Source organism: Pseudoxanthomonas sp. YR558, from assembly GCF_900116385.1.
Lineage (GTDB): Bacteria > Pseudomonadota > Gammaproteobacteria > Xanthomonadales > Xanthomonadaceae > Pseudoxanthomonas_A.
Genome location: NZ_FPCI01000001.1, coordinates 1,637,058 through 1,694,375 on the forward strand (window position 1 = coordinate 1,637,058; position 57,318 = coordinate 1,694,375).

General features: G+C 66.8%; 49 protein-coding genes and 1 riboswitch (1 of these 50 cut by a window edge). Of the genes, 24 read left to right on the plus strand and 25 right to left on the minus strand.

Annotated features, from left to right (window positions below; translation table 11 throughout):
- The 6 genes from BM365_RS07890 to BM365_RS07915 form a co-directional block, all read right to left on the minus strand.
- Positions 1–1,141, minus strand: partial view of a serine hydrolase domain-containing protein gene (locus BM365_RS07890; RefSeq protein ID WP_175502052.1) — the 5' portion only. Its footprint begins 68 nt before the window's first position; 1,141 of the gene's 1,209 nt are visible here — the first part of the coding sequence; its start codon is at positions 1,139–1,141; its stop codon lies beyond the left edge, outside the window.
- Between the two features lie 89 nt (positions 1,142–1,230).
- Positions 1,231–3,522, minus strand: coding sequence for a TonB-dependent receptor (locus BM365_RS07895; protein WP_093488088.1), 2,292 nt, complete (start codon positions 3,520–3,522; stop codon positions 1,231–1,233).
- Positions 3,523–3,762: 240 nt separating this feature from the next.
- Complete coding sequence (locus BM365_RS07900; RefSeq protein WP_093488089.1) at positions 3,763–4,638, minus strand: LysR family transcriptional regulator; 876 nt, start codon at positions 4,636–4,638, stop codon at positions 3,763–3,765.
- A 55-nt stretch (positions 4,639–4,693) separates the two neighbouring features.
- Entirely contained in the window at positions 4,694–7,138 is a 2,445-nt protein-coding gene (locus BM365_RS07905; protein WP_093488090.1) for a sodium:solute symporter, read from the minus strand.
- Positions 7,135–7,992, minus strand: a complete 858-nt coding sequence (locus BM365_RS07910) for an HpcH/HpaI aldolase/citrate lyase family protein (RefSeq protein ID WP_093488091.1) — start codon at positions 7,990–7,992, stop codon at positions 7,135–7,137. Before BM365_RS07910 ends, BM365_RS07905 begins: the two co-directional genes overlap by 4 nt.
- Positions 7,993–8,127: 135 nt before the next feature.
- Entirely contained in the window at positions 8,128–9,144 is a 1,017-nt protein-coding gene (locus BM365_RS07915) for a sugar kinase (protein WP_093488092.1), read from the minus strand.
- Between the two features lie 238 nt (positions 9,145–9,382).
- Between BM365_RS07915 and BM365_RS07920 the strand changes: the two genes are divergently transcribed.
- Together BM365_RS07920 and BM365_RS07925 are read left to right on the plus strand one after the other, a co-directional pair.
- Positions 9,383–12,160, plus strand: coding sequence for a TonB-dependent receptor (locus BM365_RS07920; protein WP_093488093.1), 2,778 nt, complete (start codon positions 9,383–9,385; stop codon positions 12,158–12,160).
- A 281-nt stretch (positions 12,161–12,441) separates the two neighbouring features.
- Positions 12,442–15,357, plus strand: coding sequence for a TonB-dependent receptor (locus BM365_RS07925; RefSeq protein ID WP_093488094.1), 2,916 nt, complete (start codon positions 12,442–12,444; stop codon positions 15,355–15,357).
- A gap of 108 nt (positions 15,358–15,465) precedes the next feature.
- On the opposite strand, the gene BM365_RS07930 is transcribed toward BM365_RS07925, so the two are convergent.
- Positions 15,466–16,806 (minus strand): pectate lyase family protein, encoded by a 1,341-nt coding sequence (locus tag BM365_RS07930; protein ID WP_093488095.1) that lies wholly within the window; start codon positions 16,804–16,806, stop codon positions 15,466–15,468.
- Positions 16,807–16,976: 170 nt separating this feature from the next.
- Here BM365_RS07930 and BM365_RS07935 point away from each other — a divergent pair, with 170 nt between their 5' ends.
- From BM365_RS07935 to BM365_RS07980, 10 genes are all read left to right on the plus strand, one after another.
- Positions 16,977–17,813, plus strand: a complete 837-nt coding sequence (locus BM365_RS07935) for a 2-keto-4-pentenoate hydratase (RefSeq protein WP_175502083.1) — start codon at positions 16,977–16,979, stop codon at positions 17,811–17,813.
- A complete protein-coding gene (locus BM365_RS07940; RefSeq protein ID WP_093488096.1) occupies positions 17,810–18,805 on the plus strand; it encodes a TRAP transporter substrate-binding protein in 996 nt (331 codons plus the stop codon). The genes BM365_RS07935 and BM365_RS07940 overlap by 4 nt, the downstream gene beginning before the upstream one ends.
- 12 nt (positions 18,806–18,817) lie before the next feature.
- On the plus strand, positions 18,818–19,333 hold the full coding sequence (locus BM365_RS07945; RefSeq protein WP_093488097.1) for a TRAP transporter small permease: 516 nt from the start codon (positions 18,818–18,820) through the stop codon (positions 19,331–19,333).
- Between the two features lie 3 nt (positions 19,334–19,336).
- Positions 19,337–20,620, plus strand: coding sequence for a TRAP transporter large permease (locus tag BM365_RS07950; protein WP_093488098.1), 1,284 nt, complete (start codon positions 19,337–19,339; stop codon positions 20,618–20,620).
- A complete protein-coding gene (gene pelA, locus BM365_RS07955) occupies positions 20,617–21,750 on the plus strand; it encodes a pectate lyase (RefSeq protein ID WP_093489594.1) in 1,134 nt (377 codons plus the stop codon). The genes BM365_RS07950 and pelA overlap by 4 nt, the downstream gene beginning before the upstream one ends.
- A gap of 68 nt (positions 21,751–21,818) precedes the next feature.
- Entirely contained in the window at positions 21,819–23,351 is a 1,533-nt protein-coding gene (locus BM365_RS07960) for a family 43 glycosylhydrolase (protein ID WP_233210949.1), read from the plus strand.
- A 50-nt stretch (positions 23,352–23,401) separates the two neighbouring features.
- Positions 23,402–24,457 (plus strand): LacI family DNA-binding transcriptional regulator, encoded by a 1,056-nt coding sequence (locus tag BM365_RS07965; RefSeq protein WP_093488099.1) that lies wholly within the window; start codon positions 23,402–23,404, stop codon positions 24,455–24,457.
- 129 nt (positions 24,458–24,586) lie between these two features.
- Complete coding sequence (gene kduI / locus BM365_RS07970) at positions 24,587–25,435, plus strand: 5-dehydro-4-deoxy-D-glucuronate isomerase (protein ID WP_093488100.1); 849 nt, start codon at positions 24,587–24,589, stop codon at positions 25,433–25,435.
- Between the two features lie 32 nt (positions 25,436–25,467).
- Positions 25,468–26,226 (plus strand): 2-dehydro-3-deoxy-D-gluconate 5-dehydrogenase KduD, encoded by a 759-nt coding sequence (gene kduD / locus BM365_RS07975; RefSeq protein ID WP_093488101.1) that lies wholly within the window; start codon positions 25,468–25,470, stop codon positions 26,224–26,226.
- 87 nt (positions 26,227–26,313) lie between these two features.
- Positions 26,314–27,438: a cupin domain-containing protein gene (locus tag BM365_RS07980; RefSeq protein WP_093488102.1), complete on the plus strand. Its 1,125-nt coding sequence runs from the start codon at positions 26,314–26,316 to the stop codon at positions 27,436–27,438.
- Positions 27,439–27,484: 46 nt separating this feature from the next.
- On the opposite strand, the gene BM365_RS07985 is transcribed toward BM365_RS07980, so the two are convergent.
- From BM365_RS07985 to BM365_RS08010, 6 genes are all read right to left on the minus strand, one after another.
- Positions 27,485–27,931, minus strand: a complete 447-nt coding sequence (locus BM365_RS07985; protein WP_093488103.1) for a hypothetical protein — start codon at positions 27,929–27,931, stop codon at positions 27,485–27,487.
- Positions 27,932–27,974: 43 nt separating this feature from the next.
- Positions 27,975–28,697 (minus strand): HAD family hydrolase, encoded by a 723-nt coding sequence (locus tag BM365_RS07990; protein ID WP_093488104.1) that lies wholly within the window; start codon positions 28,695–28,697, stop codon positions 27,975–27,977.
- Positions 28,698–28,825: 128 nt separating this feature from the next.
- Complete coding sequence (locus tag BM365_RS07995; RefSeq protein WP_093488105.1) at positions 28,826–29,143, minus strand: hypothetical protein; 318 nt, start codon at positions 29,141–29,143, stop codon at positions 28,826–28,828.
- 25 nt (positions 29,144–29,168) lie between these two features.
- Positions 29,169–29,483: an EF-hand domain-containing protein gene (locus tag BM365_RS08000; protein ID WP_093488107.1), complete on the minus strand. Its 315-nt coding sequence runs from the start codon at positions 29,481–29,483 to the stop codon at positions 29,169–29,171.
- A 139-nt stretch (positions 29,484–29,622) separates the two neighbouring features.
- Entirely contained in the window at positions 29,623–30,000 is a 378-nt protein-coding gene (locus tag BM365_RS08005; RefSeq protein ID WP_093488109.1) for an EF-hand domain-containing protein, read from the minus strand.
- A 210-nt stretch (positions 30,001–30,210) separates the two neighbouring features.
- On the minus strand, positions 30,211–30,606 hold the full coding sequence (locus tag BM365_RS08010) for a hypothetical protein (RefSeq protein WP_093488111.1): 396 nt from the start codon (positions 30,604–30,606) through the stop codon (positions 30,211–30,213).
- 170 nt (positions 30,607–30,776) lie between these two features.
- On the opposite strand from BM365_RS08010, the gene BM365_RS08015 reads away from it, so the two are divergent.
- Positions 30,777–31,412, plus strand: a complete 636-nt coding sequence (locus tag BM365_RS08015; RefSeq protein WP_093488113.1) for an NAD(P)H-binding protein — start codon at positions 30,777–30,779, stop codon at positions 31,410–31,412.
- A gap of 7 nt (positions 31,413–31,419) precedes the next feature.
- Here BM365_RS08015 and BM365_RS08020 read toward each other — a convergent pair whose 3' ends face one another.
- From BM365_RS08020 to BM365_RS08030, 3 genes are all read right to left on the minus strand, one after another.
- A complete protein-coding gene (locus BM365_RS08020) occupies positions 31,420–31,869 on the minus strand; it encodes a DUF4920 domain-containing protein (RefSeq protein ID WP_158253537.1) in 450 nt (149 codons plus the stop codon).
- 56 nt (positions 31,870–31,925) lie between these two features.
- Positions 31,926–32,429, minus strand: coding sequence for a hypothetical protein (locus BM365_RS08025; RefSeq protein WP_093489598.1), 504 nt, complete (start codon positions 32,427–32,429; stop codon positions 31,926–31,928).
- A gap of 88 nt (positions 32,430–32,517) precedes the next feature.
- Positions 32,518–33,303: a lytic transglycosylase domain-containing protein gene (locus tag BM365_RS08030; protein WP_093488117.1), complete on the minus strand. Its 786-nt coding sequence runs from the start codon at positions 33,301–33,303 to the stop codon at positions 32,518–32,520.
- 155 nt (positions 33,304–33,458) lie between these two features.
- Here BM365_RS08030 and ppa point away from each other — a divergent pair, with 155 nt between their 5' ends.
- On the plus strand, positions 33,459–34,013 hold the full coding sequence (ppa, locus tag BM365_RS08035) for an inorganic diphosphatase (protein WP_093295280.1): 555 nt from the start codon (positions 33,459–33,461) through the stop codon (positions 34,011–34,013).
- 66 nt (positions 34,014–34,079) lie between these two features.
- Here ppa and BM365_RS08040 read toward each other — a convergent pair whose 3' ends face one another.
- From BM365_RS08040 to ilvD, 7 genes are all read right to left on the minus strand, one after another.
- The gene (locus tag BM365_RS08040) at positions 34,080–35,963 is read right to left on the minus strand and encodes a sulfotransferase (RefSeq protein ID WP_093488119.1); all 1,884 of its coding nucleotides are present in this window, start codon (positions 35,961–35,963) and stop codon (positions 34,080–34,082) included.
- A 57-nt stretch (positions 35,964–36,020) separates the two neighbouring features.
- Positions 36,021–36,713, minus strand: coding sequence for an ion channel (locus tag BM365_RS08045; RefSeq protein ID WP_093489600.1), 693 nt, complete (start codon positions 36,711–36,713; stop codon positions 36,021–36,023).
- Positions 36,714–36,729: 16 nt separating this feature from the next.
- Entirely contained in the window at positions 36,730–36,897 is a 168-nt protein-coding gene (locus BM365_RS17985; protein WP_175502053.1) for a hypothetical protein, read from the minus strand.
- Positions 36,894–37,493 carry a DUF4136 domain-containing protein gene (locus BM365_RS08050; RefSeq protein ID WP_093488121.1) on the minus strand — a complete coding sequence of 200 codons (600 nt, stop codon included), beginning with the start codon at positions 37,491–37,493 and terminating at the stop codon, positions 36,894–36,896. Before BM365_RS08050 ends, BM365_RS17985 begins: the two co-directional genes overlap by 4 nt.
- 102 nt (positions 37,494–37,595) lie before the next feature.
- Complete coding sequence (gene thiC, locus BM365_RS08055; RefSeq protein ID WP_093488123.1) at positions 37,596–39,482, minus strand: phosphomethylpyrimidine synthase ThiC; 1,887 nt, start codon at positions 39,480–39,482, stop codon at positions 37,596–37,598.
- Between the two features lie 148 nt (positions 39,483–39,630).
- Positions 39,631–39,731: riboswitch (TPP riboswitch) on the minus strand.
- 32 nt (positions 39,732–39,763) lie between these two features.
- Entirely contained in the window at positions 39,764–40,606 is an 843-nt protein-coding gene (locus BM365_RS08060; protein ID WP_158253536.1) for a phosphate/phosphite/phosphonate ABC transporter substrate-binding protein, read from the minus strand.
- 7 nt (positions 40,607–40,613) lie between these two features.
- The gene (gene ilvD / locus BM365_RS08065; protein WP_093488127.1) at positions 40,614–42,455 is read right to left on the minus strand and encodes a dihydroxy-acid dehydratase; all 1,842 of its coding nucleotides are present in this window, start codon (positions 42,453–42,455) and stop codon (positions 40,614–40,616) included.
- A 366-nt stretch (positions 42,456–42,821) separates the two neighbouring features.
- Between ilvD and ilvC the strand changes: the two genes are divergently transcribed.
- The 9 genes from ilvC (at position 42,822) to BM365_RS08110 (ending at position 52,114) form a co-directional block, all read left to right on the plus strand.
- The gene (gene ilvC, locus BM365_RS08070) at positions 42,822–43,829 is read left to right on the plus strand and encodes a ketol-acid reductoisomerase (protein ID WP_093488129.1); all 1,008 of its coding nucleotides are present in this window, start codon (positions 42,822–42,824) and stop codon (positions 43,827–43,829) included.
- On the plus strand, positions 43,826–45,574 hold the full coding sequence (ilvG, locus tag BM365_RS08075; protein ID WP_093488131.1) for an acetolactate synthase 2 catalytic subunit: 1,749 nt from the start codon (positions 43,826–43,828) through the stop codon (positions 45,572–45,574). Before ilvC ends, ilvG begins: the two co-directional genes overlap by 4 nt.
- Positions 45,558–45,830 carry an ACT domain-containing protein gene (locus tag BM365_RS08080; protein WP_093488133.1) on the plus strand — a complete coding sequence of 91 codons (273 nt, stop codon included), beginning with the start codon at positions 45,558–45,560 and terminating at the stop codon, positions 45,828–45,830. The genes ilvG and BM365_RS08080 overlap by 17 nt, the downstream gene beginning before the upstream one ends.
- A gap of 72 nt (positions 45,831–45,902) precedes the next feature.
- Complete coding sequence (locus BM365_RS08085; protein ID WP_093488135.1) at positions 45,903–47,036, plus strand: threonine dehydratase; 1,134 nt, start codon at positions 45,903–45,905, stop codon at positions 47,034–47,036.
- The gene (locus BM365_RS08090) at positions 47,033–48,586 is read left to right on the plus strand and encodes a 2-isopropylmalate synthase (protein WP_093488137.1); all 1,554 of its coding nucleotides are present in this window, start codon (positions 47,033–47,035) and stop codon (positions 48,584–48,586) included. The genes BM365_RS08085 and BM365_RS08090 overlap by 4 nt, the downstream gene beginning before the upstream one ends.
- A gap of 47 nt (positions 48,587–48,633) precedes the next feature.
- Complete coding sequence (gene leuC / locus BM365_RS08095) at positions 48,634–50,055, plus strand: 3-isopropylmalate dehydratase large subunit (RefSeq protein ID WP_093488139.1); 1,422 nt, start codon at positions 48,634–48,636, stop codon at positions 50,053–50,055.
- A complete protein-coding gene (leuD, locus tag BM365_RS08100; protein WP_093488141.1) occupies positions 50,055–50,636 on the plus strand; it encodes a 3-isopropylmalate dehydratase small subunit in 582 nt (193 codons plus the stop codon). The genes leuC and leuD overlap by 1 nt, the downstream gene beginning before the upstream one ends.
- Positions 50,626–51,714 (plus strand): 3-isopropylmalate dehydrogenase, encoded by a 1,089-nt coding sequence (leuB, locus tag BM365_RS08105; protein ID WP_093488143.1) that lies wholly within the window; start codon positions 50,626–50,628, stop codon positions 51,712–51,714. Before leuD ends, leuB begins: the two co-directional genes overlap by 11 nt.
- Before the next feature lie 70 nt (positions 51,715–51,784).
- Complete coding sequence (locus BM365_RS08110; protein ID WP_093488145.1) at positions 51,785–52,114, plus strand: hypothetical protein; 330 nt, start codon at positions 51,785–51,787, stop codon at positions 52,112–52,114.
- Positions 52,115–52,147: 33 nt separating this feature from the next.
- On the opposite strand, the gene BM365_RS08115 is transcribed toward BM365_RS08110, so the two are convergent.
- Positions 52,148–55,312, minus strand: coding sequence for an efflux RND transporter permease subunit (locus tag BM365_RS08115; RefSeq protein ID WP_093488147.1), 3,165 nt, complete (start codon positions 55,310–55,312; stop codon positions 52,148–52,150).
- Positions 55,313–55,316: 4 nt separating this feature from the next.
- Entirely contained in the window at positions 55,317–56,456 is a 1,140-nt protein-coding gene (locus BM365_RS08120) for an efflux RND transporter periplasmic adaptor subunit (RefSeq protein ID WP_093488149.1), read from the minus strand.
- A gap of 79 nt (positions 56,457–56,535) precedes the next feature.
- Here BM365_RS08120 and BM365_RS08125 point away from each other — a divergent pair, with 79 nt between their 5' ends.
- On the plus strand, positions 56,536–57,207 hold the full coding sequence (locus tag BM365_RS08125) for a TetR/AcrR family transcriptional regulator (protein ID WP_093488151.1): 672 nt from the start codon (positions 56,536–56,538) through the stop codon (positions 57,205–57,207).
- The last annotated feature ends 111 nt before the right edge of the window (positions 57,208–57,318 follow it).

Below are 57,318 nucleotides of genomic sequence, written 5' to 3' on the forward strand. Positions count from 1 at the left end.
CGTCGGTGGGCAGGTGCTGCGACAGCAGCAGGATCACCAGGCCGCGTTCGCGGTCGATGGTGAAGTACGTCGACGCGGCACCGGACCAGCCGAACTGCCCGCGCGATCCGGGACGCGCACTGATCGCCGGGTCGGTGACGACGTAGCCGCCGAGGCCGAAGCCTTCGCCCGGCTCGGGGGCGGGCACCGGCGGATCGAAGCCCGCGAGCTGGTCGGACATCATCATTGCCACGGTGTCTTCGCGCAGCAGGCGAACGCCCTCGAGCACGCCACCGTCGGCCAGCATCCGCGCGAAGCGCAGGTAGTCGGCGACGGTTGAATAGAGGCCACCGGCACCGCTCGTGTAGGGGCGCAGGCGGACGCCGGGTTCGCGTGCGGACGGTGTATCGGCCAGGACGCGTTGCCCTGCGGCATCGCGCGTGGTCAGCGCCATGATGCGGCCACGTTGCGCCGGGGGCACTTCGAAGCCGGTGTCGTGCAGGGCGAGCGGCACGAAGATGCGCGTACGCAGGAAGGTCTCGAACGATTGACCGCTGGCGACTTCGATGACCCGCGCCAGCACTTCGGTATTGACGCCGTCATAGCGGAAACGCGTGCCCGGCTCGGTACCAAGCGGCGCGCGTGCGACGCGGTCCGCGTAGCTGGAGAGATCCGTGGCTTCTTCCGGCGCCTGCGCCTTCAGCAGGGCCGATGCCACACGGATGTCGTCGCCACCCGTGACGAAACCGGCGGTGTGCGTCAGCAAGTGCCGCACGGTCAGCGGGCGCTGCACCGGCATCAATGTTGGCGCCTCGACGCTGCCACCCGCGACCCGCTGCAGACCCGCGAATGCGGGCAGGTAGGTGGCTACCGGGGCATCGAGGTGCAGCCTGCCCTCTTCCACCAGCATCAATGCCGCCACCGAGGTGACGGGCTTGGTCATGGAGTAGATGCGAAAGATCGCGTCCTCGCGCAGCGGATGCTGGCCTTGAAGGTCGGCATGGCCGAACGCACCGCGGTAGACCACGGCGCCATGATCGGCGACCACGGCGACGGCGCCCAGGTAGCCGGCTTTGCCGATGTCCTGCGTGAGCAGCGTATCCATCGGCGCACGCGGGAGCGGCGGCGGAGTGGCGGTCGCGCAGGCCGCGAGCGAGAGCATCAGGACCATCCAAAGCCCGCGCCGCCCTGGAGAGGGAGCGGCGCGGGTGGATGCAGCGTGGGGGAGTGCCGGCATCCGCAGATCGTGGATCAGAACGTGTATTCGTAGGTGAAGGAGTACATGCGGCCACGGCCCGCCCAGTAGTTGCGGAAGCCCGGGACCTGCGACCAGCTCAGGATGTACTGTTTGTTGGTCAGGTTCTCGACGCCCAGCGAGAAGCGACCCCACTTCTCCACCCGGTAGTTCATGCCTAGGTCGAACAGCGTGTAACCCTTGGTGTGCTCCTCATACGAGAAGCTCGCATTGTCGAACTCGCGGACATCGCTGCCGGTCAGGTCGCGCGACAGTAGCGTGGTCGAGCCGAGGGTGACGTCGCCGGCCTCGTTGAACTTCCAACGCACGGTCAGGCCGATCTTGTCCGGGTTGACGTCCAGCGCACCCATCGGCTTGTTCAATCCACCCGCATCCCAACGACCGCGCGGGTCCTCGGTCCAGAACGCCGTCTTGCCGCGGATGCGCGAATACAGGCCGGAGAGCTTCCAGTCTTCGTTGATGTTCCAGTCGCCGGAGAACTCGAAGCCCTTGATCCGGGTCGGTGCACGGAAGAGGACGTAGTCGTTGGTAGCGGGATCGATCGCGAACGACGTGCCGTAGTCCGAACGAGAGTCGTAGTACGACGCACTGAAGGACGTCGCATCCCCGCGCCAGTTCACGCCGACTTCGCGATTGTCGACCACCACGGCCGAGAGCTCGCGGAACGTGGAGTCCACGGACACCGGTGGATCACCGGGGCAGCCGTCGGGCTTGGTGTCGTTCGGATCGTCCGGGCACGCGACATTGCGGAGCGGAATGCCGACGTTGGGCAGGCCGAAGCCTTCGCCATATGCCGCGAACACGGACCACTGGTCGGTGATACGCCAGATGGCGCCGAAGTTGATCAGGTTTTCCTTGTAGGACAGCTTGCCGCCTTCGACGAACCGGCGGTCGCGGAACCACGTGGTGGTGTAGTCATCGACGCTCAGTTCGCCGTCTTCGCGGCGGAAGCCACCGCTCAACGTCACAGGGCCGATGTCCCAGCTCAGCTGCGCATACGGCGCAATGCTCTCGTACTCCATCGGCGGCACCCACACGCGGTTGGTCAACGCCAGGCGCTGGTCGGCCTTGTCGCGCACCCAGTCGACGCCGGTGCGCAGCTCCAGGCCGTCCACGCCGAATAGCTGGCCGCGTACCCACGACGGTCGGAAGCCGACCTTGTCCGAATTGATCTCCGACTGGTCCCAGATGAGGCCATCCGGGCCGTTCGGCGGAATCAGCGGATCCTGGCGGTCACTGCCGTTTTCCGGCGGATAGCGCATCGCCTGGTCGGCCCAATATGCGTTGAGGTTCAGCGTGCCGCCGAGGAAGTCGCCATCGGTGTACTGCAGGTTCACCTGCTTGAAGTCGTTGAACTCGGCCTTGCTGCCGAAAATGTGGCCGCGCTCGGAGGTGTTCGGGCGCGGATCTTCGCACCAGCCAGGCTCGTAGCGGCAACCGTCCACCTGGATGTAGTCGCCGTTGCCTTCGATCTTGAAGTGGCTGTAGCTCAGTTGCAGCCGCTTCTCGAGGTCCTCGCCGAAGTTGAAGCCGCCCTTCACGAAGATATTGCGCGCGACCGAATCATTGACCGAACCGCTGGTGTTCATGCCCAGGCGCACGCCGTCGGCGTCGTAGCCCATGCCGCGGTCGATCTGCGCCACGCCGGCGACCAGGTCGTAGTTGTCCTGCTTATAGGCGTAGTTCAGGCCCAGCTTCCAACCGGCGCTGTCGTCCTTGAACTGGGTGGAGTAGCGCGACAGGAAGCGGAACTCGCTGCCTTCCTTGTTCGGCACGGCGGAGATGTAGTTGATGATGCCGCCCGCAGCGCCGATGCCCTCGGAGGCCGACGGACCGTTGATCACCTCCACGCGGCCGACAATGCCCATGTCGGTGAATGTGGCGTTGCGGCTGCCGTCACGCAGCGGCGAACCCTGCGGCACGCCATCGAACAGGCGCAATGCAACACGGCCACGCAGCGTCTCGCCGCTGTTGCTCATGGCCTGCGACGCTTCGGCGTAGCCTGGTACGGTGCGTGCCAGCACGGCGGTAGCATCTTCGGTGACCAGCAGCGTGTGGGCGATTTCTTCCTTGGTCACCAGCGTCACTGCGCCGGGGATCTTGTCCACGGCCTTGGGCGCGCGCACGCCGGTGACGATCACCTGATCCAGGTCGACGGCGTCCTTGGCCTTGGCTTCTTCGGTCGCCGCGTCCTGCGGCGGCAGCGGCGTGTTCTGTTGGGCCTTGACGCTGGCGCTGACGGCGGCGGCGAGTAGGAAAACGCCGAACGCGGCGGGTACCTGTTTCATGGTCTGTTCTCGAAATGCGGGGTGGGCGGCGGCGCGCGATGCGCCTGCCGCATGGCAAGGGTGAGTGCGAGAAAGGCCGCGCCCGGCGGCCGGCGTGCCCAGCGTTCCTCCCAGACGCTCGAACCCGACGATGTTCGAAGCGTAGGCGGACGTCCGTCACGGAAGAATCGCCCGCGGATATGTTCACAGGCTAGTTTTTGTAGCGTGCACTGCAACATGACGCCGCGCGGAGCGGCGCGATCAAACCTGCCCTGCGGTGGCGCGGCTTTCCTGCAGCAGCACCGTCACCAGACGGATGCGCACCGTCGAGCGCGACCACACCATGCCGATCCGGCGCGGTTCGCTGGGCATCGGCAGCGGGATGCGGACCAGGTCCAGGCCTTCAGGCCACGGCTTGGCCCAGTCCGGCACCAGCGATACGCCCAGGCCACGGTCCACCATGACGGCGATGGCGTTGAGGCCGTTCAGTTCGAAGCGCTCGTGCGGCACGATGCCGGCGCGGCGCAGGTAGTCGTCCGCCACGCGCCCACCCCACTGGTTGCGGTCGTAGCGGATCAACGGTTCGCTGCGCAGCAGCTCGTGCGGGTCGCGGCCGGCCATGCGCGCCGGCGCGATGACCACCAGCGGCTCTTCGCGCAGCAGCTGCCAGTCGCAGGTCTTGGGCAGGTTGTAGGGCGCTTGCAGTACCAGCGCGGCATCCAGTTCGCCGTTTTCCACGGCGCGGTACAGCTCCGCCGAATAGCCGGGACGGATGTAGACGTTGATCTGCGGGAAGGCGTCGACCATCCGCGCCAGGATGTCCGGCAACATGCCGGCCAGTGCGGTCGGGCAAGCGCCCAGCCGTAGCTCGCCGGAGACTTCGCTGTCGTTGGCGACGCTGCGCATGTCGGCGACGTCGCGCAGCAGGTCGCGGGCGCGCTGCAGGATGCGCGAGCCCTCCTCGGTCAGGCTGACGGTGCGGCCGGCGCGGGCGATCAGCGGTGCGCCGAGTTCTCGTTCCAGCGTGCGGATCTGCTGGGCCACGGCGGCCGGCGTGATGTTGAGCACGCGCGCGGCCGCGGCCATCGAGCCCCGGTCGGCCACCACCACGAAGGTATTCAGGAACTGGGTGTCCACGCGCCTCCCCTGCTACCTTCAGGCTACACGAGGCGCGCGACGCCGACGATGGGACCTATGGCCCATGCGCTCCGTCAGCCGTGTTCACGGCATCCTGCCGGTGGATCGTCAGGCCTTCCAGCGAGCGCGCCGGTGCCGGAAAGAACAGGCTCGCCAGGTAACCGACCACCACGCAGACCAGGATGGAAATGGCGAGGTAAAAATAGGGGTGGACCAGGTCGAACCACCACGCCACGAACGTCAGCACGATCGCGGTGACGATGCCGATCGCCACGCCCTGCGAATTCGCCCGACGGGTGAACATGCCCAACGTGTACGCGCCGGCGAAGCCGCCGCCGAGCAGGCCGGCCAGTTCGATCGACACGTCGAACAGCGAGCCGATGTCGAAGCGCGACAGCACCAAGGCTGCGCCGATGCCGACCAGGCCGACCACCACCGTCATGATCTCGGCGAAGAACACGCCCTTCTTCTGCGACTTGTCCTTGGCGAAACGCTCGTAGAAATCGACGGTGATCAGCGTCGCTACCGAATTCATGATGCCGGACAGCGTCGCCATCGCCGCGGCGAAGATGCCGGCGATGATCAGGCCGGTCACGCCCATCGGCAGTTCCGCGGCGATGAACAGCGGGAAGGTGGCATCGACCGGCAACAGTGGATTCATCCGCTCCGGATTGTTCTTGTAGTAGACGAACAGCGCCGTACCGATGCCGTAGAAGACGAAGCCGCCGGGAATCATGATGGCGGCGAAAGCCCAGACCGAGCGTCCGGCCTCCTTGTCCGACTTGGTCGACAGCACGCGCTGCATCAGCACCTGGTCCTTCGGGAAGGTCAGCACCACCTCGAACAGCACCAGGAAGATGAAGCCCCAGACCGTGGCCTTGGTGAGGTCGAAGCTGAAGTCGAAGAGCTTGGTCTTGTCTTCCGCCATCGCGATCTGGGTGAATTCGCCGAATCCGCCCTTCAGCGTCCAGATGATGAAGAGGATGGCGAAGATCGCACCGCCCATCTTCACGATCACCTGCACCACGTCGGTCCAGATGACCGCCTTCATGCCGCCCATGGCGGTGTAGATGATGGTGAACCCACCCATCAGCCACACGCTCCAGACCACGTCGATCCCGGTGATGGTGGAGATGGCGAGTGCAGGCAGGAACAGGATGACGCTCATGCGGCTGCCGATCTGCATGAGGATCGCCAGGGCGCTGGCGAGCATGCGGATGGTCGGGTGGAAACGCGTCTCCAGGTAGGAGAAGGTCGACATCAGGTTGAGCCGCCGCAACAGCGGCACGATCCAGATCGCCACGAACATCAGGCCGAGCACGGCGATCAGGTTGTTGGTCAGGTACTGCCAGTTGGTTTCGAACGCCTTCGCCGGAATCGCGATGAAGCTGATCGAACTGGTGTTGACCGCATACAGACTCAGGCCCGCCGCCCAGAACGGGATGGTGCGGCTGCCGACGAAGAAGTTCTCCGTCGAATTGCGCTTCTCGCGCAGATAGAAGTACAGGCCAATGCCGATCATCGCGGCGAGATAGACCACGATCACCAGCCAGTCCAGCCAGGTGAGCAGATGCTTGCCGGACTGGAGTTCCAACGCGTTCAAGGTGCCGTCCGCGCCCGTCCATACCAGCCCATCGCCCCACGCGGTCACGCCCGCGATGTCGGCCGGCACGGTCGCCGGCAGTGTCGCCCAGGCCTTGGTGATGGTGTGGAAGGTGACCAGTTGCGGCGTACCTGATCCGCCTTCGGAGACGAGGTACAGCAAATGCGCCTGCCCGAGCGCACGGGCCGCATGCGGTACCAACGATCCGGGCAACGCAGGCATCTGCGTCCAGCCCGTTTCACTATGCCAGCGCCAGAGCGCGTCGCCCGAAGCTCCGCCGACGGTTGCGAACAGGTCGCCGCGCTGCGCGAGCAAGCTGGAGGCGCCACCGGTGGGCCAGGTCGCGAGCGCGGTCCAACCCGCTGACGTCGCAGCGAGCGTCAACTGGTAGAGGCGCGGCGTTCCGGTTGCGTCGAGGCCGCTGGCATAGAGCCGGCCGTCCGCCTCTGCCAGCGCCACATCCCGCAAGGGGGTGGGCCACGCGGGCAGCGCACGCAGCGCCAACCGTCCCTGCTGCAGCGCGACGCCGGAAACTCCAGTGGATATATGTCCTTCGTCATCGCCGTGCAGCAGGTAAAGCGAGCCCTTGGCCGCACTGATCCAGGTGGCAGGTACGGGAACGTCGGCGGGCATCGACAGCGATTGCCACGCCTTGGCTCCTGCCGGCAGTTGCTCGACCGAACCCGCATGGAACGCGACCAATGACGTGCCGACGGCGTGCACATCGCCCATCGCGCGGGCGGAGGGCGCTGGTAGTACCTCCTGCCGCACCGTCGTCAGGCTTTCCGCATGCGCCGGCAACGCCGCACCCACCATGGCTAACGCCAGCATCGCGAACGCACAACGGGCCACGCGCTGGATGCCGGCGGTCACGGACCGCGCTGCCGGATGTTTCATGCTGTCCCCTTGTTCCGATCCACGAGCGCCAACACGGCGCGCGCGCGCGCCAGAAACGGCGCGTCCACCATGCGGCCATCCACGGCAAAAGCCCCTTCGCCCGCTTCGTCCGCTTTCTGCACGGTCCGGCGCGCGTCGTCTATCTCCTTCGCCGAGGGCGCGAAAATATCGTTCGCCCACGCCACCTGGCGCGGATGCACGCAGCTCTTGCCCGCGAAGCCCAGGGCGCGTGCCGCATCGGCCTCCGCACGGAAGCCTGCTTCGTCTTCGAGCCCCGGGAAGGCCGCATCGTAGGCGAAGGCACCGGCTTCCGCCGCCGCCATGCGCAGCGCGTACTGTGCGGCGTGGACGTTGCGCAAGTCGGTACGGCGGATGCCGTGCGGCTCGAACAGATCTCCCAGGCCGAGCTGAAGGCCGCGTATGCGCGGATGGGCGAGCGCGATCTTCGCGGCATGCCGCAATGCGCGCGGCGTCTCGATGTTGACCAGAATACCGACGGAACGGCGCACGCCGAGGCGCGCCTCGATCGCATCGATCTCGCTCATCGCCTGGCGGAGTTGGTCCGCGGATTCGATCTTCGGCAAGTTGAGCAGGTCGATATCCAGCGGCAGGATCGCGCGCAGATCGTCCTCCCAGGCGGAGGTGTTCCACGCGTTCACCCGGACCACGACCTGCTTGCCCGCGGCACGATGCGGTGCGGACTGGAGGAAGGCGGCCACCTGCTGGCGCGCCGTCGCCTTGTCGTCACCGGCGACGGCGTCTTCCAGGTCGAGGGACAGCAGATCGGCGTCGCCGGCCATGGCCTTGGCGAACAGCGCAGGGCGACTGCCGGGCACGAACAATTTGCTACGCATGGACGGCGCTCATCATGGCGCGCAGTCTGCGGGAATCAGGCGACGGGCAAAGCCTGCGCCGGCATCTTCAAACGATAGTTTTTCCTGCGTCCGGGAATGTCGCGACGCAACATTCCCTGTTGCTCGATGCAGGTATCAGCGCTTCACGTCCAGGCTGTTCTCGCTAAGGAACGCCTGCACATCGGCAGCCCCAACCAGGTTGAAGTCGCCGGGCAGCGAATGCTTCAGGCACGCTGCGGCGACACCGAAGTACAGCGCGTCGGCCGACGACATGCCCGACAGCCCGCCATGCAGGACGCCCGCGGCGAACGCATCGCCGGTGCCGATGCGGTCGACGATCGGCGAAACCTCGTGCGATGGCGTGGTGTGCAGTGCACCGTCGCGCAGGGCGGTGATCCCCGACAGTACATGGTGGTCGACGCTGCGCTGGACGCGAACGGTGGCGGCCATCTGCTGCAGGTGCGGAAAAGCCCGGAACGCGGCGGCCGCGCCGGCGGCGAACCGCTCCTGAGGCGTCGCCTGCGGGAAGTCCAGGCCCAGCACGACCTGAAGGTCGCGGTGGCTGGCGAACAGGATGTCGGCTTCGGCCATCAACCCGCGCAGGATCGTCGGCGCATCTCCGCCCCACGCTTCCCAGAGCTTCGGACGGAAGTTGCCGTCGAACGAGACCTTCACCCCCGCGGCACGCGCTGCCTTCACTGCGGCGAGCACGCCATCGGCCGCGCGTTGCCCCAATGCGGGCGTGACGCCGGAGACATGCAGCCATTGGGCGCCGGAGAGTAATGCGGGCCAGTCGTGGTCTCCGCCACCCGCGCGCGCGAAGGCGGAGTCGGCGCGGTCGTAAAGCACTTCACTCGGGCGCTGGATGGCGCCGGGCGTCAGGAAGTAGAGACCCATGCGGCCCGACTGCTGCTGCATGGCGGTGACATCGACCCGATGCCGGCGCAGTTCGCCCAAGGCGGCTTCACCCAGCGCGTTGTCCGCTACGACACCCACGACGCGGGTGTCGTGACCGAACCGCGCCAGCGACACCGCGACATTCGCTTCCGCGCCGCCGACATGCACGTCCAGCACCGGCGACTGCAGCAATACCTGCCTGCCGGGCGCACCCAGGCGCAGCAGCAACTCTCCGAAACACACGATCTTGGCCATGCCAGCACTCCTCCCGTTGCGGTGTTGCATCGATGCTTGCGCGCCGTCCTGGCTTGTCCCGAGGACAAGATAATCCGGAGCCGGCGACAGTTGTTGTTGCAGCGCACACTCTGTTAGCGTTGTTTTTGACCAGCGGTGTCATTTTATCAGCTGGCACGATCTGGAAGGGAATACACAGCGGTTTTTTGCTACCAAAACAGTCGCACACGCGGCCATGGTCCCTTGAGGAGGGGAGAACATGCCAGTCAGTCAACACCGCCGGAAGACACCGGTTACCTTGCTTGCCGTTTCGATCGGCCTGGCGCTGCAGATGAGTGCAGCCGCACACGCCCAGGAAGCGGCGCAAACGACCGAGTCCGGTCAGGCCACCCCCGCGCAGCAGAGCGTCGATACGCTGGATACCGTCAGCGTCACCGGCTACCGCGCGAGCGTGGAAAAGGCACTCGACATCAAGCGCGGCGAAGCCGGCGTGGTCGATGCCATCGTCGCCGAGGACATCGGCAAGTTCCCCGACCTCAACCTGGCCGAGTCGCTGCAACGCATCCCGGGCGTGGTGATCACGCGTGAAGGCGGCGAAGGCCGCCAGATCTCCGTCCGCGGCCTGCCGCCGGACCTCACCCGCGTCCGCATCAACGGCATGGAGGCCCTCACCACGGTGGGCGCCACCGACCAGAATGGCGGCACCAACCGCGGCCGCGGTTTCGACTTCAATGTCTTCGCCTCGGATTTGTTCTCGCAGCTGATCGTGCGCAAGACGCCCTCGGCCGACGTGGAAGAAGGCTCGCTGGGCGCGACCGTCGATCTGCGTACCGCGCGTCCGCTCGATTACGACGGCTTCACCTTCACCGCCAGTGGACAGGCCAGCTACAACGACATGGCCGAGAAGACCGACCCGCGGATCGGCGCGCTGATCGCCAATACCTGGGCCGACGGCAAGTTCGGCGCCCTGCTGTCGGTCGCCTACTCCGAGCGTCAGGCGCTCGAAGAAGGTTCCGGCAGCGGCCGCTGGGCGCAGGGCACGAGCAACGGCAATTTCAGCGCGACGTCGCCGTTCGCGGCGGCGCGCAGCGCGGATGTCTACCACCCGCGCTTCCCCCGCTACACGCTGATGGAGCACGACCAGAAGCGCACTGGCTTGGCCGCTTCGCTGCAGTTCAAGCCGACCGATCGCACCCAGTTCGCATTGGATGCGCTGTACTCGAAGATCGATGCTACCCGCGACGAAAAGTACATAGAAGCGATTTCGTTCAGCCGCAGCGGCACTGGCAAGCCGCAGACCGTCGTCCGCGACGGCGTGATCCAGAATGGCGCGTTGGTATACGGCCTGTTCGACGACGTCGACATCCGCTCGGAGAGCCGTCATGACGAGTGGAATACCGTGTTCACCCAGTTCAATCTGGAAGGCGAGCACGAGTTCACCGACAACTTCAAGATCAGCGGCAAGATCGGCACGTCCAAGTCGGAGCACGAGAATCCGATCCAGACGACGATCATCATGGACAAGGCGAACGTCGACAACTATAGCTACGACTATCGCAACGATCCCTACAAGCCGATCCTCAACTACGGCATCGACCCAACCGACCCGAACGGCTGGACGCTGGCGGAGATCCGTATCCGTCCCCAGTACGTCACCAACGATTTCGACACGGCGCAGCTGGATTTCAACTGGAACATCAGCCCTGGCTTCCGCCTGAAGGGTGGCGTGCAGTCGAAGGACTACTCCTTCTCCACGCATGAGCTGCGACGCGCTTCCGAACTGGCGGTCCCCACCTTCACCGGCGGCACCACGACCGTGCCGTCCGACCTGACCGAACTGGCCAGTCTCAGCGGCGTCAATGGTTCGCCAGGTACGTGGGTCATCCCGGACTACGAGGCCATCGCCGACCTGTTCGACATCTACAGCAACAGCGGCATCTATGCCGTCACCGAGCGCGCGGTCAATACCCGCAGCGTGAAGGAAGAGGACCGCGGCGTTTACCTGATGGGTGAGTTTTCCGCGGATCTGGGTGCCATCCCGGTGTCGGGTAACTTCGGCGTGCGCTACGTGCGCACGAAGCAGAGCTCGACCGGCATCGCAACCGCCAGCGGCACGCCCGTCGCCACGACCGTCACGCGCGAGTACAGCGATACTTTGCCGTCGATGAACCTGGTGGCCGAGATCACGCCCGACTTCCTGATCCGGCTGGGCGCCGCCAAGGTCATGTCGCGTCCTGGCCTGGGCTTCCTGACCCCCGGTGTGACCGTCAACGTCAGTGGCGGCGCACGCACGGTCAGCGGCGGCAACCCCAACCTCGATCCGGTTCGCGCGGAGACGGCGGACCTGGGCTTCGAGTGGTACTTCAACGAAGGCGCCATGCTGGGCCTGGGCCTGTTCTACAAGGACATCGAAGGCTTCGTGCAGACGACGCGCGAAGTGCGCAGCTACGCCTCCAGCGGCCTGCCGGCCAGCCTGCTCGACGGGACGGGCGCGACGGTCAACGACGATTTCGTCTTCAGCGTGCCGGTCAATACGCCGGGCGGCAAAGTGAAGGGCTTCGAAGCCACGCTAGTCCAGCCGTTCTCCTTCTTGCCCGGCAAGTGGTCCAACTTCGGTACCCAACTGAACTACACGTACGTGGACACCGAGATCCAGTACGTCAACAGCGCGGGCGTCAACGTGTTGAAGGCGCCGTGGACCGGCATGTCGAAGCATTCGTGGAACGCAACGCTGTACTACGAAGGCGAGCGCTTCTCCGGCCGCATCTCGGCGACCAACCGCGACGACTACCTGCTGCAGGCTCCCGGTACCGAAGCGGGTTACAACATCGATGGCGTACACGGGCAAACCGGCACCACGACCATCGACATGGCGCTTCGCTACAAGCTCAACGACAAGCTGGAGCTGAGCCTGGAAGGCATCAACTTGACGGACGAGGCACAGGAGTCGTGGGTCCAGAACGCGAATGGCCAGCTGCCGCTGGACTACAGCGAAACCGGTCGCCAGTACCTGCTCGGCCTGCGCTATAAGTTCTGATCGATAGACGCGGAACCGGTTTCGCCCTGGAAGCCCGGTCGAATTCGACCGGGCTTTTTTGTCGCCCCCCGTATGGAAAACGGTTCCATCTGCGAGATTGTCCATAAGGACATTTTCTCTATCCGAATCAATCACTTGTTGTTGCATCGCACACTCTGGTAGCGTCACTGACCATCGGTGTCATTTTTCGTACGCCGAGTCTGGAATCTGGGGAGTTTCCACACGTCGCCGGCGCCGCCCGGCGCGCTCACATGATTGGCAACCCTTGGGAGGGGGACGTCATGACGCATCAGCCATATCGCCGGAAGACACCGGTGTCCGCACTCGCGTTCTCGATCGCCATCGCGCTTCATGTACCTGCATTCGCACAGTCTCAGGACGCGCAGACCTCGCCACCGGCCGCGACCGATCTGGATCGCATCGAAGTCGTCGGCACCTTCCGTGCCAGCCTCGAGAAGGCACTGGAAGAAAAACGCTACAGCGCCGAGCAGATCGACGCGGTCGTAGCCGAAGACATCGGCAAGTTTCCCGACCTCAACCTGGCCGAAGCGCTGCAGCGCATTCCCGGCGTCGCGATCGATCGCGATGCCGGCGAAGGTCGCTCGATCACCGTGCGCGGCCTGGGCCAGGATTTCACCCGCGTGCGCATCAACGGCCTGGAAGCACTGGCCACCACCGGCGGCACCGACAGTTCCGGCGGCGCCAACCGCGGCCGCGGTTTCGACTTCAACGTGTTCGCTTCCGAACTCTTCAGCAAGCTGACGGTGCGCAAGACGCAATCGGCACAGGTGGATGAAGGCTCGCTCGGCGCCACCGTCGACCTGCGCGGCGCGCGCCCGTTCGACTACGAAGGCTTCACCGCGACCGCAACCAGCCAAATGGGCTACAACGATCTGTCAAAGGACTGGGACCCGCGCTTCTCCGCGCTGATCAGCAATACCTGGGCCGACGGCCGGTTCGGCGCGTTGCTCTCCGCCGCCTACAGCGAGCGGCACCTGCTCGAAGAAGGCTACAGCGCGGTGCGTTGGGACAACGGCGCTTCGTCGAACGGGTTCTGCAGTCCGGTTGGCTATACGCCGCAGAACAACACCAACAACAGCGGCCGCGGCACCACCGCGCTGAACTGCTCCACCGGCAATCCGCGTCCGGCCAACACACAGGCGAACAACGATGCCTACCGTCTCGCATCCGCGGCCACCACCTTCCACCCGCGCCTTCCGCGCTACGGCCGACTGACCCACGACCAGGAACGCCTGGGCGTCACCGCCGCACTGCAGTTCAAGCCCAGCGACCGCACACTGCTGAGCTTCGACGCGATGTACTCGAAGCTTGATGCGACACGCCAGGAGGATTTCCTGGAGACCATCTCGTTCAGCCGGTCCAATGCGCAGGGCGGCAAGTACGAGACGCACGTGCTGCAGGCGGAGGTCGATGCGCGCGGCAACCTGGTCTACGGCGTGTTCGACAACGTGGACGTGCGTTCCGAATCTCGCTTCGACAAGCTGTCCACCGAGTTCAGCCAGTACAGCCTGACGCTTGAGCAGGACATCACCGACCGGTTGAAGCTGACGGCCCTGGCCGGCACGTCGCGCTCGGAATTCAACAATCCCGTGCAGACCACAGTCACGTTCGACATCCAGAACCTGGATGGCTACAGCTGGGACTACCGTGGCAACAGCCGACTGCCGGTAATCACGTACGGCAACCTCGATGTGACCGATCCCGCGTCCTGGCGGTGGATCAGCAGCCCGGCCGCCAATACGACGGGTTCGGAGATCCGCATCCGCCCGCAAGGCGTAGACAACACGTTCGATACCGGCAAGCTCGACCTCGACTTTGCGATCAACGAAACGTTCACCCTGCGCGGCGGCCTGTCGTACAAGCGCTTCGACATGGATACGTGGGAGTTCCGCCGCAGCAGCGAGACCTCGGTGCCGGCGCTGCCCACCGGCACGACCGTGGCCGACATTTCCACGCTGGTGACCGGCTTCGGTCGCGGTCTGGACGGCCGCGGTCCGAGCGCGTGGCTGATCCCGGACCTCAACGCGATCGCCAGCCTGTTCAACATCTACTGCAACTGCAACACCGGCGTGCCCGGTGGTGACTTCACCCTCACCAGCATCACCAACGGCAACGCGCGCGGCAACAATCGCAGCATCAGCGAGGAGGACTGGGGCGGCTACCTGCAGCTGGACTTCAACACCGACCTAATCGGCCGGCCGCTGCGCGGCAACCTGGGCGTGCGCCATGCCACGACCGACATCGAGGCCAGCGGTTACACCTCCGTAGGGGGAGGCAGCGCGGTGACGGTGAGCAACGACTACAAGGACTGGCTGCCCTCGTTGAACCTGGCATGGGACATCACCGATGACGTCGTGTTGCGCTTCGGCGCGGCGAAGGTCATGGCGCGTCCGCAGTTGGGCAATCTGTCGCCCGGCGCGGGCATCACCACGACCGGTTCACCGAACATCCGCGTGGGCAATCCGTACCTGCAGCCGTTCCGCGCCAAGACCTACGATTTCAGCGCAGAGTGGTACTTCGCTGAAGATTCCGTGCTCTCGCTGGCGCTGTTCTACAAGGACATCGAAACCTACATCCAGGAGCTGCGCGAGAACATCGCCTACCGCGACACCGGTCTTCCGCTCGAATGGGTGCCATCGACGTTCTGGGATGTCGAGTTCGATGTGCGCACGCCGATCAACACACCCGGCGGCCCGCTGAAGGGATTCGAACTGAACTACCAGCAGCCGTTTACCTTCCTGCCTGGCGGATTCCGTCATTTCGGCGTGCTGCTCAACTACACGCACGTGGAATCGGACATCGACTACGCCGTGCCCGGCAGCTTCCCGGTGACCTACATCGCCAACGATCTGGTCAACCTGTCGCCCGATTCCTACAACGCCACGCTCTACTACGACAACGATCGCTTCAGCGCGCGCGTCTCCACCTCGTTCCGTGACGACTACCTGCAACGCGTTCCCGGCCAGAACAACAACGACGTGGAAGGCAAGCGCAGTGCCCGCAGCGTGGATGTCTCGATGTCGTACAAGTGGAACAAGCGCCTCACGCTGACGCTCGAGGGGCTCAACCTGACCGACGAGTTCAACGATCAGTATGTGGATTCGATCGGCGATCGCGCGTCCGTCTACCACCACACCGGCCGGCAGTACTACGTCGGCGCGCGATTCAACTTCTGAGCCTTGCGTACGGATCGCGCCGGAGACGACGTGGTCGACGGCGTCCATGAAGAAAGGGTCCGCCTTGCGGCGGACCCTTTCGATGCACTCGCTGGCGTTCGTTTGCGATCAGCGCAGCGGTTCGCCGCGCGGATAGCCCGCCAGCGGCTCCATGACGTCCAGGTTCCATTCGCTTTCGACGAACGGTTTGCGCGCTTCCTTGTACTGCGGGTAGCCACCGACCTGCTCTTGACTGTCGATGATCTCGCCGCGCCCCTCGATGACGTCGGCCACGATGCGGCGATCGATCAGATCGCGGTTCCACGGCGTTGCACCCACGTTCTCGATGACGGAGTCCTGGACCTTCTCGGATGCCAGCAGCGTCACCCCGAACGGCAAGGCGGGCGCGCTCTTCACCCGATTGAGCTTCAGCGGCGCAGTCGTATAGCTGCCGGTGTCCTGGATGCTCTTGTTGCCCACGCGGTCCACCACCAGGTTGTCCTGCAGGTACAGGTCCAGGTCGCCGGACCCGCCGATCATGAAGAAGGCCAGCGGCTCCGTGGAGCGGCCCGCACGCATGACGTTGCCACGCACCGCCATTTCCCCGCGCGAATACGGATGCCCCAGCCATTCCTCGGCGATCAGGTTGTAGTGGATGGCGCGCTGGCCCGGGTTGTAGATCAGGTTGTTGACGACCTGCCCGCGCGCGCCACCCTTGAACAGCGGGCTACGCTCGTAGTTGTGCGCGTACAGGTTGCCGACGATCAACACCTCGTTGACGTGGTCGTGGATCAACGACCCCTTGGAATGCTCACCCTTGGGATGGGTGGCGTTCGCCAGCCCTTCGCCGACGATATTGTTGCTGTAAGTGATCCTGCGCGACGCATTGGCCATCCACTCGGCTTCGGATTCGCCGTGGAAGCGCGTGCTGGACGCCGACAGGTTCTCGTCCGTCGCCCAGGTGAGCGAGCAGTGGTCGACGATCACGTCGTGCGCGCCGCGTACGGTGGTGATCGCATCGATATCACCGGAGCGCTTGGCCATGCCACCGTCGCCCGGACGGATGCGGATGTGGCGGATCACCACGTCGTGGGTGGCGATGGTCAGGCCGCCCTTGATGATCGTCACGCCCGGATGCGGTGCGGTCTGGCCCGCGACGGTGAGGAAAGGCTCGGAGATGCGGAGCTCCTTCATCCCGAGGTCGATCACGCCGCCGACCTCGAACACCACCGTGCGCGGCCCCTTCGCCATCAGTGCGGCCTTGAGCGATCCGGGTCCCTCGGCCGCCAACGTCGTCACGCGCAGCACCGTGCCACCACGACCGCCCGGCGTATGCGCAGCGCTGCCTTGTGCACCTGGGAAGGCCAGCGGTCGCGTGTCGGCCGCCCAGGCGGTTGCCATCGCGGCTATGAGCAGCGTGAAGGCCAGCAGGCGGGCACCTGCCAGCGGGGGGATACGGATATGAAGCATTGGCTCCCTCCCAGGAGTGGATCGATGCATCGTGGCATCGGGTGGGTTTTTGCGGCAGTGCACATTGTCAATGACACCGGTTTACCATATACAGGCCACAGCGGCGCTGTCACTCGGCAGTGCAACAAACGGAGTGGGGAGAAACCCTCTTGAGCAATGACAGCAGCGCCCTGGCGGGCCAGCGCGCCGAAGCCCCGGAACTGGCGGCCATCGCGGACAGTTTTGTCGCGGCCCGCCGACAGGGCCGAGCGCTCCAGGGCTTTCCCGGCGACATCCCCGCCGACCTCGTGACCGCGTACCGCGTGCAGGATTTCGCGATCGCACAATGGCCGGACCGGGTGGTCGGATGGAAGGTGGGCTACATCGCACCGGAGCGCCGGGATGTCTCTGGCGACGAGCGCCTGCTGGGGCCCATCTTCGCCCGCGCCCTGCAAATGACCACCGGTGGTCAGAACGCCTTCCACGTCTTTGCCGGCGGGTTCGGCGCGGTCGAGGCCGAGTACGTACTACGCCTGGACACCGACGCTCCAGAGAGCAAGACCGACTGGACGCCCGAGGAGGCGGCGGCGCTTCCGTCCACGCTTTTCATCGGCATGGAAGTCGCCAGCAGCCCGCTGGCCACGATCAACCAGTTGGGACCGCGCGTGGTGGTCTCCGACTTCGGCAACAACAACGGGCTGGTGATGGGCGCGGAAATCCCGGGCTGGGCCGCACGCAGCGACGCATCGTTGACCTGCAGCACCTGGATCGACGGCGTACGCGTCGGACAAGGTGGCGCCACCACCCTGCCCGGCGGCCTCCGTGCCGCATTCGCGTTCGCGCTGTCGCGTTCCGCGCGGCGCGGCCGCCCCTTGAAGGCCGGCGACCTGATCGCGACCGGCAATGCGACCGGCATCCACGACATCCTGCCGGGCCAGGTCGCACGCATCGACTTCGACCAGCATGGCAGCATCGAGTGCCGGGCCGTGGCCGCGATCGCGCAGGACGAGGGAGACTGGCGCGCATGATGAACCGTCGTCGTTTCCTCGGTGCCGGCTTCGGCGCCGCCGTGGCCGCCCCGCTCGTTGGCGCGTACGCGCAGGCCGACGAAGGCCGCCGTGTACTGACGGCGTCCGATGTGCACGTGAAGGACTATCCCACCGTCGAGGCGGTCCGCTGGATCGGCGACGCGATGGCGCGCGAGACCGGTGGCCGCCTGACGCTGCGGCAGTACCACTCCGGGCAACTGGGCCGCGAAGCGGAAGCCATCGACATGGCGCGCTTCGGGGTGATCGACATCACCCGCGTCTTCTCCGGCGCACTGAACAACGCGCTGCCCCTGACCCAGGCGCTGTGCCTTCCGTACGTGTTCGATTCGGTCGCGCACCAGCGGCGCGTCATCGACGGCGACGTCGGCCAGGCCGTGCTGGACAGTTTCGACGCCCGCGATCTCGTCGGCCTGGCGATCTACGATTCCGGCGCGCGCTGCTTCTACAACAACAAGCGCCCGATCACGAAGCCCGCGGACCTGCACGGCATGAAGATGCGCGTGGCGGCGTCCGACATCTTCATCCGGCTCATCCGCCTGCTCGGCGCGAATCCCACGCCGATGTCGCTGGGCGAAACGTTCTCGGCGATGGAGACCCACATGATCGACGGCGCCGAGAACAACATGCGTAGTTTCCACTCCAGCCGTCATTTCGAAGCCGCGAAGTACTGGTCGGAGACGCGCCATTCCTACGCGCCCGATGTGCTGGTGATGTCGCGCGCGAGTTTCCAGTCCCTGCAGCCGAAGGATCGCGAGTTGCTGGTGCGGCTGGCGCGCGAGTCCGTGCCGATCATGCGCGCCAAGTGGGATGCCTCCGAGAGCGAGGCCCGCACGGCCGTGCTGGAACATGGCATCCAGACGAACGAGGTGGATATCCCTGCGTTCCGCAAGGCTGCGCAGCCCCTGTTGGATGCGTACCACCGGCAGCCGCAGATCGAAGCTCTTTACCGTCGCATCCGCGACCTGGCCTGACGAGACACCATCATGACCGAGACCGCCGCTTCCGTTCCGGCCGGCCCCGTGCAGCGAGCGCTGGACCGCCTCGCCGATGCCGCCATCGCCATCGCCGCCACCGCGCTGGTGGGGTTGGTGGTCGTGCAGGGCTGGCAGGTATTCACCCGCTATGTGCTCAACGATTCGCCCAGCTGGACCGAGCCAGTCACGCTGCTGCTGCTGAGCACTGCGATGAGCCTCGGCGCCGCTGCGGGCGTGCACACCAACCGGCATTTCAGTTTCCATCTGCTGGCCGAAAGCCTGCCGGCCGCTGGCCGTCGCTTGCTGGCGGTAGCGCGTCCGCTGCTGATCGCTGCGGTGGGCGCGATGGTCGCCGGCTGGGCCGCCGTGCTGTTGCTCGACGGCCTGGACATCAAGATCGCCGGGGCATCGATGCCGCAGAGCATCAACTACCTGCCGCTCTCGATCAGCGGCGCGCTGATCTGCCTGTTCGCACTGAACATCGCGTGGAAGGCCCTGCGGCCCGCGCGAGAAGAAGGAGTCTGATCCGTGGCCATTGCCATCCTGTTGGGCGCCTTCGTCCTGTTGCTGCTGTTGGGTGTTCCTGTCGCGTTCGCGCTCGCGGTCGCTGCGCTGGCCACTCTGCTCTACCTCGATGTCCCCTCGATCGTGCTCGTGCAGCAGATTTCCGCTGGTTCCGGCTCGGTCTCGCTGATTGCGATCCCGCTCTTCATCTTCGCGGGCGAACTGATGCTGAGGGGCGGCATTTCCGAACGCCTGATCGCGCTGGCGTCGTCGCTGGTCGGCCGCATGCGCGGCGGCCTGGGCCAGGTCAGCGTGCTGTCGTCGCTGTTCTTCGGTGGCGTGTCCGGTTCGGCGCTGGCCGACGTCTCCGCCGTCGGCGGCACGATGATCCCGCAGATGGTGAAGCGTGGTTACGACGTGGACTACGCCGTGAACGTCTGCATGACGGCCGCACTGGTCGCACTGCTGGTGCCGCCGTCGCACAACCTGATCCTCTTCTCGGCGGCGGCCGGCGGCGGCATCTCGATCGCCGACCTGTTCGCCGCAGGCATCGTGCCGGCCTTGCTGATGACCGTCGCGATGATGGTCACCGGCTACGTGGTCGCCCGCCATCGCGGCTATGGCACGGAACCTTTCCCCGGCTGGCGCGCCGTCGCCCTGCGCCTGGTGGGCGCCCTCCCCGGCCTGGGCCTGGTCACGTTGATCTTCGTCGGCATCCGCGCCGGCATCTTCACCGCCGTGGAATCGGCGGCGATCGCGGTGGTCTACGCTCTGCTGGTGACTTCATTGCTGTACCGCCAGCTGCGCTGGGCCGAGTTCCGCGGCGCCGTGGTGCATGCGGCGCGCACGACCGGCGTGATCCTGTTCGTGATCGCCACGGCCGCCGTGTTCGGCTGGCTGCTGGCCTACCTGCAGGTGCCGGCGGCGGCGGTGGAGTTCCTGCAGTCGATCGCCGACAGCCAGCGCACGGTGCTGCTGATGATCGTGGTGATCCTGCTGGTGCTGGGCATGTTCATGGACCTCGCACCGAAGATCCTGATCTGCACGCCGATCTTCCTGCCGGTGGTGAAGGCGTACGGCATCGACCCGATCCACTTCGGCCTGGTGATGGTGCTCGCGGGCGGCATCGGCCTGGTCACACCGCCGGTCGGCTCGGTGCTCTTCATCGGTACGTCGATCGGCAAGATCACGGTCGCGCAGAGCATGCGCACGATCTGGCCGTTCTGGCTCGCCGCACTGGTCGTGCTGCTGATCGTGGCGTTCTTCCCGGAACTGTCGCTGTGGCTGCCGCGGGCGCTGAAGGGATGAAGCGCGCGAGCGCCTTCGCCGCGGGATGGCTGCTCGTGGCATCGCCCGCCTGGGCGGCAGGTCCGCCGTCGCCGTCGCTGGCGGGCTTCGAGGACGCCATCCACCATTGGCGCAACGTGCATGGCGACGCCTATCCGCGCTATGCACCGGACCAGGTCGCGCCGATCGCCGACAACATCCTTCGTTATCAGCGGATCGATGGCGGCTGGATCGAGAACCAGGATCCGGCGCGGATCCTGGACGATGCCGAGAAAGCGCGTTTCGATGCCGAAGCGGACAAGTCCGGCGGCAGCTTCGACAACCGTAACATCTACACGCAGGTGGACTACCTCGCCACGGCGTACGCGATCACCGGTGATGTGCGGTATCGCGACGGCAGCCTGAAGGGCTTGAAGTTCACCCTGGCGCAGCAGATCCCCTCGTGCGGGGGGTGGCCGCACACGGTGCCTGCCACGCAGTCCTACCACCCTCACATCACTATCGCCGACGACGTGACCGTCGGCGTGCTGGGCACGCTGCGCAAGGTGCTCAGCGACGAGCGTCGCTACGCCTTCGTCGATGCCGCGCTGCGCGCGCGCGTGCGGTCAGCCGTCGATGCGGGTGATGCCTGCCTGCTGCGGCTGCAGGTCCGCCAGGGCGACGCACTGGCGGGTTGGGCGGGCCAGTACGACGCGCAGACGCTGACGCCCGCGCAGGGCCGCAAATTCGAATTGCCTTCGATCACCGGCCAAGAAACCGTCGGCGTGGTGCGCTATCTGATGTCGATTCCCGACCCGTCGCCCGACGTAGTGAAGGCGGTCGACGGTGCGGTCGCGTGGCTGCGCCGTGTGGAAATCACGGGGTGGCGCATCGAGACGTTCGAGGCGCCCGCCGAGCAGTTCCAGTACCACAGCAGTACGAAGGACCGCCGGCTGGTGGCCGATCCGACGGCCTCCGGCCTATGGGCGCGCTTCTACGACGTGAAGGACAACAGCGCCTTCCTCGCGACACGCGATAGCCGACGCGTCGCACGCTACGAGGACATCCCGCGCGAGCGGCGCACCGGTTACGAGTGGTACGGCAGCTGGCCGAAGCGGCTGCTGTCGAAGGAATACCCGCAATGGAAGGCGTCGCATCCGGCGGCGCCCTGAGGAAGTTCCGCATGCCGTTGATCAGGTTCATCGCCGTCGCACTGTCCTTCTGCGTCGCCTTCGAGGCGATGGCCGCGGACACCACAACTCCCGCCTGGAAGCGCGGCATCGAGCACCAGCGCCAGGCCGACCTCGGCGACGGCACGTTCCTCAATCCGGTGCTGGCGGGCGATCGTCCCGATCCATCGGTGCTCAAGGATGGCGACGACTACTACCTCACGCTGTCGTCGTTCACGGCGTATCCGGGCCTGCCGGTGTGGCACTCGCGCGACTTGGTCAACTGGCAGCCGATCGGCCATGCGATCACGAAGAACGTCGGCTCTATCTGGGCGCCGGATCTGGTCAAGCACCAGGGCCGCTACTACATCTATTTTCCGGCGCGCGTGGGCGGAACGGAATCGCCACGGCGCAGCAACTTCGTCGTGTGGGCCGATAACATCCGCGGGCCGTGGAGCGAACCGATCGACATCGGCCTGCCGGGCCACATCGACCCCGGCCACGCGGTGGGCGAAGACGGCAAACGCTACCTGTTCCTCAGCGGCGGCGACTATGTGCAGTTGGCCGACGACGGTCTGAGCACCGTCGGCGCGGTGAAGCATGTCTACGACGGTTGGCGCTATCCCGAATCCTGGGACGTCGAAGGCTATGCGCAGGAAGGCCCGAAGATCACCTTCCGCAACGGCTGGTACTACATGGTCACGGCGGTCGGCGGAACCGCGGGGCCGCCCACCGGCCACATGGTGATCGTCGCGCGTTCGCGTTCGATCCACGGTCCTTGGGTGAACGCACCCAACAATCCCGTGGTGCGCACGACCTCGCGCGACCAGTACTGGTGGTCGCGCGGCCATGCGACGCTGGTCGAGGATGCCGCGGGCCAGTGGTGGATGATCTACCACGGTTACGAACACGACTTCTGGACGCTGGGCCGGCAGGCGCTGCTCGATCCGATCGAGTGGACGGAGGACGGCTGGTTCGTCGCCAAGGGCGGCGACTTGAGCCAGCCGCTGCGCAAACCCGCGGGCCAGGCGCTGGCGCCGCACGGGATGGCGCTGTCGGACGACTTCCGCGGCGGCAAGCTCGGCCCACAGTGGGCCTTCTACGATCCGGCGCCGGACGAATCCCGTCGACTCACTTTCGGCGATGGCGTGATGACGCTGCAAGGCAAGGGCACTGCGCCGCGCGACAGCTCGCCGCTGGGCATCATCGCGGGCGATCTGGCCTACCAGTTCGAGGTCGAAATGGAGGTCGAGCCCGGCGCGCAGGGTGGCGCGGTGCTGTTCTACAACGACCGCCTGTATGCCGGCGTGGGCAGCAACGGGGAACAGTTCGTGATGCACCGCTACGGCCTGGAGCGCCCCGGCAAGCTGGCCCCGAGCGCCAAGGGCGGCAGGCTCTGGCTGCGGGTCACCCACAACCGCCATGTCCTCACGATCCATACCAGCACGAACGGCAAGACTTGGACCAAGTACCCCGTCCAGATGGAGGTCTCCGGCTACCACCACAATGTGGCCGGGGGCTTCCTCGCCCTGAAGCCGTCGCTGTACGCCGCTGGCCAGGGCAAGGTGCATTTCCGTAATTTCCGCTATCGCGCGCTGGACTGACCCCCAGCCGCTAGAATCCTCCCGACCGACGACCGGACCCGCATCGCCCCATGCCCGCGCGCAAGAAGCCCGAAAGCCCTGCCAGCCTGCCCACCGGTGGCAAGGCCGCCACCATCAACGACATCGCGCGGCTGTCCGGTGTTTCGAAGAAAACGGTGTCGCGGATCATCAACCACTCGCCACTGGTGCGGAAGGACACGCGCGAGAAAGTCGAGACGCTGATGCGCGAGGTCGGCTACGTGCCCGACCCGATGGCGCGCGGCCTGGCCTTCCGCCGTTCGTTCCTGATCGGCATGGTCTACGACAACCCTACCGCGCAGTACATCGTCAACATGCAGTACGGCGCGCTGGACGCGTTGCGCGATTCGGGTTTCGAACTGGTGGTGCATCCCTGCGACAGCCGCAGCCCCGGCTACATCGATGGCGTGCGCCGTTTCGTGCAGCAGCAGAAGCTGCATGGCGTGATGCTGGTGCCGCGCGCATCCGAGGACCAGGCGCTGGCCGACATGCTGGCGGAGATCGGGTGCCGCTATTCGCGTATCGCATCGGTCTCGATGGACGAGCCGTCGCGCATGGTCGTCACCCACGACCGCGACGGTGCGGCCGAAGCGGCGGAATACCTGCAATCGCTCGGCCATAGCGACATCGCGCTGATCACCGGCCCTGCCGCGTATCGGTCGTCGATCGAGCGGACCGACGGCTTCCTGCAGGCGCTGGCGAAGCGGGGCCTCGAGTTGCCGAAGTCGCGCATCATCGAGGCGGGCTACACCTTCGAGTCCGGCGTGGTCGCGGCCGAGAAGCTGCTGTCCGGCAAGAACCGCCCCACCGCCATCTTCACGGGCAACGACGAAATGGCGGCCGGCGTCTACAAGGTGGCGATGCGTGCCGGGATCAGCATCCCGCGCCAGCTGTCGGTGGTCGGCTTCGACGACAGCCCGCTGGCCTCGCGCCTGTGGCCATCGCTGACCTCCGTCCGCCGCAACACCCGCGATACCGGTCGGACCGCAGCTGCCATGCTGATCCAGCCGGAAGGCACGCCCGTGCTGGCCGCCGCCAGCATCCGCCCGCACCTGATCATCCGCGACTCCTCCCAGCCCCCTGAATAATCCGCAGTAGCGGCCTCGGCGCCCCTGCCGCACCGCAAAATGACACCGGTTACCAAAGTCCGTAGAATCCACCCCACATCTCTTACCGACGCCGCCGCACGGCGCGTCCGCACCGACGGAGCCCCGCCCATGTTCTGCAAGACCTACCACGCCACCCACCCGGACATGATGGACGGCGCCACCAACGACCAGCTGCGCGACCGTTACCTGATCGGCAACCTGTTCGCCGACGACACGGTGCAGCTGAACTACTCGCATAACGAGCGCTTCGTGATCGGCGGCGCCGCGCCGGTGTCGAAGAAGGTCGACCTGCCTCGCCAGACCGAGCCCGCCTCGGCTGCCGGCAAGCCGTTCCTGGAGCGTCGCGAGCTGGGCGTGATCAACGTCGGCGGCGGCGCCGGCAAGGTCACCGTCGACGGCACGACCTACGCGCTGGGCCCGAAGGACGGCCTGTACGTGGCCATGGGCAGCACGGACGTGGCGTTCGAATCCGACGACGCGTCGAACCCCGCCAAGTTCTACCTGACCTCCACGCCGGCGCACGCGCGCTTCGAAACCAAGCAGCTCTCGATCAAGGATGCCGTCGCGCTCGAGCGCGGTGCGCTGGAGACCAGCAACGAGCGGACGATCTACCAGTTCATCGTGCCGGCGACCTGCCAATCCTCGCAGCTGCTGCTCGGCCTGACCGTGCTGAAGACCGGCAGCGTGTGGAACACCATGCCGCCGCACCTGCACGACCGCCGCAGCGAGGTCTATTTCTACTTCGACCTGGCCGACAACGACCGCGTCTACCACTTCATGGGCGAGCCCGACGCGCAGCGCCACATCGTCGTGCAGAACGACGAGGCCGTCGTGTCGCCGCCGTGGTCGATCCACATGGGTTCGGGCACCAGCAACTACGCCTTCATCTGGGCGATGGGCGGCGAGAACATGGACTACACCGACATGCACGTGCTGGACATCTGCCAGCTCAAGTAACCGCGCCACCCAACATCCGAGGGGAACACACGATGGCACGCAATCCTTTCAGTCTCGAAGGCAAGGTCGCATTGGTGACCGGCGCCAACACCGGCCTGGGCCAGGGCATCGCGCTCGCGCTGGCCGAAGCGGGCGCCGACATCGCCGCCGCCGGCATCGTCGAAGCCGCGGACACCGGCGAGAAGGTGCGCGCGCTGGGCCGTCGCTTCCTCAACCTGGAAGCGAACCTGATCAGCATCGATCCGGTCGAACGCCTGGTGAAGGAAACCGTCGACGGCCTGGGCGGGCTGGACATCCTGGTCAACAACGCCGGCCTGATCCGCCGCGCCGACGCAGTGGACTTCAGCGAGAAGGACTGGGACGACGTGATGAACGTCAACATCAAGTCCGCCTTCTTCATGTCGCAGGCGGCAGGACGCCATTTCATCGCGCAGGGCAGCGGCAAGATCATCAACATCGCTTCGATGCTGTCGTTCCAGGGTGGCATCCGCGTGCCGTCGTACACGGCGAGCAAGTCGGGCATCGCCGGCATCACCCGCCTGCTCGCCAACGAGTGGGGCGCCAAGGGCGTGAACATCAACGCCATCGCACCGGGCTACATGGCCACCGACAACACCGCGCAGCTACGCGCCGACGAAGACCGCAACAAGGCCATCCTGGACCGCATCCCGGCGGGCCGTTGGGGCGAGCCGTCGGACCTGGGTGGCACGGCCGTGTTCCTGTCCTCGCGTGCGTCCGACTACGTCAACGGCGCCGTCATCCCCGTCGACGGTGGCTGGCTGGCGCGCTGAGTTTCCTCCCCCTTTGCTGCAGCGACACGGGCCGCGCCCCTCTCCGACGCGGCCCGTGTCGTTTCCGCCTTCCGACATGGTGCCGCCATGATCCGTCCGCTCGCCGCGTTGATCCTGATTGCCGCCCTGCCTTCGCTCGCGTGCGCCGCGCCACCCCGGCAGGTCTTCATCGTGGGCGACTCCACGGCCAGCGCCTATGGCCCGGAACGCGCGCCGCGCGAGGGGTGGGGGCAGCAGTTGCAGGGCTTCCTCGACCCGAAGGCATTCGTCGTGCGCAACCATGCGCAGAGCGGGCGCAGCGCGCGCAGTTTCGTCGCCGAAGGCTGGTTCGACGGCATGGCGAAGGACGTGCGCAAGGGTGACGTGCTGCTGATCCAGTTCGGCCACAACGACGAGAAGATCGAAGACCCCACCCGCTATAACGAGCCGCAGCGCGCGTTCCCGGAGTGGCTGATGCGCTACGTCGAGCTCGCGCGTGCGAAAGGCGCCACGCCCATCCTGGTGACGCCGGTGGCGCGCAGGAAGTTCGATCGCGGCCAACTGCTCGATACGCATGGCGTGTACGCACAGGCCGTGCGCGACCTGGCGCAGCGGGAACGCATCGGCCTGATCGACCTGACCACCCTGAGCATGGACTGGCTTCGAGCGGCCGGCGACGAAGCGAGCAAGGCCTACTTCATGCACGTGCCGGCGCAGGACCAGCAGGACGACACCCACTTCCAGCAGCGCGGCGCCGTGATGGTGGCGTGCCTGGTAGTGGGAGGCTGGAAGCAGGTCGATCCCGCGCTCGATGCGCACGTGACCCGCGATACGGACTGCGGCGCGCCCGCTACCGCACTGGCCGACCGCAAGGCCCAGCCGAACCCGTCGCTCATCGCGCACGAGCGCGACATCGCCGTGGAGCAACCGGGTCCGCACGGCGGCGCGGGAACCACCACGGCGTATCCTTTCTTTCGCGAGGCGCCCGCGCTCGGCTTCGAGTTCCGCAAGCGCGTGCTGCACAAGGGTGCCGGCATCGGCCTGCACCAGCACCACAAGGACGAGATCTACTACGTGCTCAGCGGGCGCGGCGTGTACGAGCTGGATGGCGTCGCGCAGGTGGTGCAGGCCGGCGATGCGATGCTGACCCGTCCCGGCAGCACCCACGCGATCCGTCAGGACGGCGAAGAGGATCTGGTGTTGTTGATCATGTACGGGAAAAAGGCGCCGTAGTACCCGTCTTCGGGCAAGAGCGCACGCGCTGCAGTGGATGCCGCGACTACGGCTGCGGCCGATCCCAACGACGGTAGGTTGCCTCCAGCGCACTACGTAGGCGACGGTACTGCGGGCTGCCCGGCTCGGCCTGCAGGCGCCCGGCGACGGCTTTCCAACCGCCCTCGTGATCGCGCGACCATTCGCGCACGACCGCGCGGCAGGGTTGTCCCACGATCTGCGCCAGCGCGCACGCCATGAAGATGTCGCCGGCGGTCCAGTTGGGCTGTTGCTGCATCGCTTCGACGTAGCCACGCGGTACCGCGTAGTAGCGCGACATCTCGTCGGCGAATGCGGCGGGATAACGCGCGGCGTAGTCGTTGATATCGACCAGGTGCCGATCCACCGCGGCGTCGCCCGTCGCGGGCGTGTACACCGCAGCGTTCTGCGCGCCGGCAAATGCGACGACCGCCAGGCAGGCCAACAGGATCAGGATAGGCAGCGCGCGCTTCATGCCGCCATTGTGCCGCAGCGCCAGCGCGGGCGCTTCGTCGTCATCAGGCGACCGGAGTGGCTTCGATCGCCGCGAGCGCCGCGACCAGCTGATCGGCGCTCTCCACCACGCGCAGGCGCGGCGCGTCGTGGGCGACGCCGTGTTCGGCTTCCAGCGCCCAGGTCACGTGGTAGGGCATGTGGATACCCCAGCCACCCAGCCCGAGCACCGGTTCGATGTCCGATCGCAGCGAGTTGCCAACCATCGCAAACGCGTCGGGCGCCACCTCGAGTTCGCGCAGCACGCGGGCGTAAGTGACCTCGTCCTTCTCCGACACCACCTCGATGCGGTGGAACAGATCGGCGAGGCCGGATTGCGCGATCTTGGCCTCCTGGTGGAACAGATCACCCTTGGTGATCAGCACGATCTCGTGGTCGGCCGCGATCTGCGCGACCGCGTCGCGGATACCCGGCAGCAGGTCGACGGGGTGCAGCAGCGTGGCGCGCCCGATCTCGATGACGCGATGCAGGTCGCGGGCGCTGATGCGTTCTTCGGTCAGCTGGATCGCGGTTTCCAGCATCGACAGGGTCATGCCCTTCACGCCGTAGCCGAAGATCTTCAGGTTCCGGCGCTCGACCTCCAGCAGGTGGCCATGCGTCCGCGGATCGGCCAGATCGATGTATCCGCCGAGGATCGCTTCGAAGTCCGCTTCGGCCTGGCGGTAATAGTCCTCGCTCTTCCAGAGCGTGTCGTCGCCGTCGAAGCCGACCCATTGGATGCGCGCCATGCGGAAGCCTGTCTTCGTCGCTGGAGGGGCGCGCAGGATAACAGCCCCGACTTTCCGCGCGCGTCACGAAGATGGCCGCCTTGCGGCGGCCATCCTGATCAGCGGTTGCTCACGCCATGCACGCGAACTTATCCGCCGCTGGCGGGCTGCGTGGTGCTGCCGTCGGCCGGCGGCGGCGTGGTTTCCGGCGCATTCGGGTTCGCCGGCGGCGGCAGGTTCGGGTCCGTCGGCGGGGCGTTCGGGTCCGTCGGCGCGGTCGGATCGACCGGCGTCGGTGCCGGCGGCGCGACATCGGTCGGCGGCGTGGTTTCGACCGGCTCCGGCGCCGCAGCAGCAGGGGTGTCTTCCGGCTTCGGGCCACAAGCCGTCAGCAGGCCCGCGCCGAGCACGGCGGTGCCCAGGAGCAGCAGCGGCTTGTCGAGCAATCGGTGGATGCGTGTGTTCATGGTGTTCTCCAGGTGGGGGAAGGGATCAGGACTGGCCCTGCGCGTAGACCGCGTACTCCTCGGGCGTCAGGCGGCCATCGGCATCGGTATCGAGCGTGCCGAAGGCCTGCGCGAGCGGCGGATCCACCGCGGCCTCATCCTTGCTGATGGCGCCGTCGGCGTTCGCATCGAGTTCTGCGAAGGGCTTCGGCGATGAGGGGGCTGGCGCGCTGTGAGGCGGTGCCTGCGGCTCGTCCGCGCTGCGCGAGGCATCCTGCGCGTGCGCGAGCGATGCGCCCGCAGACGCCGCGACCGCAAGTGCGATCGCGAGGCCGGAGTAGCGCCAGATGGGGGGCGTCATGGGGTAGCTCCTGTACTGACCACGCCGCTTCGTTCAAGCGTGGACGCATGAAGCGGAAAAGGCGGCACGCCGGCCGCCTCTCCCGGTGAAGCATGCGTCGCGCGATGGCGCGACGTCACGCCGTTGTTACCGCAAGTGCTTACTTCTGCTCGCCGTAGTTCTTGCTCACGAACGCCTTGTACTCATCGGCCGTCAGCGAACCGTCGGCATTGGCATCGGCCTGGTCGAAGACCTGGCTCAGGCCCGGGTTGGCCGCGGCTTCTTCCTTGCTGATGTTGCCGTCGCCATTGGTGTCGACATCGGCCCAGCCCTGCTTGCCACTGTCAGCGGCCGACTGCGTGCTCTGGGTCGGGCTCTGCGTGGCCGAACCGGTCGCCTGCTCGGCGGTGGGCTCGGTCTGCTGCGCCTGCTGCGTGGCGGCGTCTTCGGTCTTCTCCTGGGCGAACGCCAGCGGCATGGCCAGCGCAGCGCTCAGGGCAACCAGGGCGATCAGCGGGGTGCGGGTGTTCTTCGTCATGTCAGTGCTCCGTCTGTCTTCGTAGGAAGTGCGTCCGATTTGCGCACGGCCCCACCTTGCAGCGAAGCGTCTGAACGAAAATTGCGCGCCGATATGAACGTGCACGCAGGCTTAACCACGCGCGTCGTGGCATCGGGTAGCCGGGTGTTATGGCGTGGTGATCACGTAGTTGTCACTTCGTGGAATGCGTGACGTCGCGCAGGATTGAAGTTACGCGCCCGTTTTTTCCTCGCTGTTCGCCGATGTTCCGTCCGGCGTTTTTTTGCTGAACCATTGCCAACCGAGCGCGACGCCACTCAATGCGCCCGCGATCTCGAGGACCACGCGCGAACCGAGGGACTCGGCATCGTGGATGCCTTGCAAGGCGAGGCGCGCGTACAACGGCGACTCCAGCCGGCTGATGCCTAGATAGAACAGGTTCCACGTATCGATGCCTGCGCCGATCAGTACGGCGGACACGCAGGCCCACCCCACGGCATGTCCGATCGACCATCCCTGGCGACCGCACAGCCAGTGCCAGACCAGGAAGCACAGCAGACCGATGACGAAGGCGATCAGGCCGGCTTCGAGCGCACCCAGCACGCCATAGTGGAGCGGGAGGTTCATCGGGTGCGCTCCCGGGTCCATTCGAACGCAGGAGCGATAACGGAGGCAGCAGGCATGGGGTGGCGCTCCGGGCGCCCGGGTTCGTGGCCGACAGGGAAGCGTAACCGAAGCGTCTGTCGCGGATGCGCCCGGCTGGCATGATGCGGTCTCCCGATAGGTGGAATCCCCGCATGAGCCGTCTTCTGTTGGCAGGCGCCACCGGCCTCATCGGCCAAACAGCTCTGGCCCTTGCGCTTGCGTCACCGCGCGTGACCCACGTGATCGCGCCCACGCGCAGGCCACTGCCCGCGCACCCGAAACTGCTGAATCCGGTGGTGGACTTTGATGCGCTACCCGGCGACGCCGACTGGTGGCAAGTGGATGCCGTTGCCTGTGCGCTGGGCACGACGATCCGCGATGCCGGTTCACAAGCGGCCTTCCATCGCGTGGACCACGACTATCCGCTGGCCATCGCCCGGTTAGCCCATGCGCATGGCGCAAGGTCGTTCGCGCTCGTGTCGGCATTGGGCGCCGACCCGGACTCACGCGTGTTCTACTCGCGCACGAAGGGCGAAGTGGAACAGGCGCTGGGCGCCAGCGGCTTCGATTCACTGACGCTGCTGCGACCAGGCCTGCTGGGCGGCGATCGCACGCAGCACCGCGCAGGAGAACGCTGGGCGCAGCGGATCCTGGGCACGCTCGGTCCTGCCGTTCCGCGCCGCTACCGCGTAGTGCCGCCGGAGCGGGTCGCGGCCGCACTGCTCGACGCTACGCTGGACGCGCGCCCAGGGCGCCACGTCGTGCCGTCGGAACAACTGCTCGGTTGAACGGCGCTCAGGCGCCGGGATCGTCGGCCAGCACCTGCACGCCATCGGCGACGATGCGGTACTCCATCGTGGGCACCTGGGCACCCGGCGAGGTTTCCTTCGCGGTGTGTTCGCGCGCCGCCCGCGACAGCGTCACCTTCGACAGCACGCCATGCACCTGCGCCGGTCCGCGCACATCCTTCGGCACGTAGAAGTCGTGATCGCCCAGCAGCACGCGCGCACCCTGCCCCGCGTCCTCCAGCATCACCCAGCAGCCCTTCTTCTGGCACACGTCGACGACGCGACCGCTGAAGACGCGCGACTGCCCCTCGTGCGCCGCCGGATCGGCCAGCGCCTGTGCGAGCGGTACCACCGGGCCTGCCGGCATGTCCGCACCGAACTTCTCCCATGCGCCGTCAGCCGCATTCGCGGCAGCCGCGGACACCATCAGACCCACCATCACCAGCACACGACGCATCGGACGTACTCCTTCCAGGGAAGCCCGCATCATAGCCGTGCGCTGATGGCGTGGGCTCAGTGCAACAAGCCGTGGTGAACGAGTTGAAGGCGCTGGGTACCGGCAGCGGTGATGGCATCGCTCGCCCGCTCCAGCAGGCGCTCGTCCTCGTCATCGATCACCACCAGCACCTTGCCCGCCTCGATCTCGTTGCGGTAGTCGCGGCGGACCTCACTGGGTACAGAGGACCCGGCCAGCGCTGCGGCCCAGCCGCCGACCAGTGCACCGACCAGCGTGCACAGCAGCACCGCGACCAACGGAATGCCCACCGCAGGTATCGCCATCGCGAGCAGGCCGATCACCAGGCCGACTACGCCGCCACCAACCAGGCCGCGCAGGGCGGCCGGCATGAAATCGGTAGGCGAGCCTTCCTTCTCGGCATCGGGCATCTGGGTCATCTCGATCTCCGGACGGCCAACGAGGGCGGCGTGGTCCGGCTGGATGCCCATATGCAGGGCTACATGCAGCGCCGCTTCGGCGGTGTCGATATCCGGGGCGCTGAATACGCGTCGCGTCTTCATGGCGGTCTCCTGGCCGGCGCGTAGGTCCGGCCGTAGCGACACCGTAGGCCCGGCCATGGGAGCGCAAGGTGAAGAACGCGGGCCCGGCTTAGAGCGCGGGCCGTTCCGGCGCTTGTTTGCGGCCCATCGCGCGCAGGTAGAGCTCGTACAGCGCCGTGACCTTGGAGACGTACTCCTGCGTTTCCGCATAGGGCGGCACGCCGCCATAGCGCGACACCGTGCCGACCCCGGCGTTGTAGGCCGCGGCCACCAAGGTCAGGTCGCCCTTGTAGCGTGTCATCAGCAGGCGCAGGTGGCGTGCGCCCGCGTTGATGGATTCGGCGGAAGAGAACGGATCGGCGACGCCGTACTCCTTGGCCACGTCCGGCATCAGTTGCATCACGCCCATGGCGCCTTTCGGGGATACGGCCTTCGCGTCGAAATCGCTTTCCGCATGCGCCACCGCGCGCAACCATGCGTCGTCCACACCCGTCTGGCGGGCGGCCGCCTTGAACTCCGTGGGATACCGGTCAAGCCGGGGCTTGCCGACCCGGCCCAAACCCGGATGCGCCGGCTCGCCGGGCGGCGTCTGCACGGTGAACTTCAGGTAGGGCGTGGATCCCGGCAGCTTGCGGGTGGAGTACACCTTCTGGCCGTCCTGCTCCCGCTCGTACAGGGTGCCGCTGAACACGCCCATCGAGCCCCATAGGTTGGGGGTGCTCACGGCGTTGTCGTCGATTTCCTTGGCCGTGCACTTGGAGCCCGGCTCGGGCGCGGTGGCCAGGCTGACCGTCCCGCCCTGCACGCACCGGTAGACCGTGCGCGCGCCCGCGTCGGCGCTGGCCAGGGCCAGCACCGTCAGCAGGAGGCCGGCGGCGGTTCGCAGGGGATGCATGGGCGGCGGATTCTAGGGCCCGGAAGCTGTAAGACAGCCTGAATCACGTCCCCGACGCCGACGGCCGGCCAATTCCGGCCCCAGTCCTGCTGCGCCGCAGCAGCCAAGCGCGTAAAATGCGGACCCTCTTTCACCGCACCCCCTCGGAGTACGCAATGGGCCTGGATCTGGTCACCGCCGGCAAGAACCCGCCGGACGAAATCAACGTCATCATCGAGATCCCGAAGGACGCCGAGCCGGTGAAGTACGAAGTGGACAAGGCCAGCGGCGCGATCTTCGTCGACCGCATCCTCTCTACCCCCATGCGCTACCCCTGCAACTACGGCTACGTGCCGCACACCCTGTGCGGCGACGGCGATCCGGCCGACGTGTTGGTCGTGCTGCCGCTGCCGCTCATTCCCGGCTCGGTGATCCGGTGCCGCCCCGTCGGCGTGCTGCGCATGAGCGACGAAGCCGGCAGCGACGAGAAGCTGCTGGCCGTGCCGGTGGACAAGGTGTTCGCCGGTTACAGCCACATCAGCGATATCGACCAGGTCAGCCCGCACTGGCTGGAGCGCATCGGCCACTTCTTCGAGCACTACAAGGATCTGGAGAAGGGCAAGTGGGTCAAGCTGGACGGCTGGGGCAATGCCGCCGAAGCCAAGGCGGTGCTGGTCGACGCCATCGCCCGCCAGGCCGCGCAGCCGGAAGACGAGAAGCACAAGTTCTGATCGCGCCTCCGCGTTGCAGGAACAGAAAGGCCGCCCTTGGGCGGCCTTTCTGTTTCTTGGTGTTTGTCATAGGCCTGCGGCGCGAGCGGCGCGGTCGATTGTCGTGCGCCACTTCGCCAAGCGCGGCTCGATGTCCGCCGCGTGCCGGCGCCACTTGTCCGGATCGGGTTGCGAGAGCGTATAGCGCGAGAGCGGTAGCTGCGCTCCCAACTCCCGGTCCCAGGACCAGCCGGCCCACTCACTGAGGCGGCGCGCCTCGCCCTGCGGATCGGCAAGGAAGCGGCCGTAATCGACCGACGTCCGGTCGTCCCCCGGCAGCGCGTCCAGATCGTCCAGCATGATGCGCGTGGCGGTTTCCCACTGGCGTGCCACGATCTCGCCGAGCGGTTGTCCGTTCAAGGCCTGCCAACCCGGCGTGAGCAGGAAAGACCATGTGGGACCCTTCCAGTCGGGCAACGTGTACATGCGGAACCGCCCCGACGTCCATCCGTCGATCATGCTGCCCCATACCTGCCGCGGGTCCCGGTGCAGATAGATGAATCTGGCGTCCGGGAACACCGCCTTCAGGAACGGAATGCGCAACGCGTTCTTCGGTGTCTTTTCCAGCATGCGCACGGCCGACCCACCCTCCGGCGTCCGGCCCTCGCGGTCGCGCAGCGCGTTCTGGAAGCGCCCCTGCAACTCCTGCACGACCGCAAGCGTGGCATCGTCCTCGCCAAGCTGGTTGGAGTGGTAACCCCGCTGTTCGGGCGCTAGACCATTCACGCCTTCGATCAGCTGGTGGCTCTCATCGCCGATCGTGTAGACCTGCGGCGCACCCGCGAGCGTTTCGAACAACAGCGTCGAACCCGATCGCGGCGGACTGACGATGAAGACGGGGCGCTCCAGTCGCGGCTTGGCCCGCGAGGACGCCGACGTCGTCACACGCGGCAGCGCAGGCGCATCGGGAACCGCTACCGCGCCCGCATGCACATCGGGCTGACCATGCACATCCATCTGCGCGGGTCGACTTTCATCGGACAACGCCATGTCGAAGACATGCGAATTCAGCGCATGCCAGAACCCGACGTCGTTGCGCAAGTCGATCTTGTCGGCGCCCAAGGCCAGCAGCTCCCGCTTGGCGGCCTCGAGCAGGGCCTGGTAGCGGGGTCGGCCCGCCACGTCCTCTCCGTAACACGCCCACAGGGCCTGCCAACGCCGGGAAAAGCGCAGCAGCGCGGCCTGGATCGCGCCCAATCTCGGGTCCGCCACGCTCTCGCCAAGCAGGAACACCATGTGCTCGCGAATTTCCCACGGCGACATCACCACCGGCGCGTTGATGTGCTCGAAATCGAGTTGCGCGCGCTTGCCCGGAACAGGCGGTTGCAGACGCGGGCGCCACTCCCCTTGGTAGGCCTGGCCGGGCGCACGCCCTTCGGAAAGCAGGTCCCAGAAACGCTCGCCGCCCACGGTGTCCGCCACCAGATGGATCCGCTGCGCATTGCCTTCGTTGAGCACGCGGTGGCGCCGCCACGTGTCGAAGATCCAGCACTCGCCGGCGCCCATGTTGATCTCGGCATCGCCGCACTGGAAACGGACGCCCGGCGTGGTGACGATCGGGATGTGCACGCGCATCCGTTCGCGCCAGTAGTAATTGATGTCGACGTGCGCCTTCACTTCCGCCTGGCCATTCAGGCGCATCAGGCGTGCACGCCCCCAGGTAGCACCGATCGTTTCCAACACCTGGCCCAGATAGGGACACCGTTCCAGCCAGGGCGTGGGGCGCATGTGCCCTGAAAGCGCATCGCTGGTGGGGTCGCCGTCGGTCGTGATCAGGGTCAGCGCGCTATTGCCATCATCCCGCGTCGTCCGGCCTCGCCACGCACTCTCTTCGATCGCCGCAACCTCGGCCAGGAGGGCGGCGGCGTCGAACTGGATGGGGAGCTGGATGAAAGGGACCTGCAGTTTCATGGGGGCTTCCGGAAGCGGGCGGTGTGGTACTTGCCCGCGGATGATACCGGCAGAGGCTCAGTCCCGGTCCCGTACGACCGGCTTGATGCGCAGCATCGTCAGGCCGATCAGGCGCGACACGACAACGGCGATGTACATCACGCCGGCAAACTGCTCGAGCATCACCAACGCCCGGGCCTGCGGCAGGATCGGCACCACGTCGCTCAGGCCGACGCCCGAGAGCAGGCTGAAGCTCAGGAACAGCAGTTCCATCCAACTGCGCGCCGAGGTGGGGTCCACGGCGGCCGTGAAGCTACCCGGGTACCACTGTTGGCATACGGAAAACGCAAATGCGAACGCCCAGGCGAGCAGCGTGAACGTGGCGCCGGCGGCGAACAGTTCGTCGCTGGTGACCGAATGGTCCTGCAGCATGTAGGAGATCAGGCTGCCGGCCGTATAGAAGTACAAGCCGCTCTCCAGCAAGTGGGCATAGATGCCCAGCGAGGGTAAATCGAACAGGGCCGCCGACACCGACAGCAGCACCGATGGCACGGCAAGCGACCAGGCGATCCAGTTCACCGCCGCACTGCGATTGACCACCCACAGGGCCAGCGCGAGCACCAGGATGCCGAACGCGCCGAACAATGCACGGCCCGCCTGAGTGTCTTCCATCACGGGGTACAGCAGGATGCCCGCCAGCTGCACGATCAACAGAAAAGCGCAGGGATGACGCCGCGCCGTGACCAGCCAGCGTAGCCACGCCAAGGGCATCGTCATGCGGCAGCCTTCATTTGAAGTGGTAGACCAGCGCGTAGTAGACCACGTAGACCCACGACAGCACGCCGTGGATCACCGCCCACAGCAGCGACTTGTTGGCGCTCCAGGAGATGGTGATCGCCAGCGCCGTGCCGAAGCCGATACCCGCTTTCGCGATACCGCTGCCGCTACCCTTCATGGCGTCACCGCCGCGGTGCCGCTGCCGGCACGGTACGGATAGCGCAGGAAAATCTCCGCGACAGCCGCATCGATCTTCGCGCCACGCTCCTCAGGCTTGGTGCGGCCGACGCGGCCGACTGCGACGCCCGTCCAGACCAGGCGATTCTGCTTCGCGTCCACCAGATCCACGTTGAGCGTACCCTCGGTGTACTTGTAGACGTCGGTACGGTCGCGCCAGTACGGCACGGCGAAGTACCGCCGCGCGCGGTAGCTGTAGTAGTAGTCGTAGTCGACTTCCGGCGTGCTCACTACGTCGGTTTTTTCCTGCATGTACGCGTTGAGGTTCACCCACAGGTCGGGCGACTTCTCGTCATACACGTAGCCTCGCGCCTCCATCTGCGCACGCGCCGCGTCCTTGGTGCGCCCGCTGGTCAGCGTGGCGTAGCCTTGGCTTTCGATCGCCAGCGGTGTGTAGAACGCAAACGTGCGGTACTGGGTGAAGTTGGCGGATGGGTCGACGTCGCTGGTGACGCGCGGGCCGGTGGCGCAGGCCGCCAGCACGAGCGTGGCGGCCAGCAACAGAGTGCGGCAGGTCAGGCGGGCGATCAGGGTCATGGCAGGTCTCCGGAAGTTCGGTGCGGGCCGCCACCCATGGCGGCCCGTTTCCCTCTTCTACGCAGTCCCGGGTCGATCCGTCGCACGGATCCGCCCCCCGGTTCAGCCTTGACGATACACCTGCGCGCCCTGGGCGAGGAACTCCGCCGACTTCTCCGCCATGCCGTCGGCCAACGCCTGCTGCTCGTCCACGCCGTGCTCTGCCGCGTAGTCGCGCACGTCCTGGGTGATCTTCATGCTGCAGAAGTGCGGGCCGCACATGCTGCAGAAGTGCGCCAGCTTGTGCGCGTCCTTGGGCAGGGTCTCGTCGTGGAACTCCTTGGCCTTCTCCGGATCCAGGCCGAGATGAAACTGGTCCTCCCAGCGGAATTCGAATCTTGCCTTGCTCAGTGCGTTGTCGCGGACTTGGGCACCGGGGTGGCCCTTGGCCAGGTCGGCCGCGTGGGCCGCGATCTTGTACGCCATGATGCCGTCGCGCACATCCTGGCGGTTGGGTAGGCCCAGGTGCTCCTTCGGCGTCACGTAACAGAGCATCGCCGTGCCGTACCAGCCGATCATCGCCGCACCGATCGCGCTGGTGATGTGGTCGTAGCCCGGCGCGATGTCGGTGGTCAGCGGTCCCAGCGTGTAGAACGGCGCCTCGCCGCATTCGCGCAGCTGCTTGTCCATGTTTTCCTTGATCAGCTGCATCGGCACGTGACCGGGGCCTTCGATCATGCATTGCACGTCGTGCTTCCACGCGATCTTGGTCAGCTCACCGAGCGCTTCCAGCTCGCCGAACTGCGCGGCGTCGTTGGCATCGGCAATGCAGCCGGGGCGCAGACCGTCACCCAGCGAGAAGGCCACGTCGTAGGCCTTCATGATGTCGCAGATGTCTTCAAAGTGCGTGTAGAGGAAGTTTTCCTTGTGGTGCGCCAGGCACCACTTGGCCATGATCGAGCCGCCGCGCGAGACGATGCCGGTCACGCGCTTGGCCGTCAGCGGCACGTGGCGCAGCAGTACGCCAGCGTGGATGGTGAAGTAATCCACGCCCTGCTCGGCCTGTTCGATCAGCGTGTCGCGGAAAATTTCCCACGTCAGCGCCTCGGCGCGGCCATCGACCTTCTCCAGCGCCTGGTAGATCGGTACCGTGCCGATCGGCACCGGCGAGTTGCGGATGATCCACTCGCGCGTCTCATGGATGTGCTTGCCGGTAGACAGGTCCATCACCGTGTCGCCGCCCCAGCGGATCGACCACACCAGTTTCTCCACTTCCTCGGCGATGCCCGAGGACACTGCCGAGTTGCCGATGTTGGCGTTGATCTTGGTCAGGAAGTTGCGGCCGATGATCATCGGCTCGCTTTCCGGATGGTTGATGTTGTTCGGCAGGATCGCGCGTCCGCGCGCGATCTCGTCGCGGACGAATTCCGGCGTGATGAACTTCTGGATGTTCGCGCCGAAACTCTCGCCCGGATGCTGCGACAGCAGGTGCGCCTCGCGCACGGCGTCGAGCCGCTGGTTCTCGCGGATCGCGACGTACTCCATCTCCGGGGTGATGATGCCGCGCCTGGCGTAGTGCATCTGACTGACGTTCGCGCCCGCCTTGGCCCGGCGTGGCAACACGCGGCTGGGGAAACGCACGGCATCGAGCTTGGCATCGTGCTCGCGCGCGCGACCGAAATCCGAACTCAGCGCGGAAAGCTCCTCGGTGTCGCCGCGCTCCTCGATCCACTTCGCGCGCAACGCCGGCAGGCCCGCGGCCAGGTCGATGCGGGCATCGGGATCGGTGTAGGGGCCCGAGGTGTCGTACACCGTGACCGGCGGGTTCGTTTCGCCGCCGAAGATGGTCGGCGTCTGCGTCAGCGCGATCTCGCGCATCGGCACCTGCAGGTCCGCGCGCGAGCCTTCGACGAAGATCTTCCGCGAGCCCGGGATCGGGCGCGTCACGGACTCGGAGAGCTGTCCGGTCTGTTGCAGCAGATCGGCGGCGGGCTTGGGAATGGCATTCATCGGCTTCGTCCTTTTTGAATCCCCGCACATGGATGTGCGGGCTCTTGCGAGGGATTCGCATAATGGGACGCGAGGATTCGCATCACGGACGAAGCGGCGGCGCGGCGGCGGACGGATCCCAGGCCCACGGAGGGCGACACGGCAACACGGCGCATCCTGCGAAGCTTCCCTACGCCGGTCTCAACCGGATCAGGTTCGAAGGGTCTGTCTCAATCACCGGCCAGACCGGCGATACCCCCGCTTCGGCGCGAATTAGACCACAACAATGTCGCTGGGCGTATTCAGTCGAGCAGTGCGGGCGTCAGCAAGCCGGCGGACGCAGGAACGAAGATCGTCGCATCCCCGAACTCCGGCCAGCCCACGCGCAACGCGGCCACCACCGACGGGGCTTCGTCATGGGCTTCAAGCAGCCAGGCCGCGAACTGCTGGCACGGCACGTCGGCCGCGGGGCGGCACAGCAGCGGGCCGGGTGGAATGGGGTCGGAGCGCCAGAGTTCGACCACGCCGGCCGGGCGCCCTGCGTCATAAACATCCGCCGCCAGCGCGGCCACATCCGCGCGACCGCTCGCCACGGCGTCCAGGGCCGCCGCATGTGAGCCGGCATACGCGAGTCGACTGAAGGCCTTTGCAGGCTCCAGACCGCGGCGGCGCAGTTCGCGCACCGGCACGAAACCACCGGAGGCCGAATCGCGGCCGACGAGCACCAGGCGCAGGGTCTTCGCCTGCCGTTCCAGCTCACCCGGCGCCTCCAGTCCTTGCCGGGCGATGAGCACGGCGCGGTAGCGGTCCGCCTGCAGCGCCGGCACCTGCGGCACGGGCAGGGTCGTCAGCGTTTCGCTAGCGCGCCGCGCCTGCAGGTACCCATGCAGGTTGGGTACGGCCACGTCGACGTCACCACGCCGCAGCGCATCGACGAGCGCAGTCGGCGAGTCGAACAGGCGGAGCTGCACCGGGTGCCGCGCGCGTAGCCCCAGATAGTCGGCCAAGGGTTGGATCGCCGCCGCCCGGTCGCGTTGCGGATAAGCGTAGGTCGCAATCACCCACGGCCGCGGCGGCGTCTCCTGCGCCCACGCGGGCAGGACGGACAGCAGCGACAGGACGACGAACAGGAAGACGCGGGTCATCCCGCTATCAGACACCATCCAGCAACTGCTTGTCGCGTACCGCACCCTTGTCGGCACTGGTCGCGAGCAGGGCGTACGCCTTCAATGCGGTGCTGACCTTGCGCGTACGCGGTTGCGCCGGCTTCCAGCCCTTCACGTCCTGCTCGGCGCGGCGCACCGCCAGTTCGTCGTCGGAGACCAGCAGCGCGATGGCACGCTGCGGAATATCGATGCGGATGCGGTCGCCATCGCGCACCAGGCCGATCGCACCGCCCGCGGCGGCTTCCGGCGATGCATGACCGATAGACAGGCCGGAGGTGCCGCCCGAGAACCGGCCATCGGTCAGCAGCGCGCACTGCTTCCCGAGCCCTTTCGATTTCAGGTAGCTGGTCGGGTACAGCATCTCCTGCATGCCGGGCCCACCCTTGGGGCCTTCGTAACGGATGACGACCACGTCGCCCGCCTTGACCTCGTCGCCGAGGATGCCGGCCACCGCCGCGTCCTGGCTTTCGAACACGCGCGCGGTACCTTCGAAGACATGGATCGACTCGTCCACGCCCGCGGTCTTCACCACGCAGCCGTCGCGGGCGATGTTGCCGTAGAGCACCGCCAGGCCGCCCTCCTGCGAGAACGCATGCTCGACACTGCGGATGCACCCTTCGGCACGATCGGTGTCCAGCGACGGCCAGCGCGTGGCCTGGCTGAAGGCCACCTGGGTGGGGATGCCGGCCGGACCCGCCTTGTAGAAAGTCGTGACCGCGTCATCGTCGTTGGTCGTGACGTCCCACTTCGCGATTGCATCGCCGAGCGACTTCGCGTGTACGGTGGCGACCCCGGTATGCAGCAGGCCGCCGCGCGCCAGTTCGCCTAGGATCGCCATGATGCCGCCGGCGCGGTGCACGTCCTCGATGTGGTACTTCTGCGTGTTCGGCGCCACCTTGCACAACTGCGGCACGCGTCGCGACAGGCGATCGATGTCGCGCATGTCGAACGGCACCTCGCCCTCCTGCGCCGCAGCCAGCAAATGCAGGATGGTGTTGGTGGAACCGCCCATCGCGATGTCCAGCGTCATCGCGTTCTCGAATGCCTCGAACGTGGCGATGCCGCGCGGCAACGCCGTCGCGTCTTCACCACCGTACCAACGGTGGCACAGCTCGACGGCCAGCACGCCGGCGCGCTTGAACAGTTTTTCGCGATCGGCATGGGTCGCGACCACGGTGCCGTTGCCCGGCAGCGACAGGCCGAGCGCTTCGGTCAGGCAGTTCATCGAGTTGGCGGTGAACATGCCGCTGCAGGAGCCGCAGGTGGGGCACGCGCTGCGCTCGACCGCCGCGACTTCCTCATCGGACACGTTCGGGTCGGCCGCCATCACCATCGCATCGACCAGATCGAGCTTGTGGTCGGCCAGTCGCGTCTTGCCCGCTTCCATCGGCCCGCCGGACACGAACACGGTGGGGATGTTGAGGCGCAACGCCGCCATCAGCATGCCGGGGGTGATCTTGTCGCAGTTGGAGATGCACACCAGCGCGTCGGCGCAATGTGCGTTGACCATGTACTCGACCGAGTCGGCGATCACTTCGCGCGACGGCAGCGAGTACAGCATGCCGTCGTGGCCCATCGCGATGCCGTCGTCGACGGCGATGGTGTCGAACTCCTTGGCGACCCCGCCGACCCGTTCGATTTCACGTGCAACCAATTGCCCCAGATCCTTCAGGTGCACATGCCCTGGAACGAATTGGGTGAAGGAGTTGGCCACCGCGACGATGGGCTTGTGGAAGTCCTCGTCCTTCATGCCGGTCGCGCGCCACAGCGCACGGGCACCGGCCATGTTGCGGCCATGGGTGGAGGTCTTGGAACGGTATTCGGGCATGGAAACAGCCGACGTTGCGACAGCGTGGGGAGCCTGATTCTGCGGCGTTTTCTAGGTTTCAGTTGCAACCATCTCGACTGAAATCATCCGATCGTCGCAAACGACGGAAAAGCGCTTGACACGGTTTGGAGCGGCATGTTTCTCTTGCCGCATGTTGCAACGCCACACGCCCACGACGAACGACCCCACCGCATCCGCTGCGGCGTCTTTCCTCGTACTCGTCCTTATTACCTCGCCCACAAGTGCGGGACGGACCGGCGTGTAAGCAGCAGAAACGCCAGATTCGCAAAACCCCGCACTGAGAAGTGCGGGGTTTTTTGTTTAAGCCCCCTCGATTCCCCATCAACCCTCAGGAAAACCCGCGCCATGACCACCGCCAACGCTCTCCCGCATCCCAAGATCACCGTCGTCGGCTACGGCAGCCAGGGCCGCGCGCATGCGCTGAACCTGCGCGATTCCGGCTTCGACGTGACCGTCGGCCTGCGCCCGGGTGGCCCGACCGAAGCGAAGGCACAGGCCGACGGCTTCGTGGTGAAAGCGGTCGCCGACGCAGTGAAGGACGCCGACCTGGTCGCGGTGCTGACGCCGGACATGGTGCAGAAGAAGCTCTACGCCGACGTGCTGGCGCCGAACATGAAGCAGGGTGCCGTGCTGCTGTTCGCGCACGGCCTCAACGTCCACTTCGGCATGATCGAACCGCGCGCCGACCTGGACGTGGTGCTGGTGGCGCCGAAGGGCCCGGGCGCGCTGGTGCGTCGCGAATACGAAATCGGCCGTGGCGTGCCCTGCATCTACGCCATCTACCAGGACAAGAGCGGCCAGGCCGAGCAGTTTGCTCTGGCCTACGCCGGCGGCCTGGGCGGCGCACGTGCCAACATCATCAAGACCACGTTCAAGGAAGAGACCGAAACCGACCTGTTCGGCGAGCAGGCCGTGCTGTGCGGCGGCGCCTCGTCGCTGGTGCAGGCCGGCTTCGAGACGCTGGTGGAAGCCGGCTATCAGCCCGAGATCGCGTACTACGAAGTGCTGCACGAGCTGAAGCTGATCGTCGACCTGTTCTACGAAGGCGGCATCACCCGCATGCTGGAGTTCATCTCCGAGACCGCGCAGTACGGCGACTTCGTCAGCGGCCCGCGCGTCATCGACGCCTCGGTGAAGGCGCGCATGAAGGACGTGCTGACCGACATCCAGAACGGCACCTTCACCCGCAACTGGCAGGCCGAGTACGACGCGGGCCTGCCGAACTACAAGAAGTTCCAGCAGGCCGACAAGGACCACCCGATCGAGAAGGTCGGCAAGGAACTGCGCGCGAAGATGGTGTGGCTGCAGGCCAATGCCGCGCAACCCGATACAGACGAGCAGGCCGCCGCATGAACGCCGCCGCGGCCACTGCCCCACGCAATGGCGCCCGCTGGCTGGCCCACGCCCTGGAAGCCGAGGGCGTGGACACGCTGTTCGGCTATCCCGGCGGCACCATCATGCCGTTCTACGACGCACTGGTAGACTCCAACCTCAAGCACATCCTGGTACGCCATGAGCAGGGCGCGGCGCTGGCCGCGAACGGGTACGCCCGCGCCAGCGGCAAGGTGGGCGTGTGCGTGGCCACCTCCGGCCCCGGCGCGTCCAACCTGGTGACCGGCATCGCCGATGCGATGCTGGACTCGGTGCCGATGGTCTGCCTGACCGGCCAGGTCGCCACCACGCTGATGGGCACCGACGCGTTCCAGGAACTGGACGTGTTCGGCCTGACCCTGCCGATCGTGAAGCACAGCTTCGTCGCCCGGCGCGTGGACGACCTGCCGGAGATGGTGCGCGAAGCCTTCCGCATCGCGCGCGAGGGCCGCCCCGGCCCGGTGCTGATCGACCTGCCGAAAGACGTGCAGATGTCCGACGCCTCGCATCTGCCCGACCATGTGCCGGCCAGCGTCGATCCGATCTCGGCACCGGAAGACGCGAGGCTGGCCGATGCGCTGGCCGCCATCGCCGGCGCCGAGAAGCCGGTCATCTACGGGGGCGGCGGCATCGGCATTGCCGACGCGGTGGACGCGTTCCGCCAGTTCGTCGATGCGACGAAGATCCCTACCGTGCTGACGCTGCGCGGCTTGGGCGCGCTGCCCGCCAACCATCCGCATTACCTCGGCATGCTGGGCATGCACGGCACCCGCGCGGCCAACATGGCGGTGCAGGAATCGGACCTGCTGATCGTGGTCGGCGCGCGCTTCGACGACCGCGCCACCGGCAAGCTGGCCGAGTTCGCCCCGTTCGCCCGCGTGCTGCACGTGGACGCCGACGCTTACGAGATCGGCAAGCTGCGCACGGCCGACATCGCCGTTCCCGGCGACGTGGGCGCCAGCCTGAAGGCGCTGACGGCGGCACGCAGCACCTGCGATGAATGGCGCAAGCGCTGCGTGGGCAATCGCGAGCGTTTCGGCTTCCGCTACGACGCGCCTGGCAGCGACATCTACGCACCCGGCCTGCTGAAGCGGCTGAGCGAAGTCGCGCCGGCCGACGCGATCATCGCGTGCGACGTGGGCCAGCACCAGATGTGGGTGGCACAGCACTGCAAGTTCACCCACCCGCGCAACCACCTGACCAGCGGCGCGCTGGGCACGATGGGCTTCGGCCTGCCCGCGGCGATGGGCGCGCAGTTCGCCTGTCCGGACCGCACCGTCATCCTGGTCAACGGCGATGGCGGCTTCATGATGAACGTGCAGGAGCTGGCGACCATTGCCCGCTGCAAGCTGCCGGTGAAGATCGTACTGATCGACAACAGCGCACTGGGCATGGTGCGGCAGTGGCAGGAACTGTTCTTCGCCGAGCGCTACAGCGAGATCGATCTGTCCGACAACCCGGATTTCGCCGCGCTGGCGCGCGTGTTCGGCATCCCGGCGCGCCACATCGACCTGCGCGACGAGGTCGAGGACGCGTTGGCCGACCTGCTGGCACAGCCCGGGCCCGCCCTGTTGCACGTCACCATCGACATCAAGGCGAACGTCTGGCCGCTGGTGCCGCCGAACCACGCCAACAGTTCGATGCTGGATGCCAATCCCGCGAAACCATCCGCCGAGCCTGCCGTCGCGGCCGACGGCACGGAGAAAAAGAATGCGTTACCGGCTTGAACTCAAGCTCAAACCCGCGGAGGGCGCCCTGCTGCGCGTGCTGGGCATGATCGAGCGCCGTGGCTTTCCGCCGCACGCGGTGCATGCCACCCACGACGGCGAAGGCTATTGGGCACTGGCGCTGGTGATCGACAGCACCCGCGCGCCGGAGACGCTGCGCCAGCAACTGCTGAAAATCTACGATGTCGAGGAACTGTCCTTCAGCGCCGTGCAGGAACTGAGCCGGGATCGTCGCCCCCAGGACCGCGCCGCATGAAAGCCGCACCCGCCAACGCGGTCGTCGCGGTCCGGAGGCGTCTTCTTCGACATCAGCCGTTCGCGTGCCGCGATGCCTGATGCCGGCCGCGCCCCCGCCAGCAACGAACCGGACGTAGGCGACGTCGTCGTCACCGTGGCCGACGTACTGGCGGCGCAGGCGCGGCTGCGTCGTTACCTGCCGCCCACCCCGCTGCACCATGCGGAACGCTTCGGCGTGATGCTGAAGCTGGAGAACCTGCAGCGCACGGGTTCCTACAAGGTCCGCGGCGCGTTGAACGCGCTGCTGGCCGCCCGCGAGCGCGGCGACCGTCGTCCCGTGATCGCCGCGTCGGCCGGCAATCATGCGCAGGGCCTGGCCTGGGCTGCATACCGCCTGGGCGTGCAGGCCATCACGGTGATGCCGCATGGCGCACCGGAAACCAAGATCGCCGGTGTCGCGCACTGGGGCGCCACCGTGCGCCAGCACGGCGACAGCTACGACGAAGCCTTCGCCTTCGCGAAGGAACTGGCCGAGCAGAATGGCTACCGCTTCCTGTCCGCCTTCGACGATCCGGACGTGATCGCGGGCCAGGGCACGGTCGGCATCGAGATCGCACCGTACACCCCGGATGTCGTCATCGTGCCGATCGGCGGTGGCGGGCTGGCCTCGGGCGTGGCGCTGGCGCTGAAATCGCAAGGCGTGCGCGTGGTCGGCGCGCAGGTCGAAGGCGTGGATTCCATGATCCGCGCGATGAAGGGCGACACCGCACCGAAGGATCCCGTCGCCTCGCTGGCCGATGGCGTCCGGGTGAAGGTGCCCGGCTTCATCACCCGTCGCCTGTGCACGCAGTTGCTGGACGACGTGGTGACCGTGCGCGAAGCCGAACTGCGCGAAACGCTGGTGCGGTTGGCGCTGGAAGAAAACCTGATCGCCGAAGGCGCCGGCGCGCTAGCGCTGGCCGCGGGCCGGCGCGTGGCCGGCAAGCGCAAATGCGCCGTGGTGTCGGGCGGCAACATCGACGCCACCGTGCTGGCACAGCTGCTGTCCGACGTGCGGCCGCGTCCGCCGCGCAAGCCGCGCCGCCGCAATGCCGAGGGCGAGCCCTCGCCTGCCAAGGGCCGCGCACCACGCGCGGCCACGACCCTTTCCCCTGCAAAGACCGGTGCGCGCCGATTCGAAGCGCCCATCACGGAAACAGAAGTACACGAGGAACCCATCTGGTGAACACGCCAACCCATCCTTCCCCGACGCAGATCCGCATCTTCGACACGACGTTGCGCGATGGCGAGCAATCCCCCGGCTGCAGCATGACGCCGCAACAGAAGCTGGTCATGGCGCGCGGCCTGGCCGACCTGGGCGTGGACGCGATCGAGACCGGCTTCCCGGCGAGCTCGCAGTCCGACCGCGAAGCGCATGCGCTGATCGCCCGCGAGCTGCGCGACACCACGCTGGTCGTGCTGTCGCGCTGCCTGGCCACCGACATCGAGACCTCGCTGCGCACGGTGACCGCCGCCGCGAGGCCGCGGCTGCACCTGTTCCTGTCCACCAGCCCGCTGCATCGCGAGCACAAGCTGCGGATGAGCCGCGAACAGGTGCTGGAATCCATCGACAAGCACGTGCGCATGGCACGCGGCCATATCGACGACATCGAGTTCTCCGCCGAAGACGCGACCCGCACCGAGGAGGACTTCCTGCACGAGGCGATCGCCACCGCCATTTCCGCCGGCGCGACCACCATCAACCTGCCGGATACGGTGGGCTTCACCACGCCGGAAGAGATCCGCGGCATGTTCGAGCGCGCGATCGCCCGCGTGCCCGGTGCCGACAAAGTGGTGTTCAGCGCCCACTGCCACAACGACCTGGGGCTGGCGGTCGCGAACTCGCTGGCGGCCATCGAGGGCGGCGCGCGCCAGGTGGAAGGATCGATCAACGGCATCGGCGAACGCGCGGGCAACTGCGCCATCGAGGAGCTGGTGATGGCGCTGAAGGTCCGCAATGCCTTCTATAACCTGGATACGCGCATCGATACCCGCCGCATCGTGCCCACGTCGCAGCTGCTGTCGCGCCTGGTCGGCATGCCGGTCCAGCGCAACAAGGCCATCGTCGGCGCCAATGCGTTCGCCCACGAGTCCGGCATCCACCAGCACGGCATGCTGCGCCACCGCGGCACCTACGAGATCATGCAGCCGCAGGATGTGGGCTGGCCGTCGTCGCAGATGGTGCTGGGCCGCCACAGCGGCCGCGCCGCGGTGGAACAGCGCCTGCGTGCGCTGGGCTACTGGCTGGAAGAGGACGAACTGAAGCTGGTGTTCGAACAGTTCAAGACGCTGTGCGAGAAGCAGCGCGTAGTCGGCGATGCCGACCTGCAGGCACTGATGCAGGATGCCGCCGTCAGCGACGGTTATCGCCTGGCCTCGATGACCATCAGCGACGTGGGAAGCCGCGCCAACGCGCTGGTCGAGTTGTCCGACCCGGACGGCAACCGCGTCTCCGAGACCGCGCAGGGCAACGGACCGGTCGATGCGCTGTTCAGCGCATTGGCGGCCGCCACCGGCGTGCAGCTGCAGTTGGAGAGCTACCAGGTGCACAGCGTTGGCATCGGCGCGGACGCGCGTGGCGAAGCCAGCCTGTCGGTACGTTGCGACGGCGAGGAGTACGAAGGCACGGGCACCAGCAAGGACATCATCGAGGCCAGCGCGCTGGCCTGGCTGGATGTCGCCAACCGGCTGCTGCGCCAGCGCCGCGTCGAGAAGCAGGAAGCAGCGGCCGCCTGAAGCGCTACCCCGTTTTCCACCCCGTCCAACGCACCACCGGAATCCGCATGACCGCGCCACGCACCCTGTTCGACAAACTGTGGGAAGCCCACGTCGTCGTCCCCGAGACCGACGCAGCCCCCGCCGTGCTCTACATCGACCTGCACCTGATCCACGAGGTCACGTCGCCACAAGCCTTCACCGAGCTCAAGGCGCGTGGCCTGTCGCCGCGCCGCCCGGATCGCACGAAAGCGACGATGGACCATTCCACGCCCACCCTGCCGGCCGGCGCTGACGGCAAGCTGCCGTACTACACGAAGGCCGCCGAGACGCAGGTGGAAACATTGGCGCGCAACTGCGCCGACTACGGCATCGAACTGTTCGACATGGACTCGCCGAACCGCGGCATCGTCCATGTCATCGCCCCCGAGCAGGGCTTCACCCTGCCGGGCATGACCATCGTCTGCGGCGACAGCCACACCAGCACGCATGGCGCGTTCGGCTCGCTGGCCTTCGGCATCGGTACCAGCGAAGTCGGCCACGTGCTGGCCACGCAATGCCTGCTGCAGCGCCGGCCGAAGACGATGAGCATCACCGTCGACGGCACGCTCGCGCCCGGTGTCGGCGCGAAGGACATCGTGCTGCACGTGATCGGCAGGATCGGCGTCAACGGCGGCACCGGCCACGTGCTGGAGTTCCGCGGCAGCGCGATCGAGGCGCTGGACATGGAGCAGCGCATGACCCTGTGCAACATGTCCATCGAAGCCGGCGCGCGCGCCGGCATGGTCGCGCCCGACCAGACCACGCTCGACTGGGTGGCGAACACGCCGCGCGGCCCGAAGGGCGACGCCTTCGATACCGCCGTCGCCTACTGGAAGACGCTGCGCACCGACGAGGGCGCGGTGTTCGATGCGGAAGTCCGCGTGGATGCCGCCGAGATCCGCCCCACCCTGACCTGGGGCACGCATCCCGGCACTGCGATCGCGGTGGACGCGCCGATTCCGGCACCCGCCGATGCGGCGGACCAGAAGGGCCTGGACTACATGCGATTGAGCGCCGGCCATGCGGTGGCGGGCACGCCGGTGGACGTCGTGTTCGTCGGCTCGTGCACCAACGGCCGCCTGCGCGACATGCGCGAAGTCGCGCAGGTGTTGCGGGGCCGCAAGGTCGCAGCCGGAGTGCGTATGCTGGTCGTGCCGGGCTCGGAGATCGTCAAGCGCGAGGCCGAGGCCGAGGGCATCGACCGCATCGTGCGCGAGGCCGGCGCCGAATGGCGCGAGCCGGGTTGCTCGATGTGCATCGCGATGAACGGCGACCTGGTCGCGCCCGGCCAGCTGGCCGTGAGCACCAGCAACCGGAATTTCGAGGGCCGGCAAGGCCCCGGTGCGCGCACGCTGCTCGCATCGCCGCTGACGGCGGCGTGGGCCGCGGTGAATGGACACGTCAGCGATCCGCGCGAGCTGTTCGACGCACGCAAGGAGGTGGCGTGATGGCCGGCTTCCGCGAGTTGCGCTCGAAGAGCGTGCTGTTGGCGCAGTCCAACATCGATACCGATCAGATCATTCCCGCGCGCTTTCTCTCCACGACCGAGCGCGCCGGCCTGGGCAAGAATGCGTTCAACGATTGGCGCTGGCAGGCAGACGGCTCGCCGAATCCGGCGTTCCCGTTCAACCAGCCCGAGAACCAGGGCCGCAGCATCCTGCTCGCCGGCCGCAACTTCGGCTGCGGTTCCTCGCGCGAGCACGCCCCGTGGGCGCTGACCGATCTCGGCCTGCGCGCCATCGTCAGCAGCGAGATCGCCGACATCTTCCGCAACAACAGCCTGAAGAACGGCCTGCTGCCCATCGTGCTGCCCGAGGAGATCGTGCAGTCGCTGATGGAACGACCGGACGACGAGCTGACCATTGATGTCGCGGCGCGCGAACTGCGCGCACCCGACGGTTCCGTCTTCGGCTTCCCGCTGGATGCCTTCGCGCAGACCTGCCTGCTGGAAGGCGTGGACGAACTGGGCTACCTGCTGGCCCGCCATACCGATATCGAAACCTACGAGGCCACCCGCCATGCACGCTGACATCGCCGTACTGCCAGGGGACGGCATCGGTCCCGAAGTGACCGCCGCCGCCGTCAACGTGCTGCGCACGCTGGCGCGCCGCCACGGCCACAGCTTCGACTTCCACGAATACGACATCGGTGGCATCGCCATCGACCGCCACGGCGAACCGCTGCCGCAGGCGACGCTGCAGGGCTGCCAGCAGGCGAACGCCGTGCTGTTGGGCGCGGTCGGCGGACCGAAGTGGTCGGATCCGAACGCGAAGGTGCGCCCCGAGCAGGGCCTGCTGGCGCTGCGCAAGGGCCTGGGCCTGTTCGCCAACCTGCGACCGGTGCGTCCGCATCCGGCCGCGCTGAATGCATCGCCGATCAAGCCGCACCTGCTCACCGGCGTGGACATCGTGGTCGTGCGCGAACTCACCGGCGGCATCTACTTCGGCGAGAAGACCCGCGATGCGCGCGGCGCCAGCGACCTGTGCAGCTATTCGGTCACCGAGATCGAGCGCGTCGTGCGCAGTGCGTTCAAGTTGGCGCGCCAGCGCCGCAGCTATCTGGTGTCGGTGGACAAGGCCAACGTGCTGGAAACGTCACGCCTGTGGCGCGATGTCGCCTCGCGGATCGGCCGCGAGGAATTCCCCGACGTGAAACTGGAGCACCAGCTGGTCGATTCGATGGCGATGCACCTGCTGGCCAAGCCGCGCGAGTACGACGTGATCGTCACCGAGAACATGTTCGGCGACATCCTGACCGACGAAGCCTCGATGCTGGCCGGCTCGCTGGGCCTGCTGCCGTCCGCCTCGCTGGGCGACGGCAAGGTCGGGCTGTACGAACCCATCCACGGCTCCGCGCCGGACATCGCCGGCAAGGGGATCGCCAATCCCTACGCCACCATCCTCAGCTGCGCGCTGTTGCTGCGCCACTCGCTGGGCCTGCACGAAGAAGCCGACTGCATCGAACGCGCGGTGGACGCGGCATTGAATGCGCAGGTCTTCACCAACGACCTCGCCACCGGCGGCCGCGGCGTCTCCACGCAGGTCGCCGCCCAAGCCGTCATCGAGCAGATGCAGGCGCATTGCTATGTGGCGGACCTGCGCGACTGACCGGCGTTGACCTGATCGCGTGCGCCCCTGCGTTCGACAGGGAACAGGGGCTCACGCAAGGACAGGGACGATGCCGACCACGCAGATCGAGAAGTACCACGTCATTTACTCGGCCAACCGCTTCGACCGCCGCATCGGCCTGATGGCCGGCGGCGCCTACATCGGCCAGTTGGTGTTCCATCCCAACGGCGCCACGCTGCCGGCCGACGGCCTCAACGGGACGCAGCCGCAGCTGCATTACCACCTGGACGACTTCGCCAACGCGATCGACCTGCTGCGCAACGAGAAGCCCGTCTTCCTGCTCTACAACGGCAGCGGAGGCGGGTTCGAGAACGCGCTGGTCACCGATCCGGAGACCGTCGGCGAAGGCGAGGCCGGGCTGCGCTTCGCCACGCGATGACGGGAGGACGCGGGCCGACGCCCGCGCACATCCTCAGGCGCTCTCGACCGGCTTCACCTTGAACCATGCCGCATACAGCGCCGGCAGGAAGAACAGCGTCAGCACGGTGGCCACGGTCAAGCCGCCCATGATCGCCACCGCCATCGGGCCGAAGAACGCGCTGCGCGAAAGCGGAATCATCGCCAACACAGCCGCCAGGGCCGTCAGCACGATGGGACGGAAGCGCCGCACCGTCGCATCGATGATCGCGTGCCAGCGATCGTGCCCCGCCTGGATGTCCTGGTCGATCTGGTCCACCAGGATCACCGAGTTGCGCATGATCATGCCGGCCAGCGCGATCGTGCCCAGCATCGCCACGAAGCCGAACGGCACGCGGAACACCAGTAGCGCCAGGGTTACGCCGATCAGGCCCAGCGGCGCCGTCAGCAGTACCAGCGACACCCGCGAGAAGCTGCGCAGCTGCAGCATCAGCAGCGTGGTGACCACGAGCAGGAATAGCGGCATGCCGGCGGCGATGGACTTCTGCCCGCGTCCGGAATCCTCGACGGTACCGCCGGTTTCCAGCAGGTAGCCCTGCGGCAGTTGCGTGCGCACCTCGTCCAGGGTCGGCAGGATCTGCTGGACCACGGTGGGCGGCGTCACGTCGTCGCTATTGAGGTCGGCGCGCACGGTGACGGTGGGCAGGCGGTCGCGGTGCCAGATGATGCCGTCCTCGAACGCATACTCCAGGTTCGCGACCTGCGACAGCGGCACGCTGCCGCCGTTGCCGGTCGGCACCGCCAGGCTGCCGAGCAGGTCGAGTCGTGCGCGCTCGTCGTCGGGTCCACGCAGCAGGATCTCGACGAGTTCATTGCCTTCGCGGTAGGTACTGACGCTCAGGCCGGACAGCGAACCCGACAGGAAATGCGACACCTGCGACGTGCTGACACCCAGCGCACGTGCGCGATCCTGGTCGATTTCCAGGCGGACGATCTTGCTGGGCTCGCTCCAGTCCAGGTTGACGTTGGTGACGTGCGGATTCGCGCGCACCTTCTCGGCCACCTGGCGCGCCAGCGCCTGCACGCGGTCGATGTGCTCGCCGGACACCCGGAACTGCACCGGATAGCCGACCGGCGGACCGTTCTCCAACCGCGTCACGCGGAACTGCAGCTCGGGGAACTGCGGCGCGACCTCGTCGATCAGCCAATGGCGGGTGCCTTCACGGGATTCGATGTCTTCGGTCAACACCACGAACTGGGAGAAGTTCGCCTGCGGCAGCTGCTGGTCGAGCGGCAGGTAGAAGCGCGGCGAACCGGTGCCGATGTACGACACGTAGTTCTGCACGCCTTCGCGCGCGGCCAGCAGCTTCTCCAGCTTGCGCGCCTGCGCGTCGGTCGACTTCAGCGAGCTGCCTTCGGCCAGCTCCAGGTCCACCATCAGCTCGGGGCGCACCGAATCCGGGAAGAACTGCTGCGGCACGAAGCGGAACAGCGCCAGCGATGCCACGAACGCCGCCACCGTCACGCCGATCACCAGCCAGCGATGGCGCAGGCAGAATTCCAGCCACCCGCGGAAGCGCTGGTAGAACGGCGTGTGGTACGGGTTGTGGTCGTGCGCATCGTGCGCCTTCGGCGCGAGCACTATCGCGTACTGCGGCCAGCGATCCGCCAGGCGCGCGCGGAACCCGTGCCAGCGCGCGGCGAGCGAACCGGGTTTCGGCGGCTGCGGATTGCCCAGATCGGGCAGCATCTTGTCGCCCAGGTAGGGGATGAACAACACGGCGGCAATCCACGAGACGACAAGGGCGATCGTCACCACCTGGAACAGCGAACGTGTGTATTCGCCTGTGCTCGATGCCGCCGTCGCGATCGGCAGGAAGCCGGCCGCCGTCACCAGCGTACCGGTGAGCATCGGGAACGCGGTCGACTCGTAAGCGAAGCTCGCCGCCTTCAAGCGGTCGAAGCCCTGCTCCATCTTGATGGCCATCATCTCGACCGCGATGATCGCGTCGTCGACCAGCAGGCCCAGCGCGAGCACGAGCGCGCCCAGCGAGATCTTGTGCAGGCCGATGCCGAAGTAGTGCATCACCGCGAACGTCATCGCCAGCACCAGCGGGATCGACACCGCCACCACCAGACCGGTGCGCAGACCCAGCGAGAAGAAGCTGACCAGCAGCACGATGATGACGGCTTCCGCGAGCACGCGGACGAACTCGCCCACGGAGTCTTCGACGGCCGCCGGCTGGTCGGACACCTTGCGCAGTTCCATGCCGAGAGGCAGCGTCTTCTGCAGTCGCTGGAACTCCGCTTCGAGGGTCGCGCCGAGCTTGAGGATGTCGCCGCCGTCCTTCATCGCCACCGCGATGCCGATGCCGGGCTGGCCCATGAAGCGCATGCGCGGTGCGGCGGGATCGGCGAAGCCGCGCTTGATCTCGGCGATGTCGCCCAGCTTCACGGTGCGGCCGCCGGCACGGATCGGGAATTCGCGGATCTCGTCGACCGAATCGAACTCGCCGCTGACGCGCAGTTGCACGCGGTCGCTGGCAGTTTCGAAGAAGCCGGCGGGCGTCATCGCGTTCTGCTCTTCAAGCGCCTGCTGCACCGCGCTCAGCGGGATGCCCAGCGTGGCCAGCTTGGTATTGGACAACTCGATCCAGATCTTCTCGTCCTGCAGGCCGACCAGTTCGACCTTGCCGACATCGTCCACGCGCTGGAGTTCGAGTTGGATGCGGTCGGCGTAATCCTTCATCACCGCGTAGTCGAAGCCCTCACCGGTCAACGCATAGATGTTGCCGAAGGTGTCGCCGAACTCATCGTTGAAGAACGGGCCGACCACCCCACTGGGTAGCGTGGCGCGGATGTCGCCGACCTTCTTGCGCACCTGGTACCAGAGGTCCGGGATCTCCTTGGACTTCATGGAGTCGCGTGCCATGAAGATCACCTGCGACTCGCCCGGCCGCGAGTACGAGCGGATGAACTCGTAGTTGCCGGTGGTCATCAACGCCTTCTCGACGCGTTCGGTGACCTGCTGCGAGACTTCTTCGGCGGTCGCGCCCGGCCATACCGTGCGCACGACCATCGCCTTGAAGGTGAAGGGCGGATCTTCGGATTGGCCCAGGTGCTTGTACGACCACGCACCGATGATGCCCAGCAGGATCATGCCGAACAGCACGAGGCTGCGGTTGGTCAGCGCCCACTCGGAGAGATTGAAGCGGCGCATGCCGTTACTCCGAGCGCGAGGCGATGTTGGCGGTGCCGCCACCGGCCGCGAGCTTCAGCGGCCGATTGTTGCGGTCCACCGGCGCGACGACCTGGCCCTCGCGCAGCAGGTGGCCACCCGCGGCCACGACCCAGTCGGTCGCCTTGAGGCCACCGAGCACCGGCACCGAAGACTCGCCGTAACGACCGAGTTGCACGACCTGCGCACGGACCTTGCCGCTCGCCGGATCGACGATCCAGACCGACGTCTTGCCGTCTTCGCCACGCTGCACGGCCGAGAGCGGGAGTTTCAATGCCGCCTTGGTGCCGTTCTCCTGCACGTAGACACGTGCGCTCTGGCCCAACTCGACCTGCTGGACCGCATCGCCGACCAGGCTCACGCGGGCGCCATAGGTGCGCGTCTGCGCGTCCGCCGCCGGCGCGATCTCGCGGATGGCGCCGGGCAGGCGCTGGCCGGGGGCATTCCACAGTTCGATGACGACCGGCTGGCCCACGCTGAATTCGCGAATGCGGTTTTCCGGAAGACCGATCGCGACTTCGCGACCGCCATCGGCGGCCAGCGTGAACACCGTCTGGCCTGCGGCGACCACCTGGCCCGCTTCGGCCTGCCGGCTGGCGATCACGCCGTCGCGCGGTGCGCGCAGCTGCGAATAACCTTCCTGGTTGCGCATCACGTCCATCTGCGCACGCGCTGCGCGCGCCTGGCCTTCGGCGGCCTTGTACGCCGCGACCTGCGCGTCGTAGGCGGACTGGCTGATCAGCTTGTCGCCTACCAGCTTCGCGTAGCGGTCGCGATCACCGCGCGCGCGTACCAGGTCGGCCTCGGCGGCGGCCAGCTGCGCCTGCGCGGCCTGCGCCTGTAGCGCGAAATCGCCCGGGTCGAGCAGGGCCAGCACCTCGCCCTTCTGCACGCGTGCGCCGGCATCGACATTGCGTCGGACGAGATTGCCGCCAACGCGGAACGACAGAGGGCTTTCCTCGCGGGCGCGCACCTCGCCGGCGTACGCCGACAAGGCAGCGTCCGCGCCGCCGCCCGGTTGCACGACCAGCGCAGGGCGTGCCGTTTCCGCCGGCTTTTCCGCGCTGCAGGCCGCAAGGCCCAGCAGCAGCATCCCGAACACTCCGTTCCAGCGCATCTGGCGCATAAACCGCTCCGTGGGCATTTCAATTAGTGGACTTGCCGGTATAGTATAAATATCGAACCGAGTAGTCTAGTATTACATCATGGTCAGCCCGCCCCCCTCCGCCAGCCGTCGTAAGCCCACCGCCAAACCCGCTGCCAGCGGGCCCGGCCGTCCGAAGGACCTGGGCAAGCGCGCCGCCATCCTGGAAGCCGCCAAGCAGCTGTTCGCGCGGGAAGGCTTCAATGGCGTGAGCATGGACCAGATCGCCGCCGAGGCCGGGGTGTCCAAGCTGACGGTCTACAGCCACTTCGGCGACAAGGACGCGCTGTTCGCGGCCGCCGTGCAGGCCAAGTGCGAAGAGATGCTGCCGGACGCCTTGTTCGAGATCGAACTCAAGGGAACCCTGCGCGACCAACTCAAGGCCATCGCACAAGCGTTCTTCGCGCTGATCACCAGCGAGGAGGCCATCAGCACGCACCGCATGATGATGGTCCCCGGCAACATCGACGACAAGCTGAAGCAGACCTTCTGGGAAGCCGGTCCGCAGCGCACCCACGATGCCTTCGCGGCCCTGCTGCAGGCCCAGGTGGCCAAGGGCGAGCTGGATATTGCGGACGTGGGGACGGCCTCCGTGCAGTTCTTCACCCTGATCAAGGGCGAAGTCCATGCGCGCATGACCTGCGGCTTGTGCAGCCAGCCCCGCCCGGCGGATGTCGGGCGCCACATCGACGCCACCGTGGACATGTTCCTGAGGGCCTATGGCCGCCGCTGAAGCTGAAGCCCAGCCCCGCACGCAGGAGGTCGCGGTGACTTCCGGCACTGCGCCGGCCGCGACGGCTGCCCCGATCCTTGCCCAGCGCGGAGGCAGCCGGCCCGGTAAAAT

What these genes read in the sequence shown, in the direction of transcription:
- ppa (WP_093295280.1), top strand. Translation starts at nt 33,459, where the DNA reads ATGGGCCTGGATCTGGTCACCGCCGGCAAGAACCCGCCGGACGAAATC.
- BM365_RS07995 (WP_093488105.1), bottom strand. Translation starts at nt 29,143, where the DNA reads ATGAACACACGCATCCACCGATTGCTCGACAAGCCGCTGCTGCTCCTG.
- BM365_RS07930 (WP_093488095.1), bottom strand. Translation starts at nt 16,806, where the DNA reads ATGCTTCATATCCGTATCCCCCCGCTGGCAGGTGCCCGCCTGCTGGCC.
- BM365_RS08010 (WP_093488111.1), bottom strand. Translation starts at nt 30,606, where the DNA reads ATGAACCTCCCGCTCCACTATGGCGTGCTGGGTGCGCTCGAAGCCGGC.
- BM365_RS07915 (WP_093488092.1), bottom strand. Translation starts at nt 9,144, where the DNA reads ATGGCCAAGATCGTGTGTTTCGGAGAGTTGCTGCTGCGCCTGGGTGCG.
- BM365_RS07965 (WP_093488099.1), top strand. Translation starts at nt 23,402, where the DNA reads ATGCCCGCGCGCAAGAAGCCCGAAAGCCCTGCCAGCCTGCCCACCGGT.
- BM365_RS07985 (WP_093488103.1), bottom strand. Translation starts at nt 27,931, where the DNA reads ATGAAGCGCGCGCTGCCTATCCTGATCCTGTTGGCCTGCCTGGCGGTC.
- BM365_RS08005 (WP_093488109.1), bottom strand. Translation starts at nt 30,000, where the DNA reads ATGACGAAGAACACCCGCACCCCGCTGATCGCCCTGGTTGCCCTGAGC.
- BM365_RS07910 (WP_093488091.1), bottom strand. Translation starts at nt 7,992, where the DNA reads ATGCGTAGCAAATTGTTCGTGCCCGGCAGTCGCCCTGCGCTGTTCGCC.
- BM365_RS08120 (WP_093488149.1), bottom strand. Translation starts at nt 56,456, where the DNA reads ATGCGCCAGATGCGCTGGAACGGAGTGTTCGGGATGCTGCTGCTGGGC.
- BM365_RS07945 (WP_093488097.1), top strand. Translation starts at nt 18,818, where the DNA reads ATGACCGAGACCGCCGCTTCCGTTCCGGCCGGCCCCGTGCAGCGAGCG.
- BM365_RS08015 (WP_093488113.1), top strand. Translation starts at nt 30,777, where the DNA reads ATGAGCCGTCTTCTGTTGGCAGGCGCCACCGGCCTCATCGGCCAAACA.
- BM365_RS07980 (WP_093488102.1), top strand. Translation starts at nt 26,314, where the DNA reads ATGATCCGTCCGCTCGCCGCGTTGATCCTGATTGCCGCCCTGCCTTCG.
- pelA (WP_093489594.1), top strand. Translation starts at nt 20,617, where the DNA reads ATGAAGCGCGCGAGCGCCTTCGCCGCGGGATGGCTGCTCGTGGCATCG.
- BM365_RS17985 (WP_175502053.1), bottom strand. Translation starts at nt 36,897, where the DNA reads ATGAAGGGTAGCGGCAGCGGTATCGCGAAAGCGGGTATCGGCTTCGGC.
- BM365_RS07895 (WP_093488088.1), bottom strand. Translation starts at nt 3,522, where the DNA reads ATGAAACAGGTACCCGCCGCGTTCGGCGTTTTCCTACTCGCCGCCGCC.
- BM365_RS08040 (WP_093488119.1), bottom strand. Translation starts at nt 35,963, where the DNA reads ATGAAACTGCAGGTCCCTTTCATCCAGCTCCCCATCCAGTTCGACGCC.
- BM365_RS08125 (WP_093488151.1), top strand. Translation starts at nt 56,536, where the DNA reads ATGGTCAGCCCGCCCCCCTCCGCCAGCCGTCGTAAGCCCACCGCCAAA.
- BM365_RS08030 (WP_093488117.1), bottom strand. Translation starts at nt 33,303, where the DNA reads ATGCATCCCCTGCGAACCGCCGCCGGCCTCCTGCTGACGGTGCTGGCC.
- kduI (WP_093488100.1), top strand. Translation starts at nt 24,587, where the DNA reads ATGTTCTGCAAGACCTACCACGCCACCCACCCGGACATGATGGACGGC.
- thiC (WP_093488123.1), bottom strand. Translation starts at nt 39,482, where the DNA reads ATGAATGCCATTCCCAAGCCCGCCGCCGATCTGCTGCAACAGACCGGA.
- kduD (WP_093488101.1), top strand. Translation starts at nt 25,468, where the DNA reads ATGGCACGCAATCCTTTCAGTCTCGAAGGCAAGGTCGCATTGGTGACC.
- BM365_RS08000 (WP_093488107.1), bottom strand. Translation starts at nt 29,483, where the DNA reads ATGACGCCCCCCATCTGGCGCTACTCCGGCCTCGCGATCGCACTTGCG.
- BM365_RS08080 (WP_093488133.1), top strand. Translation starts at nt 45,558, where the DNA reads ATGCGTTACCGGCTTGAACTCAAGCTCAAACCCGCGGAGGGCGCCCTG.
- BM365_RS07990 (WP_093488104.1), bottom strand. Translation starts at nt 28,697, where the DNA reads ATGGCGCGCATCCAATGGGTCGGCTTCGACGGCGACGACACGCTCTGG.
- BM365_RS08025 (WP_093489598.1), bottom strand. Translation starts at nt 32,429, where the DNA reads ATGAAGACGCGACGCGTATTCAGCGCCCCGGATATCGACACCGCCGAA.
- BM365_RS08020 (WP_158253537.1), bottom strand. Translation starts at nt 31,869, where the DNA reads ATGCGTCGTGTGCTGGTGATGGTGGGTCTGATGGTGTCCGCGGCTGCC.
- BM365_RS07940 (WP_093488096.1), top strand. Translation starts at nt 17,810, where the DNA reads ATGATGAACCGTCGTCGTTTCCTCGGTGCCGGCTTCGGCGCCGCCGTG.
- BM365_RS08115 (WP_093488147.1), bottom strand. Translation starts at nt 55,312, where the DNA reads ATGCGCCGCTTCAATCTCTCCGAGTGGGCGCTGACCAACCGCAGCCTC.
- BM365_RS08050 (WP_093488121.1), bottom strand. Translation starts at nt 37,493, where the DNA reads ATGACCCTGATCGCCCGCCTGACCTGCCGCACTCTGTTGCTGGCCGCC.
- BM365_RS07925 (WP_093488094.1), top strand. Translation starts at nt 12,442, where the DNA reads ATGACGCATCAGCCATATCGCCGGAAGACACCGGTGTCCGCACTCGCG.
- leuB (WP_093488143.1), top strand. Translation starts at nt 50,626, where the DNA reads ATGCACGCTGACATCGCCGTACTGCCAGGGGACGGCATCGGTCCCGAA.
- ilvC (WP_093488129.1), top strand. Translation starts at nt 42,822, where the DNA reads ATGACCACCGCCAACGCTCTCCCGCATCCCAAGATCACCGTCGTCGGC.
- BM365_RS08085 (WP_093488135.1), top strand. Translation starts at nt 45,903, where the DNA reads ATGCCTGATGCCGGCCGCGCCCCCGCCAGCAACGAACCGGACGTAGGC.
- BM365_RS08060 (WP_158253536.1), bottom strand. Translation starts at nt 40,606, where the DNA reads ATGACCCGCGTCTTCCTGTTCGTCGTCCTGTCGCTGCTGTCCGTCCTG.
- leuD (WP_093488141.1), top strand. Translation starts at nt 50,055, where the DNA reads ATGGCCGGCTTCCGCGAGTTGCGCTCGAAGAGCGTGCTGTTGGCGCAG.
- ilvD (WP_093488127.1), bottom strand. Translation starts at nt 42,455, where the DNA reads ATGCCCGAATACCGTTCCAAGACCTCCACCCATGGCCGCAACATGGCC.
- BM365_RS08110 (WP_093488145.1), top strand. Translation starts at nt 51,785, where the DNA reads ATGCCGACCACGCAGATCGAGAAGTACCACGTCATTTACTCGGCCAAC.
- leuC (WP_093488139.1), top strand. Translation starts at nt 48,634, where the DNA reads ATGACCGCGCCACGCACCCTGTTCGACAAACTGTGGGAAGCCCACGTC.
- BM365_RS07960 (WP_233210949.1), top strand. Translation starts at nt 21,819, where the DNA reads ATGGCCGCGGACACCACAACTCCCGCCTGGAAGCGCGGCATCGAGCAC.
- BM365_RS07920 (WP_093488093.1), top strand. Translation starts at nt 9,383, where the DNA reads ATGCCAGTCAGTCAACACCGCCGGAAGACACCGGTTACCTTGCTTGCC.
- ilvG (WP_093488131.1), top strand. Translation starts at nt 43,826, where the DNA reads ATGAACGCCGCCGCGGCCACTGCCCCACGCAATGGCGCCCGCTGGCTG.
- BM365_RS07905 (WP_093488090.1), bottom strand. Translation starts at nt 7,138, where the DNA reads ATGAAACATCCGGCAGCGCGGTCCGTGACCGCCGGCATCCAGCGCGTG.
- BM365_RS08045 (WP_093489600.1), bottom strand. Translation starts at nt 36,713, where the DNA reads ATGCCCTTGGCGTGGCTACGCTGGCTGGTCACGGCGCGGCGTCATCCC.